Annotated in this window: 53 protein-coding genes, 1 pseudogene and 1 riboswitch (1 of these 55 running past the window's edge); of the genes and pseudogenes, 8 read left to right on the plus strand and 46 right to left on the minus strand. The window is 39.4% G+C overall.

Annotation, left to right across the window (positions count from 1 at the left end):
* Window positions 1-40 precede the first annotated feature (40 nt).
* From FHQ08_RS00600 to FHQ08_RS00650, 11 genes and pseudogenes are all read right to left on the minus strand, one after another.
* Window positions 41-490, minus strand: coding sequence for a hypothetical protein (locus tag FHQ08_RS00600; RefSeq protein WP_230912441.1), 450 nt, complete (start codon window positions 488-490; stop codon window positions 41-43).
* A 69-nt stretch (window positions 491-559) separates the two neighbouring features.
* The gene (locus FHQ08_RS00605) at window positions 560-1,768 is read right to left on the minus strand and encodes a CCA tRNA nucleotidyltransferase (protein WP_230912442.1); all 1,209 of its coding nucleotides are present in this window, start codon (window positions 1,766-1,768) and stop codon (window positions 560-562) included.
* Window positions 1,765-2,526 (minus strand): 4-hydroxy-tetrahydrodipicolinate reductase, encoded by a 762-nt coding sequence (dapB, locus tag FHQ08_RS00610; protein WP_230912547.1) that lies wholly within the window; start codon window positions 2,524-2,526, stop codon window positions 1,765-1,767. Before dapB ends, FHQ08_RS00605 begins: the two co-directional genes overlap by 4 nt.
* A gap of 76 nt (window positions 2,527-2,602) precedes the next feature.
* The gene (locus tag FHQ08_RS00615) at window positions 2,603-3,871 is read right to left on the minus strand and encodes a tetratricopeptide repeat protein (protein WP_230912443.1); all 1,269 of its coding nucleotides are present in this window, start codon (window positions 3,869-3,871) and stop codon (window positions 2,603-2,605) included.
* 138 nt (window positions 3,872-4,009) lie between these two features.
* The gene (locus FHQ08_RS00620; protein WP_230912444.1) at window positions 4,010-4,285 is read right to left on the minus strand and encodes an HU family DNA-binding protein; all 276 of its coding nucleotides are present in this window, start codon (window positions 4,283-4,285) and stop codon (window positions 4,010-4,012) included.
* A 223-nt stretch (window positions 4,286-4,508) separates the two neighbouring features.
* A complete protein-coding gene (gene der, locus FHQ08_RS00625; RefSeq protein ID WP_230912445.1) occupies window positions 4,509-5,816 on the minus strand; it encodes a ribosome biogenesis GTPase Der in 1,308 nt (435 codons plus the stop codon).
* Window positions 5,817-5,933: 117 nt separating this feature from the next.
* The gene (rpsA, locus tag FHQ08_RS00630) at window positions 5,934-7,181 is read right to left on the minus strand and encodes a 30S ribosomal protein S1 (protein WP_230912446.1); all 1,248 of its coding nucleotides are present in this window, start codon (window positions 7,179-7,181) and stop codon (window positions 5,934-5,936) included.
* Window positions 7,182-7,264: 83 nt separating this feature from the next.
* Window positions 7,265-7,933 (minus strand): (d)CMP kinase, encoded by a 669-nt coding sequence (gene cmk, locus FHQ08_RS00635; RefSeq protein ID WP_230912548.1) that lies wholly within the window; start codon window positions 7,931-7,933, stop codon window positions 7,265-7,267.
* Between the two features lie 43 nt (window positions 7,934-7,976).
* Window positions 7,977-8,114 (minus strand): annotated as a pseudogene (locus tag FHQ08_RS13265) (LysM peptidoglycan-binding domain-containing protein); the annotation flags it as partial.
* Between the two features lie 823 nt (window positions 8,115-8,937).
* Window positions 8,938-10,404, minus strand: a complete 1,467-nt coding sequence (locus FHQ08_RS00645) for a RecQ family ATP-dependent DNA helicase (protein ID WP_230912448.1) — start codon at window positions 10,402-10,404, stop codon at window positions 8,938-8,940.
* Window positions 10,405-10,408: 4 nt separating this feature from the next.
* Window positions 10,409-11,377 carry a helix-turn-helix domain-containing protein gene (locus FHQ08_RS00650; protein ID WP_230912449.1) on the minus strand — a complete coding sequence of 323 codons (969 nt, stop codon included), beginning with the start codon at window positions 11,375-11,377 and terminating at the stop codon, window positions 10,409-10,411.
* A 34-nt stretch (window positions 11,378-11,411) separates the two neighbouring features.
* Between FHQ08_RS00650 and FHQ08_RS00655 the strand changes: the two genes are divergently transcribed.
* Entirely contained in the window at window positions 11,412-11,642 is a 231-nt protein-coding gene (locus tag FHQ08_RS00655; RefSeq protein ID WP_230912450.1) for a ferredoxin, read from the plus strand.
* A 69-nt stretch (window positions 11,643-11,711) separates the two neighbouring features.
* On the opposite strand, the gene FHQ08_RS00660 is transcribed toward FHQ08_RS00655, so the two are convergent.
* The 12 genes from FHQ08_RS00660 to dnaE form a co-directional block, all read right to left on the minus strand.
* Complete coding sequence (locus FHQ08_RS00660; protein ID WP_230912451.1) at window positions 11,712-12,287, minus strand: ECF transporter S component; 576 nt, start codon at window positions 12,285-12,287, stop codon at window positions 11,712-11,714.
* A gap of 127 nt (window positions 12,288-12,414) precedes the next feature.
* A riboswitch (FMN riboswitch) is annotated at window positions 12,415-12,535 on the minus strand.
* Between the two features lie 88 nt (window positions 12,536-12,623).
* Window positions 12,624-13,358, minus strand: coding sequence for a pseudouridine synthase (locus FHQ08_RS00665; protein WP_230912452.1), 735 nt, complete (start codon window positions 13,356-13,358; stop codon window positions 12,624-12,626).
* Entirely contained in the window at window positions 13,351-13,992 is a 642-nt protein-coding gene (scpB, locus tag FHQ08_RS00670; RefSeq protein WP_230912453.1) for an SMC-Scp complex subunit ScpB, read from the minus strand. Before scpB ends, FHQ08_RS00665 begins: the two co-directional genes overlap by 8 nt.
* Window positions 13,989-14,744, minus strand: coding sequence for a segregation and condensation protein A (locus FHQ08_RS00675; protein ID WP_230912454.1), 756 nt, complete (start codon window positions 14,742-14,744; stop codon window positions 13,989-13,991). Before FHQ08_RS00675 ends, scpB begins: the two co-directional genes overlap by 4 nt.
* A gap of 2 nt (window positions 14,745-14,746) precedes the next feature.
* Window positions 14,747-15,121: an N-acetyltransferase gene (locus tag FHQ08_RS00680; RefSeq protein WP_230912455.1), complete on the minus strand. Its 375-nt coding sequence runs from the start codon at window positions 15,119-15,121 to the stop codon at window positions 14,747-14,749.
* Between the two features lie 73 nt (window positions 15,122-15,194).
* Window positions 15,195-16,085, minus strand: coding sequence for a site-specific tyrosine recombinase XerD (xerD, locus tag FHQ08_RS00685; RefSeq protein WP_230912456.1), 891 nt, complete (start codon window positions 16,083-16,085; stop codon window positions 15,195-15,197).
* Between the two features lie 15 nt (window positions 16,086-16,100).
* On the minus strand, window positions 16,101-16,568 hold the full coding sequence (locus FHQ08_RS00690) for a Fur family transcriptional regulator (protein ID WP_230912457.1): 468 nt from the start codon (window positions 16,566-16,568) through the stop codon (window positions 16,101-16,103).
* Between the two features lie 80 nt (window positions 16,569-16,648).
* Window positions 16,649-17,515 (minus strand): CvfB family protein, encoded by an 867-nt coding sequence (locus FHQ08_RS00695; RefSeq protein ID WP_230912458.1) that lies wholly within the window; start codon window positions 17,513-17,515, stop codon window positions 16,649-16,651.
* A 10-nt stretch (window positions 17,516-17,525) separates the two neighbouring features.
* On the minus strand, window positions 17,526-17,987 hold the full coding sequence (locus FHQ08_RS00700) for a DUF441 domain-containing protein (protein WP_230912459.1): 462 nt from the start codon (window positions 17,985-17,987) through the stop codon (window positions 17,526-17,528).
* Between the two features lie 119 nt (window positions 17,988-18,106).
* On the minus strand, window positions 18,107-19,876 hold the full coding sequence (pyk, locus tag FHQ08_RS00705) for a pyruvate kinase (RefSeq protein ID WP_230912460.1): 1,770 nt from the start codon (window positions 19,874-19,876) through the stop codon (window positions 18,107-18,109).
* A 77-nt stretch (window positions 19,877-19,953) separates the two neighbouring features.
* Window positions 19,954-20,913 carry a 6-phosphofructokinase gene (gene pfkA, locus FHQ08_RS00710; protein ID WP_230912461.1) on the minus strand — a complete coding sequence of 320 codons (960 nt, stop codon included), beginning with the start codon at window positions 20,911-20,913 and terminating at the stop codon, window positions 19,954-19,956.
* Window positions 20,914-21,053: 140 nt separating this feature from the next.
* A complete protein-coding gene (gene dnaE / locus FHQ08_RS00715) occupies window positions 21,054-24,473 on the minus strand; it encodes a DNA polymerase III subunit alpha (RefSeq protein ID WP_230912462.1) in 3,420 nt (1,139 codons plus the stop codon).
* 108 nt (window positions 24,474-24,581) lie between these two features.
* Here dnaE and FHQ08_RS00720 point away from each other — a divergent pair, with 108 nt between their 5' ends.
* Together FHQ08_RS00720 and FHQ08_RS00725 are read left to right on the plus strand one after the other, a co-directional pair.
* Complete coding sequence (locus tag FHQ08_RS00720; protein ID WP_230912463.1) at window positions 24,582-24,767, plus strand: DUF2929 family protein; 186 nt, start codon at window positions 24,582-24,584, stop codon at window positions 24,765-24,767.
* A 251-nt stretch (window positions 24,768-25,018) separates the two neighbouring features.
* Window positions 25,019-26,032, plus strand: a complete 1,014-nt coding sequence (locus tag FHQ08_RS00725; RefSeq protein WP_230912464.1) for a GntR family transcriptional regulator — start codon at window positions 25,019-25,021, stop codon at window positions 26,030-26,032.
* Between the two features lie 13 nt (window positions 26,033-26,045).
* Here FHQ08_RS00725 and FHQ08_RS00730 read toward each other — a convergent pair whose 3' ends face one another.
* From FHQ08_RS00730 to obgE, 8 genes are all read right to left on the minus strand, one after another.
* Window positions 26,046-26,771 carry a hypothetical protein gene (locus FHQ08_RS00730; RefSeq protein WP_230912465.1) on the minus strand — a complete coding sequence of 242 codons (726 nt, stop codon included), beginning with the start codon at window positions 26,769-26,771 and terminating at the stop codon, window positions 26,046-26,048.
* 116 nt (window positions 26,772-26,887) lie between these two features.
* Entirely contained in the window at window positions 26,888-27,067 is a 180-nt protein-coding gene (rpmF, locus tag FHQ08_RS00735) for a 50S ribosomal protein L32 (RefSeq protein ID WP_230912466.1), read from the minus strand.
* Between the two features lie 127 nt (window positions 27,068-27,194).
* The gene (gene clpB / locus FHQ08_RS00740; RefSeq protein ID WP_230912467.1) at window positions 27,195-29,807 is read right to left on the minus strand and encodes an ATP-dependent chaperone ClpB; all 2,613 of its coding nucleotides are present in this window, start codon (window positions 29,805-29,807) and stop codon (window positions 27,195-27,197) included.
* Window positions 29,808-29,994: 187 nt separating this feature from the next.
* Window positions 29,995-30,423 (minus strand): lipopolysaccharide assembly protein LapA domain-containing protein, encoded by a 429-nt coding sequence (locus tag FHQ08_RS00745; RefSeq protein WP_230912468.1) that lies wholly within the window; start codon window positions 30,421-30,423, stop codon window positions 29,995-29,997.
* 26 nt (window positions 30,424-30,449) lie between these two features.
* Window positions 30,450-31,259 carry an SDR family NAD(P)-dependent oxidoreductase gene (locus FHQ08_RS00750; RefSeq protein WP_230912469.1) on the minus strand — a complete coding sequence of 270 codons (810 nt, stop codon included), beginning with the start codon at window positions 31,257-31,259 and terminating at the stop codon, window positions 30,450-30,452.
* Window positions 31,228-32,193, minus strand: a complete 966-nt coding sequence (rnz, locus tag FHQ08_RS00755; protein ID WP_230912470.1) for a ribonuclease Z — start codon at window positions 32,191-32,193, stop codon at window positions 31,228-31,230. The genes FHQ08_RS00750 and rnz overlap by 32 nt, the downstream gene beginning before the upstream one ends.
* A gap of 90 nt (window positions 32,194-32,283) precedes the next feature.
* Window positions 32,284-34,251 carry an acyltransferase family protein gene (locus FHQ08_RS00760; RefSeq protein ID WP_230912471.1) on the minus strand — a complete coding sequence of 656 codons (1,968 nt, stop codon included), beginning with the start codon at window positions 34,249-34,251 and terminating at the stop codon, window positions 32,284-32,286.
* A gap of 65 nt (window positions 34,252-34,316) precedes the next feature.
* Entirely contained in the window at window positions 34,317-35,606 is a 1,290-nt protein-coding gene (gene obgE, locus FHQ08_RS00765; protein WP_230912472.1) for a GTPase ObgE, read from the minus strand.
* A gap of 186 nt (window positions 35,607-35,792) precedes the next feature.
* Between obgE and FHQ08_RS00770 the strand changes: the two genes are divergently transcribed.
* From FHQ08_RS00770 to FHQ08_RS00780, 3 genes are read left to right on the plus strand one after another with little or no spacing between them, the layout of a single operon-like run.
* A complete protein-coding gene (locus FHQ08_RS00770) occupies window positions 35,793-36,548 on the plus strand; it encodes a DeoR/GlpR family DNA-binding transcription regulator (protein WP_230912473.1) in 756 nt (251 codons plus the stop codon).
* Window positions 36,545-37,459 carry a 1-phosphofructokinase gene (gene pfkB, locus FHQ08_RS00775; protein WP_230912474.1) on the plus strand — a complete coding sequence of 305 codons (915 nt, stop codon included), beginning with the start codon at window positions 36,545-36,547 and terminating at the stop codon, window positions 37,457-37,459. Before FHQ08_RS00770 ends, pfkB begins: the two co-directional genes overlap by 4 nt.
* Window positions 37,460-37,485: 26 nt before the next feature.
* Complete coding sequence (locus FHQ08_RS00780; RefSeq protein WP_230912475.1) at window positions 37,486-39,447, plus strand: PTS fructose transporter subunit IIABC; 1,962 nt, start codon at window positions 37,486-37,488, stop codon at window positions 39,445-39,447.
* A gap of 64 nt (window positions 39,448-39,511) precedes the next feature.
* On the opposite strand, the gene uvrC is transcribed toward FHQ08_RS00780, so the two are convergent.
* The 3 genes from uvrC to FHQ08_RS00795 all read right to left on the minus strand — a co-directional run bounded on the left by uvrC (window position 39,512) and on the right by FHQ08_RS00795 (window position 43,646).
* Complete coding sequence (gene uvrC / locus FHQ08_RS00785; RefSeq protein ID WP_230912476.1) at window positions 39,512-41,317, minus strand: excinuclease ABC subunit UvrC; 1,806 nt, start codon at window positions 41,315-41,317, stop codon at window positions 39,512-39,514.
* Between the two features lie 117 nt (window positions 41,318-41,434).
* Window positions 41,435-42,175 (minus strand): amino acid ABC transporter ATP-binding protein, encoded by a 741-nt coding sequence (locus FHQ08_RS00790; RefSeq protein WP_407929100.1) that lies wholly within the window; start codon window positions 42,173-42,175, stop codon window positions 41,435-41,437.
* Window positions 42,168-43,646 carry an ABC transporter substrate-binding protein/permease gene (locus tag FHQ08_RS00795; RefSeq protein ID WP_230912477.1) on the minus strand — a complete coding sequence of 493 codons (1,479 nt, stop codon included), beginning with the start codon at window positions 43,644-43,646 and terminating at the stop codon, window positions 42,168-42,170. Before FHQ08_RS00795 ends, FHQ08_RS00790 begins: the two co-directional genes overlap by 8 nt.
* A gap of 155 nt (window positions 43,647-43,801) precedes the next feature.
* On the opposite strand from FHQ08_RS00795, the gene FHQ08_RS00800 reads away from it, so the two are divergent.
* Window positions 43,802-43,945: an SPJ_0845 family protein gene (locus FHQ08_RS00800; RefSeq protein ID WP_230912478.1), complete on the plus strand. Its 144-nt coding sequence runs from the start codon at window positions 43,802-43,804 to the stop codon at window positions 43,943-43,945.
* A gap of 243 nt (window positions 43,946-44,188) precedes the next feature.
* Here the strand turns inward: FHQ08_RS00800 and yihA are convergent, their stop codons facing one another.
* The 10 genes from yihA to rpsO all read right to left on the minus strand — a co-directional run bounded on the left by yihA (window position 44,189) and on the right by rpsO (window position 55,940).
* The gene (gene yihA / locus FHQ08_RS00805; protein ID WP_230912479.1) at window positions 44,189-44,800 is read right to left on the minus strand and encodes a ribosome biogenesis GTP-binding protein YihA/YsxC; all 612 of its coding nucleotides are present in this window, start codon (window positions 44,798-44,800) and stop codon (window positions 44,189-44,191) included.
* Between the two features lie 89 nt (window positions 44,801-44,889).
* Window positions 44,890-46,140, minus strand: a complete 1,251-nt coding sequence (gene clpX, locus FHQ08_RS00810; protein ID WP_230912550.1) for an ATP-dependent Clp protease ATP-binding subunit ClpX — start codon at window positions 46,138-46,140, stop codon at window positions 44,890-44,892.
* Between the two features lie 162 nt (window positions 46,141-46,302).
* Complete coding sequence (tig, locus tag FHQ08_RS00815) at window positions 46,303-47,586, minus strand: trigger factor (RefSeq protein ID WP_230912480.1); 1,284 nt, start codon at window positions 47,584-47,586, stop codon at window positions 46,303-46,305.
* Window positions 47,587-47,748: 162 nt separating this feature from the next.
* Complete coding sequence (tuf, locus tag FHQ08_RS00820) at window positions 47,749-48,939, minus strand: elongation factor Tu (protein WP_230912481.1); 1,191 nt, start codon at window positions 48,937-48,939, stop codon at window positions 47,749-47,751.
* A 182-nt stretch (window positions 48,940-49,121) separates the two neighbouring features.
* Window positions 49,122-50,057, minus strand: a complete 936-nt coding sequence (locus FHQ08_RS00825) for a hypothetical protein (RefSeq protein WP_230912482.1) — start codon at window positions 50,055-50,057, stop codon at window positions 49,122-49,124.
* Window positions 50,058-50,089: 32 nt separating this feature from the next.
* Window positions 50,090-51,808: a ribonuclease J gene (locus FHQ08_RS00830; RefSeq protein WP_230912483.1), complete on the minus strand. Its 1,719-nt coding sequence runs from the start codon at window positions 51,806-51,808 to the stop codon at window positions 50,090-50,092.
* Window positions 51,809-51,829: 21 nt separating this feature from the next.
* Window positions 51,830-52,675, minus strand: coding sequence for a 4-hydroxy-tetrahydrodipicolinate synthase (gene dapA, locus FHQ08_RS00835; RefSeq protein ID WP_407929104.1), 846 nt, complete (start codon window positions 52,673-52,675; stop codon window positions 51,830-51,832).
* Between the two features lie 47 nt (window positions 52,676-52,722).
* Window positions 52,723-53,775 (minus strand): aspartate-semialdehyde dehydrogenase, encoded by a 1,053-nt coding sequence (locus tag FHQ08_RS00840; protein WP_230912485.1) that lies wholly within the window; start codon window positions 53,773-53,775, stop codon window positions 52,723-52,725.
* Window positions 53,776-54,003: 228 nt separating this feature from the next.
* On the minus strand, window positions 54,004-55,602 hold the full coding sequence (locus FHQ08_RS00845) for a hypothetical protein (protein WP_230912486.1): 1,599 nt from the start codon (window positions 55,600-55,602) through the stop codon (window positions 54,004-54,006).
* Window positions 55,603-55,670: 68 nt separating this feature from the next.
* Window positions 55,671-55,940, minus strand: a complete 270-nt coding sequence (gene rpsO, locus FHQ08_RS00850; protein ID WP_230912487.1) for a 30S ribosomal protein S15 — start codon at window positions 55,938-55,940, stop codon at window positions 55,671-55,673.
* Window positions 55,941-56,187: 247 nt separating this feature from the next.
* Between rpsO and rpsT the strand changes: the two genes are divergently transcribed.
* Window positions 56,188-56,439 carry a 30S ribosomal protein S20 gene (gene rpsT, locus FHQ08_RS00855; RefSeq protein WP_230912488.1) on the plus strand — a complete coding sequence of 84 codons (252 nt, stop codon included), beginning with the start codon at window positions 56,188-56,190 and terminating at the stop codon, window positions 56,437-56,439.
* Between the two features lie 112 nt (window positions 56,440-56,551).
* Here the strand turns inward: rpsT and holA are convergent, their stop codons facing one another.
* Together holA and FHQ08_RS00865 are read right to left on the minus strand one after the other, a co-directional pair.
* Window positions 56,552-57,592: a DNA polymerase III subunit delta gene (holA, locus tag FHQ08_RS00860; protein ID WP_230912489.1), complete on the minus strand. Its 1,041-nt coding sequence runs from the start codon at window positions 57,590-57,592 to the stop codon at window positions 56,552-56,554.
* Between the two features lie 41 nt (window positions 57,593-57,633).
* Window positions 57,634-57,671 carry the 3' end of a DNA internalization-related competence protein ComEC/Rec2 gene (locus tag FHQ08_RS00865; RefSeq protein ID WP_230912490.1) on the minus strand. It continues 2,251 nt past the right edge of the window, so the window shows 38 of its 2,289 coding nt (coding positions 2,252-2,289); the start codon falls outside the window, past its right edge; its stop codon occupies window positions 57,634-57,636.

Consider the following 57,671-nt stretch of genomic DNA (forward strand, 5'->3'; position numbering starts at 1 on the left):
CAGCTTAGGTATGCCTTTTTAATTTAAATAAATTTAAGTATTAAGCATCTGGATATTCATCAAAAACCGTCTTATTTTGATCAATGACAATATACAGGTGACCATCCTTTTGTGAAACATAGCTTGTTTGGTAAACATTATCTAAACCAGATGAGTCTTTATTTTTGAATGGGAAGTAGATCTCTTGAGAACCCTTATCATCAAAAAATAACTCACAGCGCTCAATATCTTGGTATTTCGTTGCCCGACCAAACATGCCCATCTCTAACGATCCTGTATTGATGTCAGTTGAATTAGCGTGATCAGCTTCAGGATTGATATCGGCTTTAAAGCTCTTACAAGGATGAATTTCTTGCATGCGGCCACCTTTAATACGACCATAACTTGTCGTAATTCTAGAAATCCAAAGATCATTAAACTCTTTATGATTAACGACCCATTCATCGCCATTACGAAAATAAAATTTCAGTTCTTTAAATACGTGATCCATATGATCCACCCTTTCTGAATGTGCTTACATTGTTATTCTAACACATCTTTAACAGAAGTAACTAAAAGTTCATTTTTTTATTGTACTTAGGAGAGCTGCCTTGTTATTCGGCAATTGACCCACAACCACGGCATATCGTAACCGCTGTAAAGTTCGCCCTAATTCTGGGCCAGGTTGGATACCATTAGTCATCAGATCCTGCCCATTAACCGCCAAAGCCTTACTTGATTGAAGCGGTAATTGATCATAAATTTGTCTGAATTCAGCTTGTTGTTCGGAAGTGATCCGCGCCATTAATTTCAGAACCGATAAAGTATCCTGCACAGCTATCTGCCCAGCTGAAAAAAGTGCCCATTTTAATTCAGCTTCATCAATATCAGTTGTTTGTAGATCAGTGGCTAACTGTCTTAGCCTTTCCGTACCATCAATCACTTGATTAGCTGATTTCCAGGCTCTTAATAACTGTCTCGTATCCTTCTGATTTAACGTCAAGGTCAAAGCGAATAGGCCCCAAACCTGACACTCATTAGTCAGATGACCAGCTAAGGCTGTCAGTTTTTGCAACTGTGTCGCTTGACCACTAAAACCAGGAACAGCTTCGCTCATCTTAGTTTCTATAAAAGTTGCCAGTCCGGTTTGCCAATTAGAAGCAAGCATCAGCTTAATGAATTCACTATGGATCCGTTCAATCGCGATCTTTTGCAGTAATCTATGGTTTTTGGCAATTGCGGTCTTTGTCCGAATTTCTAATTGAAAGGCTAACTGGGCTTGAAAGCGAACTGCACGCATCATTCGCAAAGCATCTTCATGAAAACGTGCATAAGGATCTCCCACTGCGCGTAACACACCTTGGCGTAAATCCCTTAAGCCGTCAAACAAATCAATGATCTCACCATCATGACGCATCGCTAAAGCATTGATCGTAAAATCACGACGTTTTAGATCCTCTTTTAAAGAGCGGACAAAAGTCACGTTATCCGGTCGCCGAAAATCTTGATAGGTAGACTCCGTTCGAAAGGTGGTTACCTCATAAGCAACATCATGGGCCATCACTGTTACCGTGCCATGTTGGATACCGGTATCAATTGTTCGTTTAAAAATTTGCTTAACTTCAGCCGGGTAGGCACTTGTCGCAATATCCACATCATGGATTGGCCGATGCAAAAGTGCATCACGTACGGCACCGCCTACAAAATAAGCCTCAAATCCCGCAGCTTCTAAATCAGCCAGTATTGGTCGTGCTGCTTGAAATTCCGGCGCCAGTTCGTTTAATTTCATAAAACGTTCTCAAGCCCCACTTCTAAATCATTTAACTCATGTACTTTTTCAATTGCTAACACTACACCCGTCATAAACGACGCCCGATTATATGAATCTTGTCGAATGGTCAGTCCTTCACCAACACCACCGAATTGAACTTGTTGGTGAGCGATCAAACCAGGCAAACGCACTGAGTGAATACGCATCCCTTGATAATCACCGCCGCGAACTCCTGGTAATATTTCTTTTTCATCAGGGGCGCCTTGGCGTTTAGGGCGCCGATTTTGAGCGATTAACTCAGCCGTTCTTAAAGCAGTGCCACTAGGGGCATCTTTCTTATGGTCATGATGTAACTCGATAATTTCCACGTCAGGAAAATACTGAGCTGCTTCTTGAGCAAACTTCATCATTAAGACAGCACTTAAAGCAAAATTAGGAACGATCAAACCACCCACTTGCTGTTTTTTGGCTAATGTTTGTAACTCAGCAATCTGATCGTTTGTCAAGCCAGTTGTACCAATAACTGGCATAATTTGATGTTGCAAGCAGAACTTAGTATTCGCATAAACCGCATCTGGTGTTGTAAAATCAACCCAAACATCTGGCTTAACTGTTACTGTTTCTTCTATTTCTGTGAAAGCTGGTAATTGTTGGGCCGCAGATACCTCAATTTGTGTCCCCAAATTTTTATCCGCTGCGCCATGAGGGTCATAACCACCCACCAGTTCAAATGCTTTATTATGCGCTAAAATCGTCTCACAGGTCGTCTTACCCATCCGTCCTTTAAAACCAGCAACAATGACACGTATTTTTGCCAAAATGATCACTCCATAACTTAATCGGTTAATTTTTTTAAAAATTTTGTTCGTCTAGGAGTTCATCCAATAACTCTTGGCGCTCAAAATCATCTGGTACTAGTTTAACATAGTTTTGTAAAGCCAAAATAGCCTCCTTGACCATACCTTCTTCTTGAAAGAAAGTAATCAGGTCTCGTAAAAATTCGGGATCAGATTTCAGCTGATTATAAGCCAATAAATAAGTTTCCTTAGCTTCGGCATAATTTTCCATGTGTTGCAAGGAACGAGCTTTATTCCAAAGCATCTGCGGATCATTTTCTGTAGGCTGATGGTCATTTAATAACGCTAAATTATCCTCAAAGCGCCCTTGCTTGATCAATAAATTACTTAAGGCTAGTACAGCCGATTGATTATCTGGATTGATTGTTAATAATTCTTTCAAATATTCTTCAGCAGCAGTTTCATCACCTAATTTAGTCGCAAGATCATAAGCATGTTGGTACAAAACTTCATTATATTGATCATGCGCAATTCCCGTCTGAGTCGTTAAATAAGCACCTTTTAAGTCACCATTTTTTTCTTGAGCTTCAGCTAAATAAGGATACAGGGAAGTATAATCTGGATCGGCGCTTTCAAGATCTGATAACAAATGAATGGCTTTAGCGTAATCTTTAACTTGTAAATATAAAAAGCCTAATTGAAAACGTGTATCTTTGTCCAAAGTTTCTTCCGGTAATTTTGTCAATGCTGAAATTGCAGCTTCATAATCCCCAGAACCAGCTAAACTAGCACCTAACCGCTGATATAACATCACGCCGGCAAAGGTCTCAATATCATCATGTAACAACTGCTCATAAGCGATCGTTGCTTCCTGATAACGGCCTAACGAAAAATAAAGTTCACCTAGCCCAAACCAGATTGCTGGCTCATCGGGGTATAACTCTTGGGCCGCTTTAAGTTTTGCTTCACTAACCTCAGGCATACCCATTGTCTGGTAAACATCGGCCGCTGTCATCAATGCTTGCCCATAAGCTGGCGAGTCAGGTTGGATAGCATCTAAATAAGTTAAAGCTTCATCAGTATGACCATCACTAACTGCAATATCGGCTAATACCGTCCGCAATTCATCTTCATCAGGGTATTTATCTAACAGTTTTAAGTAGATCCGTCGTGCCTGGCGTAAAAAGCCTAAAGCATATAGCTCTTCAGCTAAACTATATAGGGTATCATCATCATCATGACGTAATGCTTTGGCGAAAAGTTGCTTCTCAGCCGCCATATCACCATCTTGTAATGCTTGTAAGACTTGTTGACTATAATTCACAGCTTGTCCTCCTTTGATCCATGGCTGTAATTGTAAGACTTTGTATGCCTACACGCAATCATTGTTATTTAAATGAAGTCAAAAAAAGAAGCTGTCAACAAAACTTGAGTTTCGTCACAGCTTCTTATAAGATTCAAATTATTTAACAGAATCCTTCAATGCTTTACCTGGTTTAAATGCAGGTACTTTGCTTGCTGGGATTTGGATTTCTTCACCAGTTTGTGGGTTGCGACCCTTACGAGCAGCACGTTCACGAACCTCAAAGTTACCAAAACCAATTAGTTGTACTTTTTCACCTTTAGATAAAGATGTTTGGATTGAACTAAATACAGCATCTACAGCAGCTGTTGCGTCTTTCTTAGTTAAACCAGTTTCAGCAGCAACACTGTCAATCAATTCAGCTTTGTTTGCCATGCTATGATTCACCTCCTGAAAATTTAGATGAACAAGTCATCTAGGTTATCATTTCTGAGTGGTCCAAAAATGATGAACAATGGCGATGACCATCACCATTTCACATCTAAACTTATCATACGAACCCTATCATAGCAAGGTTTTTTACAATAAAAGTCGGTTTTTTAATCCTTTTTCAAAACTTTTACCAAAAAAAACCTAAAAAACCCTTTCATCAGCATGACTATTGACGTTTTCGTGGAATAATACGAATCGGCGTACCGGTGAAATCAAACGTATTACGTAACTGATTGATCAAGAAACGTTGATAAGAAAAGTGTAATAATTCTGGGTCATTTACAAAAACAATAAATGTTGGCGGCTTAATGGCAACTTGTGTCATGTAATAAACACGCAGACGCCGACCGCGGACATTGGGCGTTGGGGCTACCGCAACTGCATCTAACAAAACATCATTGAGCACTGAGGACTGAATACGCCGACTTTGATTGACATGAACTTTATTGACAAGATCAGGAATCGTTTGAATCCGCTGTTTTGTTAGCGCCGAAACAAAAATAATCGGCGCATAGTCTAAATACTGAAATTCCTGTCGAATTTGATTCTCAAAATCACGCATCGTATGGTCGTCTTTTTTTAAGGTATCCCATTTGTTGACTACGATAATAATGCCCCGACCAGCTTCATGTGCATAACCAGCCACTTTTTTGTCTTGCTCACGAATGCCTTCTTCAGCATTTAAAACAGTCAAAACAACGTCTGAACGGTCAATAGCCCGCATAGCTCGCATGACAGCATACTTCTCCGTATTTTCATAAACTTTACCACGTTTACGAATACCAGCTGTGTCGATCATAGCAAACTCTTGCCCAGATTCACTTGTAAATCGTGTATCAATAGCGTCTCGCGTTGTCCCTTCAATATCAGAAACAATTACTCGGTTATCGCCAAGAATTGCATTTACCAAGGATGATTTACCGACATTAGGCCGCCCAATCAAACTAAATCGAACGACATCGTCATCAGTTTCATCAGCACCTTCAGGAAATTTAGAAATGACAACATCCAATAAATCACCAAGCCCAGTTCCCTGAGAACCAGAAATGGGGATTGGTTCACCAAATCCAAGACTGTAAAAGTCATAAATATCTTGGCGTTGTTCTGGATTATCTGCCTTGTTCACGGCTAAAACTACTGGTTTATCTGATCGATATAAAATCTGGGCAACTTTCTCGTCAGCATCGGTAACTCCTTCTTGAACACTTACCAAAAAAACGATAACGTCGGCCTCATCAATTGCAATTTCCGCCTGTTCTTGAATTTGCTTAACAAACGGTGCATCACCAATATCAATTCCACCAGTATCGATCAGCGCAAACTCATGAGTCAACCACTCGCCCCGAGCATAGATCCGATCTCGGGTTACACCGGGAACGTCTTCTACAATAGAAATACGGTCGCCAGCAATCCGATTAAAAATTGTCGACTTGCCCACGTTAGGGCGGCCAACAATAGCAACAGTTGGTAACATATACTCACCTCGAATCCCTTAATATTAATTATTATCAAAAAATTATCTAAACGTATGAAGGCTGGAGCAAAATTAATTTGTCCCAGCCTCTCATCGTTAAATTAATAAATTTAAAAATTAATCTTGATTATCTGTACTATGCTTTAAAGCATCACCAACCATGTCACCGATGCTAAAACCACTATCGTCGTCAACATCATTGGCAGATGACGATGTTTTTGGCGCAGCTTTAGGTGCCGAAGCATGATCTTCGTGAGCTTCATGACTTTCAGCTTCAGGCTCTTCAAGTGCTTTAATTGACAAAGCTAAACGATGTTGTTCAGGATCAACACTCAATACTTTAACTTTAACTTCTTGGCCTTCTTTAAGCACATCATTAGGTGTTGCAATATGCTTATGGGAAATTTGAGAAATATGAACCAAGCCTTCAACACCTGGGAACACTTCAACAAAGGCACCAAAAGTAGTTAAGCGACGAACAGTACCATCTAAAATAGCGCCAACTGGTGCTTTATCTTCAATATTTGTCCAAGGTTCAGGCAACGTAGCTTTAATTGAAAGAGAAATTCTTTCTTTTTCAATATCAACGTTTAATACCTTAACCTTAACTTCTTGACCAACTTTTAATACGTCAGATGGTTGGTCAACATGATCATAAGAAATCTCAGAAACATGGACTAACCCATCAACACCGCCTAAATCAACGAAAGCACCAAAGTTTGTTAACCGCGCAACTTTACCTTCGATGATATCACCAGGAACCAGCTTGGCCATTGTTTCAGCCTTTTTAGCTTCTTTTTCTTTCTGGACGATGGCACGATGAGAAAGAATCAAACGATTTTCGCTTGGTTCGATTTCCATGATTTGTAATTCTAATTCTTTACCCTTGTATTCGTTTAAATCTTCCACATAATGATCTTCGACCATTGAAGCAGGAATGAAGCCACGAACACCAGCATCAACAACTAAGCCACCCTTAACAACGTTCGTAACTGTGGCCTTAATCGTATTACCATCTTTATATTCTTGTTCGATCTCGTCCCAGACTTTACGAGCTTCAAGGCGTCGTTTGGATAAAAGATAACTGCCATTTTCTTTGTCTTTACCCATGGAAGAGATAACAACCAAGTCTAACTTATCACCGACTTTAGCCTGGTCGTTGATATTAGCACTTGGATCGCCGGTCAATTCTTTAAGTGGTACTACGCCTTCAACGCCTGTACCTTCAATACCAACGATCAATTGGTTATCATCAATAGCCAAAACTTCACCTACAACAACGTCACCAATTTTGACGTCGTGAACGCTATTTAAGGCATCCTCCATTAATTCCTTGCTATTGTTCGTATTTGTATCTTCGCTCATAAACAAAATCCTCCTTGCGACTAACTACGTAACTATTCTACTTGAATTCCGATTGTTTTACCAGCAAAAAGATTAAAAAAGCATTAAACTTTTGTTTTTTGCCGAATTATCTCCAGAATTTTGCGGGTTGATTGTTCGATATTCAAATTAGATGTATCGACAACTACTGCGTCGTCAGCTTGCCGCAAGGGTGAAACTTGGCGATGACTATCTTTGTAGTCACGCGCTTCAATGTCTTTCGTAATCGTTGTCAAACTTTCAGGCATACCTTTCTGTTGGTTCTCCAAAAAACGCCGTTTCGCGCGTGTAGCGACACTGGCAGTCATAAAAATTTTAACATCGGCATCTGGTAAAACAGTTGTGCCAATATCGCGGCCATCCATCACAATGTCCTGTTTTGCCGCCAATGCTCGTTGCTGCTCAACTAAAGCAGTGCGTACTTTTGACAAAGCAGCCACTTGTGAAACGGCTGCTGTAACCTTAACGGAACGTATCGGTTTTGTAATATCTTCCCGATTCAGAAAAACCTGCTGGCCTTCTTGTTTCATTGGACCAAAGCTAATTTTTGCTTTTGCAAGTGCTGCTACAATAGCCGCTTCATCATTTAGAGCAATCTGCTCCTTAAAACACAGGTACGTGACAGCGCGATACATCGCACCTGTATCTAAATAAGTAAACCCCAATTTTTGAGCAACCCGTTTAGAAATCGTACTTTTACCCGCTGAAGCAGGTCCATCGATCGCAATTTTCAAAAATCTCATCCATTCATAAACTATATTATTGGCTCACTACCTGTCATTTTACACGTAGTTGTTGTCCTGGTGCAATATTGGAACTCGAAGATAAGCCATTCATTTGCAGTAGCTGACTTAAGGTCAACCCGTTGTTAACAGCAATACGATAAAGGTTCTCGCCAGCTTTAACGGTATGGTATTGCCCACTATCCGCCGTTGAAGTTTGTTGACTAGTGCTACTCTTTTGAGCAGCCGCTTGTTGGGCCTGTTGTGCGGCTTGCTGGCTAGATGCACTCGCTGCTGCCTGACGACTAGCCGCTGCAGATGACTGCTGAGCTGCTGCTTGCTGGGATTGTGCGGCAGCTGTCTGAGCCGCCTTTTGACTTGCTGCTGCTTGAGAAGCAATTTTTGCACTTTCACTTTCAGCTGCTTGCTTAGATTGTTGTACCGCTGCTTGTTTTTCCTGAGCACTTTTTATACTCTCAGATTTTGCCTTTGCTCGAGATTTCGATTTAGCAGCAGAAGCTGATTTAGATTTTGACTTGGAACTGACAACGATTTGATTACTATTATCTGAAGAATTAACCGGTTTGTTCATACTTACAATATAATAGCCAATCGGAATTGCCATAACAACAAGTAGTAACACGGTTAGTCCCACCACAAAAAAGGTATTATTCTGTTCTTTTTTCTTATTGGCAACTCGCGATAAGCCATCATCGTCAAACTGTTTTTCCCAAGGCTCTGCCTCAGATGTATCGGCATCAGTACTACTGACTGTCGTCGTTGCAGTTGCATCTGCAGCCTTATCTTTAGCTGCTGCCTCTTTTTGAGCCGTGAATGACTCAGATGCTTGATCTGTACTTGTGTCAGACGTTGGGGCTGCATTTGTTGATTGACCGGTCGTTTCTTGGCTGGTTAAGTCCCTTTTTTCTTGACTTTTTTTATCATCACTCATCATTGGCCCTCCTAAAAGCTTCTTCATGATATTTTAGCATATCAAAAGTTAAGTAATGGTAAAGTTATTCAAAAAGTTGCTTTAAAGTTTGCTGCCAGTGAACCACTTTCGGCGTCTCAATTGCTTTTTGCAAGCTTCGAGGTTGTTGAGTAGAATCCCTTTGATACAAGTTTAACTTCTTTAAAGTCGTCAAAACAGCCTCATCTTGCCCTAAACAGCAGCAAGTATCATCATGGCTGTGCACTGCTTTTTGGCCAAAGTAATCACTCAGTAATTGACGTTTACATGTCGCTGCAGATAAATAACGTTGAAATTCTGTCAAAGCAGCTTGTTTTTCCTGATATTTTGCGGTTAGCATTTGTTGAACTTGTGTCATTTCTAGCCCGCTTGAATAAAAATCGCGCAATAACTCGAGCGCTTGATCATCCGTATGAGCAAATAGCCGGGGCTCATTATAAAACATCTGGATCATACTTGTTGATGGTAACCCTGAAGCTAATAGATTAGCTTGCAGACCAGCATCGGCTGGTGTAATAAAAGTGATGGCAATGCTTTGCTTGCCATCGCGACCTGCTCGACCAAACTCTTGTAAATAACTTTCAAAGCTGCTTGGCGCATGATAATGGATCACAAAACGAATATTTTTTTTATTGATACCCATTCCAAATGCATTTGTCGCACAGATAATTGGGATTTGATTGGTCATAAATCGCTGCTGGATCAATTGCCGATCCCGATTAGACAATGCCCCGTGGTAAAACGCGGTCGGAATATGTAATGTCTGCTGTAATTGTAATGCCACTTCTTCTGCTGCTTGCCGACTGGAAAAATAGATGATTCCTGGCCAAGTAATATGCTTAATAATTGTTTGTAGCAATTGCTGACGTTGTTCATCATCAGCTACTTTGACTGTATCTAAAAAGATGTTGGGCCGATCAACATTTGTAATAATACGCACGGCTTGTTTTATCAACCCCAGTTTATCTAGAATATCTGCCTGTACTTTAGGGGTTGCTGTCGCCGTTAGCATTAAAGTACTATAGGGCTTTAGAATTTGTCGGTAATGGCGCAACTGTAAATAACTTGGGCGAAAGTCAACGCCCCATTGGGAAATACAATGTGCTTCATCAATCACGAATAAGCCAATGCTAATTTGTTTCAAAGCCAACAATACATCTGATCGCCCCAATGTCTCAGGCGACACAAACAAGAAATCAAAGTCTTTGACATGTTGTAAAATATAAGTTTGTTCAGCTTTACGGACGGTTGAGTTAAGGGCAACCACCTTTGATTGACCTTGTTGTCGCAATTGAATCACCTGATCTTGCATCAAAGAAATCAAGGGTGACACAATAACAGTTAGACGATGCATGACTAAACCGGGTAATTGATAACAAAGTGATTTGCCCGAACCAGTAGGCAAAACACCCAACACCGCGTCGCCTTTTAAAGCGTGCTCGATAATTGCCTTTTGCCCTGGATGAAACGTTTTGAAACCAAAATAATGCGCTAATTCTTGTTCTAAGTTCATTTTATTATTCCATTTCTTGAATACTCTTCATACGTTCGGTGAAATAAGCACTAGCCGGTAGATCATCTTGGCTAATCAAACGTTTGAAATCAAACTGATCATTCAATAAAGCAACTTCTAATAGGTGTTCTCTGATTGTACTAGGTTTCAGATGCCTACGTGCAGCAATGCGGGACAAAGGATAGCCTTGCCCAAAAAGCAACCACGTTTTTTGCGCACTGATGCTGATGGGATTGGGCGTATAAATAGCCTGTTTTAATAACATATAGATCATTGGTAACGCCTGTTGTTTTTGCTTTAACAACTGTACCAAATTGGTCAAATTATCTAAACGCATAAAGTGTTGTGAAAGTGGTGTCAATCCAAACATATCCGTCAGTGCCAAATCAGACCAGCCCACCTGATAGCCTTGAAACGTCGCTGCCATATAATCAGCATTCGCTTGGGCGGTTGGTAATTGTGCCAGCCAAAAAGCTAGTTCTGTCATAAACTGTTGCGCAAAATCCGGATTTCTTTTATAGTGTCGAAACCAATGCTGTACACGGCGCTGAACCAGCCAAGCATTACTAACTGGTATATAATGTGTCTGTCCGTGGACAAAGTTCGAAGTTACTTGAACCGCTAGTCCAAGCAACTGATCAATCACATCTAAGTCAGGCACAAATAACCCATCATATTTTTTTAATCGATAGACATATGCTCGCTTGTCTTGCCAATACTGTTTTCCTTTAACAGTTAAAATATAATTTTCTGGCGCTGTTTCAGTAATTAGTGCTTCTTGAATCAGTACATCTGCGGTACGATTAAAAGTGGTTTGGGCTAATGTCGGCGCCGCCCGAAAATAATTCAAGTAATGATTGCGCCGACCTGCTAAAAGATTAGAAATCGTTCTTTTTCCAATTAACACATAAAAAATTGGTTTAATTCTTTGCGGCTGTTGATTAAAAAAACTTAATAAATCGATTTTATCCATAGATTTTATCTTGCTTTCAAAAGGAGCGTATTTAATGTTTACCAGAGTTGCACGTCCAGAATGTATTGCCTGTGGCATCTGTCAATTACAAGCACCAGACATTTTTGATTATGATAATGAAGGTATTGCTTATAGCAAACTTGACCAAAATAAAGGGCAGCGAGCAATTCCTAATGAGCTAATGTCACAATTTAAACAAGCTTATCAAAAATGCCCAACAGGTGCAATCAAACGTCGGGACGTCCCCTTCCATTTGACTAAGTAATATTTATGAAACCAATTAAAAAGAGTTTCTGCATTAAAATTACGCAGAAACTCTTTTTAATGGTACTAGTTAATGTTTAAAAGTAGCCGCCTGGGCTTTGACCCACGGCATCATTTTAACATAGATAACGCTGAAGACTGCGCTTAGTAAAACACCTTTAATCACATTAAAAGGTACGACGGCAATCAAAACATATTTAATGATTGGCATCCCTAAATTCATACCTAAAAGTTGCATATACAACGGTGTAATAATCACTAAATTCAAGAAGCCCATAATAGCTGCTAACAAAATAGTTGCTACTGTTGAGGCTAGTAGTTGTCGGCCAAGATTTGACCCCTTACGTAGCAAGTAATACATGGGTATTAAAAATGTGATGGAGGCTAAGACGCTGGCAAAATCACCAATAAAATCTGGTAAAGTGGCCCCAGTCGTGATGAAATGCAGGAATGATCGCAATACAGCAATTGCAATACCGCCGAATGGACCATAAATAAATGTGCCCATTAAAACGATCAAATCGCTGAGATCCGTTTTTAGAAAACTAAAAGCAGGAATGATCGGAAAGGCGAAAAACATCAATACATAGGCAATCGCTGCCATCATAGCAATACCAACTAACTTCTTGACTTTGAGACTTTGCAATACAAGGACCCCCCGTTAAAATAAAATAGTTGTATTTGAATTAACGGTTGCGTCTTCAGCCTAAAAAAGCTCACACCCAAAAACATATACAGGGCATGAGCTATTATGATTAGACATCCAAAATAAGCTCTATCTTCTTCCATCTAGACTATACTATCGGTCTTGGATTCTCACCAAGTCAGCCATCAAAAGATGGGTCGCGGACTATCACCGCCGGTCGGGAATTACACCCTGCCCTGAAGACGAACAGTTATTCATTTACAAAAATAAACATATCAAACTTACTAAATAAAAGCAAGTTTTTTGACACATTTATTTTTAAATCTGATTCAAAAATTAAACGCGCTTCCCCAAAGCTTGATTACGCAGTTGCGAAACTTCTAAATGCGATAATGGCCGAAATTGGCCCGAGATCAAACCTTCTAAGTTTAAAAAGCCAAAGGATTCTCGAGACAATTTTTGAACTTGACTACCAACTGCTTCAAACATTTTTTTAACTTGATGATTCATACCTTCATGAATCGTTAGTCGCACAATTGCTGTATTTTTTTTATGATCCGTAGAAATAAGGCTAAATTTTGCTTTGGATGTTTTACGACCATTGACTTCAACACCATTGCGTAATTTGATTTGAGCAGAAACATCAGGAATGTTATTGATTTTAGCGACATAGGTCTTATCAACCTCATAACGGGGATGCATCAAAAGATTGGCAAGTTCACCATCATTAGTCATGATCAATAGACCAGAAGTGTCATAATCTAGCCGGCCCACGGGATAAACTCGCTGATCAACTTGGTCAAAAAAGTCGGTCACAGTTTTTCGACCCTTATCATCACTCACCGCACTAATAACGCCTCTGGGTTTATAAAATAGATAATAAACTTTACGCTCTTTCTCCAAAGGTACCCCATCAACAGTTACCTGATCATGCTCTGAAACCTTGGTCCCTAATGTTTTAACAACTTGATCATTAACTTTTACTCGACCGGATGTGATCAAGGTTTCTGCCTTACGTCTAGATGTTAATCCAGCGTTTGCGATCACTTTTTGTAGTCTTTCCTCAGTCATTTAATCCATCCTTTTCTTGTACATCACTTTGTGCCTGTGCCGTCGTCTTAGCGCTATTTTGATTCATTGCTGCATCAAATTCATTATAAAATAAATTCATATCTTCATTACCACTATCTGAGGGCGTATGCTGGTCGATCGGCGGTAAATTATCTAAAGACTGTAACCCAAAATAATCTAAGAAGTAATCACTAGTCCCATATAAAATAGGCCGTCCGGGAACATCTTTCCGTCCCTGTTCTTGAAGCATCTGTCGCGCAACCAAAGTTTGTAACGCTCCCGAGCTGTTCACGCCACGCAATTCATCAATTTCAAGACGCGTGATCGGTTGTTCATAGGCAACGATAGCTAATACCTCTAAAGCCGCCTGACTCAAGTGTTGGCCAATATTCCCGGACATAAATTGTGTCAAATATTGCGCATAAACGCGCTTGGTAGCTAATTTATAGGTTTCACCAAAATGTAAAACCTCTAACCCGGAGGTTTGGTCTTGCTGTAAAGCATTCGTTAACTTTTCCAGCCACTGTCTGACAGCCGCCGCATCTAAAGCTAGCGTGCTTGCCAAGATCTGAATGGTGGTTCCGTCATCGCCAGCAGCATAAAGTAATGCCTGTATGATTGCTTGATAATTCATGTACCAGTCCCCACCTGCTTCACTAAAATATCATCATTGATCGTGGTTTGTTCACAAACGATCCGTCCATTTTTCATCAACTCCAAAACAGCTAAAAATGTTGTGACAACATCTTCGATCACATCTACTTTATCTGAGGAACGCGCTTCGAGCAGTTGGGAAAACTGAACATAACCATGATGCTGTTCCAAGTGCGTCAACACCTTTTTTATCTGCGTTTGGATTGAAATGTTTTCTCGTTGAACTGCCCGTTTCTGTGGTTTTGAAGCGAAATGACGTCTTAGGACTACATTCATAGCTTGTGTCAATTGAGTTAAGTCAACGGCACCCCTTTGTAGCGGAATGATAAATGTACCTGTTGGCTGCGAAGGTTCCTTGACCACTGATTTCCGTCTTGTTTCAGCTTTTACCCTTAATTCACCAGCAAGTTGTTTATAAGCTTGATAACTCAATAATTGGCTGACCAATTCATCACGTGGATCCAACTCAAATTCATCATCAGCTTCAGATGCAGGTTCTGGTTTGGGCAGCAACATTTTACTTTTGATTGCCATTAGGTTTGAAGCCATAACTAAATAGTCACCAACCGTATCCAGTTGCATGACACGCATATCATGCAAATAAGTCAGATATTGGTTGGTGATTTCAGCAATCGGAATATCATAAATATCAATTTTAGCCACTTTAATCAGATAGAGTAATAAGTCTAATGGCCCTTCAAACTCAGGTAAAACTAAATTTAATCCAGCCACAGTCAAACCCCTGTATTCTGATGACGGTTTCGTGCTTCCCACTTAGCCACAAGTTTAGTTGTCTCAAACGAGCCCATCATCTTATGATCTGGATACAAGGCATGAACTTCATCTAAAATAGCTAAAGAATTCCCTTCCCCACGTTCAGAAGGTGAAAGTGAGATTTGCCGGATCACGATATATTTATCTTCAACTTCTAAGCCAACAATACCAGAGAAATCGTCTGATTCATTTTTCCAAAGATACAATTCATGACTATCATCATCTTGATATAACGCAATTTCATTGTTCAAGGTGTTCAAATCTTTTAAGTCTGGAATAAATGAAAGAAATCCCATCGCGATTTTCTCATAGCTCCGCTTATATTTAACTAACATGATGACCTCCACTTTCAGACATCTTATACAAAGATACACTTTAGCACATAACCCACATTCTCTCAACTTAGCTTTATGCCCGCGGATGCGTTTTATTATAGATTTGGCGGACTTTTTGTGTCGAAAGATGCGTATAAATTTGTGTCGTCGTAATATCTGCGTGTCCTAATAAAGTTTGCACCACGCGTAAATCAGCACCATTTTCTAATAAATGTGTCGCAAAAGAATGGCGCAGCGTATGCGGCGTAACGTCTTTTTGGATACCTGCTGTTCGTACATAAGCTTTAATCATTTTCCACACAGCTTGCCGCGTCAATGGACGCCCACGGTTGTTTAAGAAAACATTAGCGCTACGCGGATTGGCTTTGATCATTAGGCTAGGCCGTACATTCTCTAAATAACGCGTAATCCAGTCGCTGGCTACATCACCAATAGGCAACATTCGCTCTTTATTTCCCTTACCTATTGTTTGAATCAAACCAATTGTTAAGTGGAGTTGGTTCAACTGTAGATTAATCAATTCACTGACACGCAGACCGGTAGCATAAAGTACTTCTAACATGGCTCGATCTCTTAATCCTAGGGGCTTTCCTGTGTCAGGCATCGTTAATAATGTGTTTACTTCAGTAATAGTTAATGTCACCGGAAAATGCTGCTGCTTTTTTGGTGACGTGATCGTATCCATTGGATCAGTCCTGATCACGTGCTCAACCAGTAAATACTGATAAAATGTTCTTAAACTTGATACCATGCGTGCTAGAGAGCTCGCCATTTTACCACTAGTTGTTTCAACCTTAAGAAATTCACTAATGACCAGCGTGTCCTCTGGAAAATCCGTCAATTGTTGTGCTTCAAGAAACTCTCGAAACTGTTTTAGATCTTCCGCATAACTTTGCCGTGTCTGTGGTGATAAACCGCGTTGGACATCTAAATAATGTAAATAATCACCAATTAAATCTTTCATCCCATAAGCCTTCATTTAGGTTAAAATTTTTGTTTGTCGCTGTTTCAAGCAACTAGCACACAAGCCCTCGATCTCAAGATCTGCCTGTGCTGCCTGAATTTTGAAGCCAACTTGTTGCTGAATTTGTTGTGTGATCGACTGCCAAGTCTCATTGTCTAAGTCAATCACGCGACCACAATTTTTACAAACAAGCAAAAGCTGATGCGCATGTGCCAACTGATAACGAATAATACCGGCTTCATTAGAAGCACTCTTTGTCACAATCTGGCAGCCCGCTAAAATTTCTAAAGTACGGTAAACCGTTGCCAAACCAATATCTTGTGAAATTGCTTTAGCAAGCATAAAAATCTTTTCCGCTGTCAAAAAAGTAGTCTGGTTGGCACACAAAACAGCGACCGTTGCTTGCCGTTGTGGGGTCATTTTATAACCCGCTTGTTTTAATTGTTTTTTGATATCCTTTTCTAAAGCTGTGGTTTGACTCATAATGAGGACCCCAATAAAATAATTTTTTCACTAATTACAGCATACGCAACAATTAAGCCATGGACAATAAGTAAAAGCCCTTATTTCAACTTTGTTTTTCCGGCACCAGTTTCAATTAAACCTGCCTTTAATAAATGACCAATTGCCCGTTTGAAAGCGCCTTTAGAGATACCAAAATAATCATTGATAGCTTCAGGATCACTTTTATCATCAAAATCGATACTATGATCGGAGCTGCGTTTGAGAACAGCTAATACCATCGCCGCATCGTCACCAATTTCTTCGTAAGCTCGAGGTTTTAAGGATAAATTCAATTCATTATTTTGCGTCAAGCCGATCACACGTGCGTGTACTTGTTGACCAAGACGTGGTGCAGCATCCACCTCTGTCCGATGAATAAAGCCTAAGTAATAGTCATCGGTGATCACAAAACTCCCCACGTGTTTTGTTTGATAAACGGTTGCCGTTACATTTTCATTGCGCATTTTAGCACTCGGACGATTGGCAACACTCTTGAGAATCGTTGTATCCGCCAGTTTACCCCACATTCGACCTTTTTTATCAACACTGAGTGTGACCATCAACCGATCATCACGTTCTGGCCATAGTTGTTTCTCTTCAGGTAAATCGTCCAATGATACCACTAAATCTTTATCTGTTAGTCCCATGGATACAAAAACGCCTAGATCACGACGTACTTCTGTAACGGTCCCAAAATCATAATGATCAAACCTAATTTTTGGTAGATTGGGGGTCAAGCGTAGTTGATGTTTCGCATTTTCATAAATAAAACCTGTCAGTGTCTCTCCTGCCGATACAGGTGTTGTCAATTCTGATTTAAGAACCGTTAAGGTCGTGCCGGCCAATTGCACGAAAACAGCTTTATCATTTTGGTCTGTAACCGGTGCGCTTTGAATTGTTCCAATTAAATCTGCATTAATATCCATAGTGTCTCCTTTATTTACCTGGTAGTAAATTAAATACCGTTAAAATCGTATACGTAATACCGGAAGCGATAACGGGTCCAGCAGCAATGCCCTTTAAGAATACCACACCCATAATTGTACCAAAAACTAGAGCAACTGTAATTTCCGGGCTTTGAGACAGCAACCCCACACCTTTTGCTGATAATACTGCAACCAGAATACCACAGCCGACCGCAATAAATCCCACCGGACTTTTAAAAGCACTCAATAAATCTTTAAAACCGATCTGCCCAGTAGCGATGGGAATCAAGATGGCAATTGAAATGATTGTCACACCCCAATTGATCCCCTTAGCATTGATAATCGGAAAAACGCGATTGGAAAATGGTAATAACTTTAAAACTAAAACAACGCCAGTGGCAATGATCAATGATTGATTCTTGCCAAAAATAGCCACTAATAAAATTGCTGCTAAAAATAGCCAACTTTCCATGAATTTCAATCCTTTCAGAAAATAATTGAAGAAAAAAGACTGGGTCTCAATAGCGGGGACTCAGCCTTTTTCTGATCAATTATTCTGGAATATAATACAATACTGATTAAATCTAAATCTTAAAGTGAGTTAGAAGCACCACGATAAATAATACCGCGACGAGAATCAACTGTAATAACTTCACCGTCTTGAATCAATGAAGTTGCATTTTCAGCACCCACAACAACTGGGATGCCCATTGCAATACCTACAACAGCTGCATGTGATGTTAAACCACCAGTTTCAACAACTAATGCAGAAGATTTCTCAATAGCTGGTAAATAATCTTTATCTGTTGTCTTAGTAACTAAGATACCACCATCAACGGCTTTATCAACAGCATCTTTGGCACTATCAGCAACAATTGCTTTGCCGACAACAGTTTCATCACCAACACCTTGGCCGCGTGTCAATTTAGAACCGATCAATTGAACTTTCATCAAGTTAGTTGTACCACTTTCACCGACAGGCACACCAGCGACGATCAAAATCAAGTCGCCTTCTTTAGCAAGACCTTCATCTTGAGCAATTTGAGTTGCCATAGTGAACATATCATCAGTTGTCGCAGGTTTTTCAGTCAATAGTGGTTTAACACCCCAGTTGACCGTCAAGCCGCGTTGTACTTTTTCATCGAAAGTTAAAGCTAAAATATCTGCATTTGGCCGATATTTTGAAATCATCCGTGCTGTATAGCCAGAAGCTGTTGCAGCAACGATTGTCTTAATATTCAAATCTTCAGCAACACGAACAACTGATTGACCTAAAGATTCAGTTGAGTTAGTTGTTGGAAAGGCATTGAATCGTTCAGAAGCCAATACACCACTGTTGCTGACTTCTTCTTCAGTATATTGATCGATCCGGCTCATGGCAGCTACAGCTTCAACTGGATAGTCACCATTCGCACTCTCACCTGAAAGCATGGTTGCATCTGTACCATCTAATACAGAGTTGGCAACGTCAGTTACTTCGGCACGAGTTGGACGAGGATTTTCTTGCATAGAATCCAACATTTGTGTTGCTGTGATAACAGGTTTACCTAATGCATTGCATTTCTTGATCAACCGTTTTTGAACGAATGGGACATTTTCAAATGGAATTTCAACACCCATGTCGCCACGAGCAACCATCAACCCATCGGAAACTTTAAGAATATCATCGATATTATCGATACCTTCTTGAGATTCGATCTTAGGGAAGATTTGAACGTGTTCCATATGTTTTTCTTCTAAAATTTCACGAATATCTAAAACGTCTTGAGCTTTACGAACAAAACTTGCAGAAATATAGTTGATATTGTTGTCCAAGCCAAAACGGATATCACTACTATCTTTTTCAGTGATCCCAGGTAAGCGAATTTCAACACCAGGTGCGTTAACACCTTTACGAGAACCAATGTAACCGTCATTTTGTACTTCAGTTACAAGTTCTTTGTTAGCTTCATCTTTTTCAGTGATTTTAAGATCAACTAAGCCGTCATCGATTAATACGTGGCCACCCACATGAGTGTCATCGTATAAACCTGGATATGTAACAGCAATTTTTTCTGGTGTACCTTCTAATGAATCATCCATAGAAATACGAATCACATCACCAGTATGTGCATCAAAGCCCTTGTTCTTTTGAACCGTAGTTCTGATTTCAGCACCCTTAGTATCTAACATGATACCAACTGTTTTACCGGTCTTCTTTTCTGCTTCATGAACCATGTTCATCCGAGAAAGATGTTCTTCATGGTCACCATGAGAGAAGTTAAAGCGAAAAACATTTGCGCCTGCTTCGATTAATTTTGTGATTGTTTCAACATCATTGCTGGCAGGACCTAATGTGCTAACAATTTTGGTTTTTTTCATAGGTGGGAATCTCTCCTTAAATCAATTTTATAAAAACCTAATACTTAAGATACCAAGAATCTAATAAAATGCAAACCCTAATTTGATAGATCATGATTCAAATTGTAAAGTGATAGTTCTGCATGATGTTTGCCATCAAATAAATCTGTCATGTTGTGGTAAGACAACCGGTTGTTTTCAATACCAACAGCCAGCCCACCTTTACCTTCCAACAATAACTCAACAGCAAAAGCACCCATTTGACTCGCTAACACACGGTCGCGCGCTGTTGGTGAGCCACCACGTTGAACGTGGCCGAGCACAGTTGAACGTGCATGGAAATCACCATATTTAGCAAGTTCCTTTTCAAAATCAGGCGCATGCATCACACCTTCAGCCAACACGATCAGCGTATGTTTCTTACCACGATCGCGGCCAGCTTGGATATGTTCAGCTACTTGAGCGATATCAAAGTCATGCTCAGGAATAATAATTTCCTCAGCACCACCGGCAATACCTGACCAAAGCGCAATATCACCAGCGCCACGGCCCATAACTTCAATGATAAACGTGCGTTCATGACTTGTCGCAGTATCACGAATGCGATCGACAGCTTCAAGAACAGTATTGACAGCTGTGTCAAATCCAATAGTGAAGTCTGTATAAGGAATATCATTGTCGATCGTACCTGGTAAGCCAATAGCATTATAACCGTGCTCAGTTAATTTCAAAGCACCGTGATAAGAACCATCGCCACCAATGACAACCAATGCTTCAATACCGAACTTATTCAATTGTTCAATACCTTTAAGCTGGCCTTCTTCTTGAGCAAATTCTGGATACCGTGCAGAGTACAAGAATGTGCCCCCACGTTGGATCTTATCAGAAACAGATGCTTCATCCATTTTGAAAATATCTCCAGCAACTAGCCCAGCAAATCCATAATTGATCCCGTAAACTTCTAACCCTTCATACATCGCTTTGCGCGCTACTGCACGAATGGCCGCGTTCATACCAGGTGCGTCGCCACCACTGGTAAGTATACCTATGCGCTTCATGTTGTCACCTCAATTAAAAATTCATGAAAATACAAGTCGCAACTCGTTTTCACAGACATTGTTAATATACCACCTTTCATTCAAAAAGTCTGCATGTTTTTGAAATGTAAAGGCTTTAAGCCGCTATTTATTTTGAAACTTTATTTGAAAACAACATTTTCTTTGCCGAGCAACTTTTCTAGTGTCTGCCTCAAGGCCTCAGTCCAGGTGATCCAGTGTGTTTCTTTTAATAATAATTTGCGCTGATCTTTGCGCAAAAATATGACGACCGGTGTTGTGCCATGGAATTTTTGTAATGCCTGATAAACTTCCTGTCGTAATTCTGCCGTATCCAAGACTGTCGGGATCTGCAAATATAATTTTTGCTGTTGCTTTAAGCTGCGTTCTACCTGCTGCTTTTGGTCAGATTGTTCCGCAGTTACTGCAGTCGGTGTGGATACTTTAGCAATTTGTTCAGCTAATGTCATATGATTGGCAATCAATTGTGGGGCGTGATCCTTGTCCCACTCAAATTTGCCGTCGATCATAATGTTCTGGTCCTTTTGTAACCAAGTCTGTATCTGTTTATAAACATTAGGAAATACAGTGACACTAAAAGTCTGCGTTAGGTCTTCACCAGACAAAAATGCCATTTGGGCACCCTTTTTTGTGCGGATCACCTTAACCTTACGGACATAGTACAGTACGCGCCCAGTTTTATCTGGAGCCAAATTCAGAATTGGTTCGTGAGGCAAGGATTTAAACCGTTCTAAAGGATGACCTGAGATATAAGTACCTAGTAAGTCAGCTTCCAATTGGGCTTTTTCAGCTTTGGCATAATCATCAACATAGGCCATTTCTGGAGTCAATATCTCAAAAAGCGATATGGAATCGCCCGCTAATGTGATACTATCAATTAATTTTGGCAGATTCGTCAGCAATTGTTTGCGATTTGATCGAAGCATATCAAAAGCACCCACTTCGATAAGTGGTTTAATCGTATCAACTTTCAAAAACTTGTTGGGTAACCGTTTAAGAAAATCTTCTAAGCTTTGAAATAACCCCTCATTTGCACGAGCTGTCAGAATAACCTGGATCAAGTCCCGACGCACGCCTTTAATTGAAATAAAGCCAAAACGAATCTGCCCTTCTTTTTCTGTAAAATCAAAATTGCTTTGGTTGATATCAGGCCCCAATATTTTGATTTGACGTTGCTTTGCTTCCCTAAAGTATGTTTTTGTTTTGACATCGTTACCAATACTTGTGTTTAAAAGGGCGGTAAAAAAGCTTGCAGGAAAATGCACTTTAACGTAGGCCAACCAAAAAGCCAGTTTACTATAAGCCACTGCGTGGGATCGATTAAAGCCATAGTTTGCGAAACGTTCAATATATTCATAAACCATGCGTGCAGACGTTACTGAAAACCCCTTAGCTACAGCACCGTCAATAAACTTCGTACGATTTTCATCAATGACTGCCTTTTTCTTTTTACTCATAGCCCGCCTGAGCAAATCGGCTTCGCCAAGTGTAAAGCCACCCATAACACTAGCAACTTGCATGACCTGTTCTTGATAAACTAATACACCATAAGTTGGCTTCAAAATTGGTTCTAAAGCTTCATCTGCATAAACAACTGGCTCTTGACCATTTTTACGCGCAATAAATGTATCTATGTTTTCCATTGGTCCTGGCCGATATAACGCATTAGTCGCGACGATATCTTCAAAAGAATCTGGCTGCAACTGTCGTAAAACCCGTTTGATACCATCGGATTCAAATTGGAAAACTCCGTTTGTGTCGCCATGTTGAAATAGTGCCAAAGTTTTAACGTCATCTAATGGAATCTTATGCGGCGAAAAGTCTGGATCGCTTTCCCGATGGACAGCATCTGTAACTTGAGCTAAAATATTTAAATTTTTCAAGCCTAGAAAATCCATCTTTAATAACCCAACTGCTTCCACATCGCCCATAGGGTATTGCGTCAGCGGAATTTCATCGCCGCCAATTTGCAAGGCCACACGTTGGGTCAAAGGTTCATCACTTAAAACAACGCCAGCCGCGTGCGTTGAATAATGGCGTGGCAGGCCTTCTAGCTGCTGGGCCGTTTTAAAAATACGTTCGTTGATATGGTTCTGATGAACGATTCGCTGCAAACTAGGAGATTGTTCATAGGCTTGTGTTAGGGTGATTTTTAAGACACTGGGTATGGCCTTAGACCACTGATTTGCTTCGGTTTGTGAAATGCCAAAAACTCGACCCACATCTCGGAGGGCCATTTTAGCTGCTAAAGTCCCAAATGTAATAATCTGGGATACATGGTCAGCGCCATAACGCTGATAAACATAGTCCAGAAGTTCATCCCGGCGATTATCAGGAATATCCAAATCAATGTCTGGCATATTTGCCCGATTAGGATTCAAAAATCTTTCAAATAAAAGATTATATTGAATGGGATCTACATCAGTAATACCCAATAAATAAGCAACCAATGAACCAGCGGCTGAACCCCGGCCAGCACCTGTCATAATATTAGCTTGATGCGCATAGTTGATCACATCCCAAACAATCAAAAAGTAATCTGCAAAGCCCATTTTATTAATTACTTGTAATTCATAATCGATGCGTTTCTGATAGGTTGGATTCATTGTCATGGATGCAAAGCGGCTTTGCCACCCTTGTTGAACTAACTGATATAAGTAGCTCTTAGCGGATTCTTGGTTAGGTGTCGGAAATTTGGGCAATCGCGTGCGTTGTCCCAAATCAAGTTCCACCTGACATTCATTGGCAATGCGCAGATTATTGCGGATCGCCTCTTGATCATTCTGCTGCTCAAAAGGCTGCTGTGCGGCAGTTGGTGTTGGCAAATAAAAGGGCCCTTCACTATCTTGTAATTCTGTTTTTAAATTTAATTTTGAACCAGCATCAATATGCTGCAAAACCTTTGTATCGAAAGCTTGATCAGCGGTTAAATAATCCACTTTGCCCAATGCACATGTCTGTAGTTGATTTTGGTGCGCAATAATTTGGGTCTTAGAAAGTGCCCTACTAAAATTGCCCTGCAAAGTTAAACCAATAAGTAAATCGTTAGGATCTAATAATGATTTCAAATGATTTAAGTAAGCATCTGCCTGCTGATTACTGCCATCCGCAATCAAATATTCCAACTCACCTCGCGGCGGCAAAACAACAAATAGATCTGAAAGTACATCCTGTAATTCGGTAATAGATACCGACTGATCCGGATGCATCATGATTCGCGTCGAAATTTCTAAAAGGTGTTGATACCCCTGACTATTCTTAGCGTAAAATAAATAAGGATAACGTTGATCATCGTACTGGGCAGATACACCGCCTAGATAAGCTGTCAAACCCAAGATTGGACGAATATGCTGCTGCTGGCACGCTTTATAAAAATCAATTAAGCCATAGACGACATTAACGTCAGTAATAGCCAAAGCTTGATAGCCCATCTCAGAAGCACGCTGTACTAATTCTGGAATTTTTATCGGACTTTGTAGCAGACTAAAAGAAGATTTTACCTGTAATTGCGTAAAATTCGGTGTAAAAGTCATTCTTTTCATACACCCCTTTTTTCGAATACTTATATATAATATTAAAGATAACAGGTTCACGAGCAAAATAAAATTATGCTATACTAAACGGGCAACCTGATGAAAGAGGGTCAAAAAATGCGTTACATTATGATGATGTTTTGGGGCGCTATTTTCGGATTTATTGTCGGATTCATCGGCTCATCTTTAACCCATACAACTTTCGTACCTATTCAAGCCGTCGGTACCGCAGTCGTTTTTGCGATTGTTTTAGGCTTTGTGCCTGCTTTATTAAACTGGTCTGAAAAATTAAGTACGAAATAACTTCCCAACATTTTAGAAAGTGACTGATGCGAATTAATATTTTGCATCAGTCACTTTTATTTTATAAATAATTAGATCTGAATCAGTTTCTGCTGTAAGAAAAAACTTTTGGCTGACAGCTATCTTGAGAATATTGAATATGTCTTTTTGATAATCGTTGATAGTCTCTAATGCCATGAGATGTCCTAACTGCCGAATTACTATATCATTTTATAAATATGATATAATATAATGAAAAGGAGTGCTGCACCATGTCGGAACCGTTATATCAAGTGATCATCAATGACCTATCTCAGCTAATCAACACGCAACAATTAAAGCCTGGTGATCGTTTACCTACCGAGTCAGATTTAAGCAAGCAATATCAAGTCAGCCGCATAACTGCAAAACGTGCACTAGATGATTTAGAACGCGCTGGTATGATCTATCGCAAGCGTGGGGCTGGCAGTTTTGTCGCTAAACCAGTGACAACTAATAACCCCCAAAATACCATCCACCAAATCTATCTCATTTTTGAAAAACGCCAAGATCAAGAATTACAATTTGAATTAACCTTGCGCCAGGCCTTACAAGAGACCAAGAACTGCCAATATTATCGGGTGCTCAGTTTTGATCTCAAGCAGGCCAATCAACTAGACTTAGGCTCATTACAACCGGCGACAGATCAGGTTCTTGTTCTAGGTCATTTATCATCTGAAAACTTAATATATCAAATACAATTAAAAGATATATCATTATACCATATCATACCATTTGCTAATGCTAGCTCTCAAACTATTCCACCAACCATGCAACTTAACACACAAGCTTTTACCCAACTACTCCTAAGTTGGGTGACAAGTACAAATGTTTTCTATCAACAACCTTCTGCCAGCGCTGGTTTAACAGATTTATCATTCGTCCCTAGTATTATCAACCAACTAAAAACAACTCAACCAAAATTACTGCAACATTTCCACTTTACGACCGCTCAATCCCCTACTATTAACTTTGACTCCGAATTAGATTCACAGACCAAAATTATCTTTACAAATTTTTACGACCTGATCAATTTTCAAGCTACCCATTCAAAGATAGATATAGACCTGGAACCTGTTCTATATACGACATTTTTGACAGCTCAACAAATGGCCTATTTAAGAACAAATCAAATCACTAGCTATTACTTCCCTTTAGCACCAATTATTAAAGCCGTTTTGGAAATTTTAACCCAAAAAAATGATGTCAATGATCTACCCATCATCGACATCATGAAATTGTCTTAAATCTTTTATCTACTTATTTAGTGATAAAAACATAAATATTTTTATCACTAAAGGCAACGTCGAATTTGACCCCTTTAGATTTAATGGTGTCAATTGTCGTTTTACCATTTTTTACAGATTTCGTTTTATCCCCGAACTGTTTGAGCACTGTTTTGCCATCAGCGCCAGTTACTGTAGCTAACGTAGCTAATTGGGTTGCAAAAGCCGTCAAATCCTTTTTCTGTTTCATGTTCGACGTCTTAGTAATTAACGTTAAGCCCATTAATTGATCATTGCTAACAACACCACGCACCGTTAATTTATTATCCTTTGCAATTAAACCGTTGTATTGATGTTTTTGCGATAAATTATCGACTAATTGTAAAGGCGTTTGTTGTGTTGCTTGACTAGCCATCGTATAACCTGCCAGAAATTGAGCAAACGGCATAATCGCAGTTGCCTTATTTACGGTTACTTGTTTTTGCAGTGATCCCGATTTTATGGCAACTTCAGCAGTTTGATTCGCACGAGGGATTGTAATGGCAAAAGCACCATCACGTACAGGCGCTTCTTGCCATTTACCATGAGCTACCTGATACTTCACTTGACTTGTGTTAGCATGCCCCTTAATAACTGTGGCCATCAAATCTGGTTGATAATTTTTCTTATTCGTACTTAATTTCTGAGTTTGACACCCAGATAGGATAACCATCAAAACAATACCCATCAAACTCAAAACCCATTTTCGTGTCTTTTGCATTTTCTACGCTTCCCATATTCAAAAATAACGAACTTATAAATATACACATAAAATAAGTAAAGGTGACTGAAATCAGAATTGATTTCAACCACCTTTTTGTAAAAAATATAGACAAACTAATCGTTGTTGTCTTTAATAACTTGTTGGCCTTTGTAATAGCCCTTTGGTGAAACGTGATGACTTACGCGGTATTCACCACTAGTTGCATCAAAATGAACATTAGGTACATTCAATTTAATGTGACCACGGCGCATACGTTTCTTGGTTTTTGAGGTTCTTCTTGCTGGAACTGCCATGTCTATTCAAACTCCTTTAATTAACTTTGCAAAATTAATAAATTAGTCGCGTGAGAATCGACTCATCTCGGCTAAAAAGCCTACAACAAACATAATACTAGATGTTTCACTATGAAGCAAGTTTATTTTAAATAATTGGTGTCTTGGATTGTACTTTTTCGTGCTTAAAAGTCAAAGTATTACCAACTAAATCAATTGTCACTAAACTATGTGGTAAGATATGTCCAGCTATAATCTCTTTTGCCAATGGCGTTTCTACTTGACCAACAATGAATCGTTGTAATGGCCGTGCTCCAAAAGCAGGATCATATCCCTTCTCTGCAATCCACGTTTGTGCCGTCGGTGTCACCGTAAGTTTAATTTCTTGAGCTGCTAATCGCTTTGTCAGCTGTTGAATCAATTTTACCACAATCTGTTTTACCGCTGTTAAAGTTAATGGATCAAAAATAACAATATCATCAATTCGGTTCAAAAATTCTGGTTTAAAATGACCTTGTAGTAGACTTCGCACTTGCTGATGCGTTTGTGCCGTAATACCCGCATCAGACTGTTGGGCGTCTAGCAAAATATCAGACCCTAAATTAGAAGTCATAATGATAATTGTATTTTTAAAGTCGACAGTTCGGCCTTGTCCATCTGTCAAACGGCCGTCATCCAAAACTTGTAATAAAATATTAAAAACGTCTGGATGTGCTTTTTCAATTTCATCCAATAAAACAATGGTATAAGGGTTTCGACGAACAGCCTCAGTCAACTGTCCGCCCTCTTCGTACCCGACATACCCAGGAGCGGCTCCGACTAGCCGTGAGACCGCATATTTTTCCATATATTCACTCATATCGATACGAACCATATGCTTTTCAGAATCAAATAAATCTTCAGCCAGTGTTTTCGCTAACTCAGTTTTCCCAACGCCAGTTGGTCCTAAAAACAGAAACGATCCAAGTGGCCGATCAGGATTTTGCAAGCCAGCTCGACTGCGGATCACTGCATCAGCGACCAATTGAACAGCTTGATCCTGGCCGATGACACGTTGATGCAAAGTATCTTCTAAATGTAATAATTTTTGTCGGTCACTGGCAACTAATTTTGCCACTGGAATACCGGTTTGGCGACTGACGACATCAGCAATTTCATCAGCTGTTACGGATTCTTGAACCAAATTATCAGCCGAATTTTCTTTTTTCTCTAAATCAGTTAATTCCTGCTTTAGCTTTGGTAAGGTGCCATGTTGAATTCGAGCCGCTGCTTCTAAATCATACTTAGCTTGAGCATCCTCTAATTGATGTTTTGCTTTATCAATTTGCGTCTTTTTCTCATTGATTGCATTAATTTCTGATTTTTCAGCCGACCATTTTGTACTTAATTGATTGATCTTTTCTTGTAAATCAGCTTTACGCTGCTTGATTTCAACTAAACGTGCTTGGGAGGCAGGATCGCTTTCTTTTTTCAAAGCAGCTTCTTCAATTTTAAGCTGCATCATTTTCCGCGTTTGTTGATCCAGTTCTGTGGGCATGGAATTCATTTCAACATTGATGTTTGCACTTGCCTCATCAACTAGATCAATTGCTTTATCCGGTAAAAAACGATCTGTAATATAGCGATTTGACAAGGTCGCCGCAGCTACAAGCGCATTATCATGAATACGTACACCGTGGAATATCTCAAAACGTTCTTTTAATCCTCGCAAGATCGTAATCGTATCTGCTACACTGGGTTCTTGAACCAATACCCGTTGAAAACGACGCTCTAAGGCTTTGTCTTTTTCAATATTTTCTCGATATTCATCTAAGGTCGTTGCTCCAATTAAATGCAGTTCTCCGCGAGCTAACATTGGTTTTAGCAAATTACCAGCATCCATTGAACCTTCTGTTTTGCCAGCGCCAACGATCGTATGAATCTCATCAATGAAAACAATAATCTGCCCTTCGCTTTGTTTAACTTCTTTTAAAACAGCTTTAAGTCTCTCCTCAAATTCACCACGGTATTTTGCACCTGCAATTAATGTCCCCATATCCAAAGAAATAATCGTCTTATCTTTTAGATTATCAGGAACGTCGCCCTTGACGATTCGTTGGGCTAGACCTTCAACGATAGCAGTCTTACCAACGCCTGGTTCCCCAATTAGAACGGGGTTATTTTTAGTTTTTCTTGAAAGAATACGAATGACGTTGCGTATCTCTTCATCGCGACCAATAATTGGATCTTGATCACCAGAACGAACTGCCTTGACAAGATCGGTCCCATATTTTTCCAATGCTTGGTAGTTGGCCTCTTGGTTTTTTGAAGTTACACGCTGGTTTCCTCGAATATCTAGGATCGTTTGCCGTAGTTTGTCGGCCGTTACACCATGCTCATTTAAAAATTTAGTTAGTGGCTGATATTGCTGTTTTAATAAAGCCAATGGTAACGTATCTGCAGCAATGAAGTCATCTTTTAATTCTTGACGGATCGTATTCGCATCATTAAATAATTGATAAAGATTCTGGCTCATATTTTGACCATAATTGGCTTGCCCTTGAACTACGGGTAGGGCATCTAGCTCATGGTCAATTTGGGTTTCAAACGCTGCCGTATCCACATTAACCTTTTTTAAAAGATCCGGCAAAACTTCACCAGGTTGCATCAAGACTTTAAATAAATGTGCAATATCGATTTCTGTATGATGCCGCGTCACGGCAACTTGTTGAGCTGCAGCAAGTGCTTCTTGAACAACCTGTGTTAATAATTCTGGATTCAAAAAATCACCCCATTATGATATTTGAGTAAAACCACTTATATCTAATTTAAATAAATTAGCAACGAAATACGTTTCAAATTAAATTATTCATAGCTAAGTAGAGGCCGGCAACAAAACCGCAGTTTTGTTCCGACCTCCTCACTCTATAATCTAACCATCTCAAGTGCAACATACTTAAGTCTGAAAATTATTTATCCGATGCATCGAATTGATTTTTTGCTAACTGTCCTTTTTGTTGGGCGTTTCCATTGGATTGGACTTGTAATTGCTTGATTTTTTCATCTTTTTTAGCTAACTCAGCTTGATACTGTTGATCCAGCTTTTTAGTCGTTGTTGTGATAGCTTCAGCCACAGCAGCTTGTTTAATTTTATCAGCATCATCTATTTGTGTTGTCAGGTGTTTCAATTGTTTCTTCATATTATAATTACCCATCGTGGCAAATAAGTAAGTTACTAAAGCCCCTAGTAAAATACTGATAAATAGAATCAAGATTAACGGCAACTTTACAATTGTGAAACCAAAACTGATTTGAACTTGTTTTTGATTGATCAGAGCAAAAACAACCAAAATAACAGCAATAATCAAACCCAATATGAAATTACGTTGTTTCTTCATCTAAATTCCCCCACCGGCAAATAAAATTATTTCTTATTGAAAAGCTCACTAGTTAAATAATCCCCAATACGTGGAAAAATATCATAAAAGTGTGCTGCCAAAGCCATGATAGCTGGTGTATTAATTTCACGTACAGAAAAACCAACAGCACTCACAATTCGTTGAGCCAGCCGATCTGCATTTAATGTGAAAGCCCCTACCGATTTAAGGTAAGTTCCACTTTCATCAGCAATATTGAAAAAGTCTGTAGCAACTGGACCAGGATTAACAGTCGTTACCTGGATATCAAAAGGTTTTAGTTCTAGGCGCAAGCCATTAGCATAGCCAACCACAGCAAATTTAGCTGCGGAATAAATTGCGCTCTTATTCGTTGCAATTTTACCAGCCATTGAACCTAACAAAATAATATGGCCTGGTTTTCTGTCAATCATTAGTTTTGCAATTAGACGTGAAATATAAATCGTTCCTAAAACATCAACTTGAATCAAGCGCTCGATCATCGCCGGTTCCATGTCAACTGTGTTTGTAAACTTACCAAACCCGGCTGCATTGATCAAAACATCGGGAATGCCAACTTCATTAACGACCCGTCGACAAAAATAGTCAATATTATCAGGATCAGAAATATCTAAGGTAAAGCCATATGCTGACCGCCCCGATAAAGCCGCACACTGCTTAGCGACTAGATCCAGCTGTGCTTGGCGCCGCGCTGCTACGATCACAATCGCCCCCCGTTTAGCTGCCTGTAAAGCACTAGCTCGACCAATGCCTGAAGATCCTCCAGTGATGACAACAATCTTACCATCAAGATTTCTTAACGCTGCTAATTTTTTCATTGATTGACCTCTTTTGAAAAGGAATATTTATTTCGTCAAAATCAGATACGACTTTTGTATTCCGAAAAACCATTTGGGCATCAGTCTGTAATTCATGAACCAGCTTGCCCAAATACCGCGCTGAAATATGGGTTAATAGTAACTGTTTTACCTGTGCTTGCTTGGCAATCGTTGCAGCTTGAATATTTGTTGAATGATAATATTGCTTCGCAAGTTTAGCTTCATCCCGGCCAAAGGTACTTTCATGTACTAGCACGTCAGCATGCTCTGCAAGTGCTAAAGCATGTTGGGTTTTTCGTGTGTCGCCTAAAATAGCTACGATACGCCCTGGCTGTTCCGGTGTCACATAATCTTGACCGCTGACAATTCGGCCGTCAGCCAATTTTACAGTCTCACCTGCTTTTAGTTTAGCATAAACTGGTCCCGAAGGAATATTATCTTCTTTTAATTTATCAACTAGCAGGATCCCTGGATGCGGTTTTTCTACAATTCGATAACCAAAACTTTGAATGCGGTGATCTAATTCATCTGCAAACACAGAAAAAGTGTCATCTTCAAACACAAGACCGGGTTTAACAGTGACAAAACTTAGCGGGTAACTTAAACGTGTCTCAGAGACTCTCAAGGCAGATCGTACAAAATCTTCAATACCTCTAGGGCCATAAATGGTTAGCGCACTATTTCCACCTTGATTAGATCGACTGGAAAGCAACCCCGGTAATCCAAAAATATGATCACCGTGTAAATGAGTTATAAAAATTTTGTCAATTTTTCGTGGCCGAATTGTTGTGTATAAGATTTGATGTTGGGTCGCTTCACCAACATCAAATAGCCAAATTTCGTTGCGCTCAGCTAATAGTTTCAATGCAATGCTTGTAACGTTACGTTGCTTGGCTGGTGTCCCAGCCCCAGTTCCTAAAAATTGTAACTCCATGGACGACTTCCTATCTATAAATTTAACAAAATCGCTAAAAATTAAGCTGGAAGCTAAATGAGATTCAGCCAACCAGCTTAAGCTTATATTCTAAGATTTTACATTTAATATTTGTTTGGCAATATATGTCGCATAATACGGCCCACCAACGGTATTAGGGTGTACACGATCCGCATAAAACCAGTCATCGTGACTATTAGAATAGTCAAACCAGTCAATCACAACCAAATTCTTATACCTCTTCGTTGCTCGATTCAAAGTATCATTGACCGGATTTTGCCATTCACGAGTTGGGACACGAACATTGATCCAATAAACTTTGCGTTCTGGACCGAATACAGCCATTAACTGATCCATTTGTTCTGGCGTAAATGGGCCATTTGTGCCTAAACCTACAAGAATATTATCAGCTAAAGCCCCTTGATCAGCCAAGCCCTTAGCTTCACCAATCACAGAAACCATTTGTTTACCAACATCAGCCTTCATCAACATTTTAGGGAATATTTGCTGCAACATATTTTGGCCATCCAACATAACCGAATCCCCAAAAGCTGTGATTTGCATATTCTGTGCGGCTTGTAGTGCTGTTTGAGGAATGCCATATTGTTTTCCCAATTGCTCATTAACAGGGTGCGATTTAGCACGACTTTCTAGTTCCTGACTGGAAGAAATGCTTAATGAACGACTCAAAGAAGCATTCTTCTGTGCCAATTTTTTCTGTCTATTTTCTTTTTTGGCTTCTTGAATCAATTTGGCATTTCGCTTTGCATTTGCCTTTTTGTTCTTGTTAATTTTCTTTGCCAGTTGTGAATTATTTGCTGCACCAGGCTTAACAGTTGTTGCTTGAACAGCGCCTGTCATTCCTGCCACTAAAATAAACATCGATACAAAGGCAATGATACGTGTCCGGCGACTTTGAGTGCCTTTTCGTGAAAATAATGACTTGAAAAATACCCCTGTTTGCGAATAATCAAAATGGGCTAAAGGCTGTTCAATATAACGGAAAGATAACTCACTGATCAGCAAAATCATCACCGCTTCAATGACATGGTAAAGTACTTGGTGATCAGCAATATTAGTCATTTTAGATTCAAAAAAAATCATTACTGGAAATTGGTATAAATAAATGCCATAACTTCTTGATCCAATCCAGGAAAAAATCGGATTAGTCAATACCCCGTTCCAATCTGCACCTGGATGTGCCACGATAGCAATTAAAACAGTTGCTAGGAATGAGAATAAAAACATACCGCCACGATACAAAGCAGCCCCTTGATCAGTTAATTGCATAAACAAAAATGCCATGCCTACAAAACAAACAATACCAATAGTATCCAATAAAACCCGATCACGGGCCTCAATATCCGCCCTTAATCGCGCACTCGGCCATACGATACCCAAAGCACAACCAAACAAGATACTAAACATCCGCGTGTCAGTACCATAGTAAATCCGACTGGGATCTATATGGGGCTGATATAAGATAGCCATTAGGACAGCGGAAAAAATTGCCAGAACCATCGTGACATTGAATAGCCGCGATCTTTTCTTCAGTAGCTTTAACATACAAACCATTAGAATCGGCCAAACAATATAAAATTGACCTTCAATTGATAACGTCCAAAGATGCGTAAAAGGGGATTCATTATTAGCAAAGCGCTCAAAATAAGATTGGCCATTTACGATTTGCCACCAATTGTATACGTTCAGTAAATTCGTTAAAATAATTTTATGCAAATTAGCTAACAAATTGCGTTCAAAGAAAACAATATAAGCACTCGTACTGAATAACACAGCAACTAATGCTGGATAAATACGTTTTAAACGTTTAACAAAAAATGTCTTAAAATCGAACTTGCCCATTTTTTGATATTGAGTAATCAACTGATCTGTGATCAAATAACCAGAAATCGCAAAAAAGATTGGCACCCCAAGATAACCACCCTTAAATACGTTAGGGTTCATGTGATATAAAATAACGCCTAAAACCCCTAAAGCGCGTAAGCCGTCGAATCCAGTTATATAACGTCTCTTTTTTGTTTGTTGCGTATTATTCATCCTGCCAAATCCTCAATTATGCATATTTAAATCTCTTCATTAAATTGTGTGTCAATATCTCAAACTTAATCAACAAATTCAAAGCTAAAGTCAGCAATGGTTACGGTATCACCATTTTTGGCACCAGCAGCTCTTAATCCTTCTTCAATCCCCATTGATTTCAATTGTCTTGCGAAACGCAATACACTGTCATCATGATTCAAATTCGTCATCTTAAGTAAACGTTCAACTTTTTCTCCTGTTACAATATAAGCACCCGTCTCGTCTTGGTGAATTGCAAAATCAGCTGCTTTTTGGGTTTCATAGTCATAGGTCTTTGCTGCTACAGGTTCAGGCTGTGCTTTTGGTATTTGTTCTAAAGCCGTAGCCGCTGTGGTTAATAACTGACGCACGCCACTATGAGTTACGCTTGAAATTGCAAAAATAGTTGCATCTTTGAAATGCTTGGATTTAGCCAATGCTTGCTTAAATTCATCAAGACGTTCCTGAGCTCCTGGTAAATCTAATTTTGTAGCCACAATAATTTGTGGTCGATTCAAAATTGTGGGGTCATAAGTTTCTAATTCATGATTGATCTGCTCAAAGTCATCAATTGGTACTCGGCCATTTTCGGGGTCCATATCTACTAAATGTAAAATGACTCGTGTGCGTTCAATATGACGTAAAAACTGAAATCCAAGGCCAACGCCATTTGAAGCACCCTCAATTAGCCCAGGTAAATCAGCCATAACAAAATCACGACCATCACTCAACTGCACCATCCCTAAGTTAGGCACTAAAGTTGTAAAATGATATGCTGCAATTTTAGGTTTCGCACTGGTAGCCACAGATAATAAGGTAGATTTACCAACCGAAGGATATCCAACCAGTCCTACATCAGCGATAACACGTAATTCCAATTTGATTTCTAAATCTTGCCCAGGCTCACCGTTTTCGGCAATTTCTGGGGCACGACGCCGAGAATTGGCAAAATGAATGTTGCCACGACCGCCACGACCACCTTGAGCTACCACCAGTTGTTGTCCAATTTCCGTTAAATCGCCAATCAATTCATCTGTCTCTGCATTTTTAACCATCGTGCCTTGGGGTACCTTAATAACCGTATCTTCAGCACCGTGGCCATACATACTTTTATTCATACCATTTTCACCATTAGCAGCCTTAAAAATCCGCTTATAGCGAAAATCCATTAACGTCCGTAACCCTGGATCAACGACAAGGACAATACTACCGCCTTTTCCGCCATCACCACCGGCTGGACCCCCCTTTGGCACATACTTCTCTTTTCGGAATGCAACAGCACCATCGCCGCCTTTTCCTGCTTTCACTTGTATCTTAACTTGGTCGACAAACATCGGTAACGCCCTTTCTACGACCTCTAGAATCCATTTAATTATTCTACTTATTTTAACAGGAAAAGTAAATATAACCTAGCCTTAAAACAGAATTTAAAAAAATAATAACAGAAAATGACAGGTTTTGAACGTTTTTTGTTGATTTTTGCTGGTTAACCGATTACAATACCAAATGGAGTTGAGTGTATGTTAACAGAAGAAAGACAGCATTATATTTTGAAGTGCTTGCGTACCAAAGAAATTGTCAAACTACAAGATCTAGTTGCACACACCAAAGCCTCTGAATCGACCGTTCGTCGAGATCTTCAAGAACTCGAGGATGCTGGTCGTTTAGTGCGGATTCACGGTGGTGCTAAGCGTTTGAACAATTTAATGGACGAGCCAAGCCAAACTAGCAAGGCTAACACCAACGTTGCAGAGAAACAGCAAATTGCTGAATATGCGGCCACTAAAATTCACCAGGGTGATGTGATTTTTATGGATGCCGGGACAACTGTCCAAGCATTGATTCCCTTCTTAACGCCAGCACAGCACGTGACTATTGTGACAACTGGCGTTGACACAGCTGCACTGCTGGCAGAGAAACAGTTGCATATTTATTTAATTGGCGGACAAATTAAAAATCTAACCAAAGCTGTTATTGGCGCTAAAGCCATTGCTGAACTGAATGACTATCGTTTTGATCTAGCGTTTATTGGTACAAACGGAATCGACGAACAAAATGGTTATTCTACACCAGATCCTGAAGAAGGTGCCCTTAAACGTATCGTTTTAAAACGGTCGGCCGAGCGCTACATTCTAGCAGAAGCCAATAAATTTGGCCGTGTTTCCTTTGACCGATTTGGTAATCTTTCTGATGCCGAAATCATCACTTCAACTATGCCAGAAAAGTTTCAACATCTAAAAACATATACATCTATAGAGGAGGTCGTTCATTTTTGATTTATACTGTTACCGCAAACCCATCCATTGATTATGTTGTAACAACTGACAAAATCGAATTAGGTACTGTTAATCGTTTAGATTCCAGCACTTCACTACCCGGAGGCAAAGGTATCAATGTTTCCCGAATTCTTCGTCAATTGGGTTTACCAACCACGGCATTAGGGTTTATTGGGGGTTATACAGGGCGTTTCGTTAAAGAGGCTTTAGAAAAAGACCACTTAACGACTAGTTTCACTGAAGTGGCTGATGATACGCGTATTAACGTTAAGATCAAAGCTGACCAAGAAACCGAAATCAACGGTCAGGGGCCAACGATCAGTTCTGAAAATGTCGCTGATTTCAAAACAAATTTAAAGCAGCTTCAAGCTGGTGATGTGGTGGTTATGTCCGGTAGTCTGCCACCTGCCCTACCTGATACTTTTTATCGCGACCTGATTCCAATGATTCAAGCTCAAGGTGCTGATTTTGTCATCGATACGACTGGTCAGGCATTAAAGGATACGCTATCAGCACACCCCTTAGTAGTAAAACCGAATCATCATGAGTTAGCCCAACTCTTCAATGTTCAACTTGATGACTTGGAAGATATTGCGAAGTATGGCCGCAAGCTATTAGATCTTGGTGCTAAAAATGTTTTGATTTCGATGGCCGGCGATGGTGCCTTTTTGATTACGTCTGACCAAACATATTATTCAAAAGCACCGAAAGGCACTGTGGTCAATTCTGTTGGTGCTGGTGATTCAATGATTGCTGGTTTTACAGGTACATTTGCTAAGACTAAAGATCCAATGGCTAGTTTTAAAATTGGCCTTGCCTGTGGTAGTGCGACAGCTTTTGCTAAAGATTTAGCTACAAAAGCACAAATCGATGCTTTGTTACCTAAAATCACTATTGAAGCATTTAATTAAGTTAAAATTTTGAACGGAGGATTTCAATGGACATACGAGATTTATTGCTAAAAGATGTCATGATCATGGATCTTAAAGCAACTACCAAGCAAGGTGCAATCGATGAAATGGTGCATCAGTATTATGTCAAAGGTGTCATTGACGATGAAGCAGCCTACAAAGCTGATATCATCAAACGTGAAGCCCAATCTACCACTGGTATCGGTGACGGTATCGCCATGCCTCATGCTAAAAACAAAGCAGTTAAACGCGCTACTGTATTATTTGCTAAGAGTTCAAAAGGTGTCGATTATGATGCTTTAGACGGACAACCAGTTTATCTGTTCTTTATGATTGCTGCTCCTGAAGGGGCCAATAATGAACATTTACAAGCATTAGCTGCACTTTCATCACTATTAATTGATCCCGATTTAGTTGCCGCCTTAAAACAAGCCAAAACACCTGAAGAAGTTCAAAAACTTTTTGGCGATGCCCAAGCAGCCAAAGAAGCGAAAGAGGCTCAAGAAGCTGCCAAAGAAAAGGCTGAAGCAGAAGCTAAGTCTGCTGCTCAGACACCAACAACGGATGCTAAAGCAGATAAGCCATTTATTGTAGCCGTTACTGCTTGCCCAACTGGGATCGCACATACTTATATGGCTGAAGCGGCACTAAAAAAACAAGCAGAAGCAATGGGTGTTGATATCAAAGTCGAAACGAACGGTTCAGAAGGTGTTAAGCATCGCTTGACTGCTGATGATATTGCTCGGGCAACTGGTGTCATTGTAGCTGCTGATAAAAAAGTTGAAATGGATCGTTTTGACGGCAAGCGCTTATTAAATCGCCCCGTTACAGAAGGTATCAATAAACCTGAAGAACTGATTCAAGAAACTTTAGATCAAAAAGCCCCTGTTTTTCATGGTAATGGCGCTGCCGATTCTGAATCTGGCAGTTCAGAGCAAAAATCAGTTGGTAGCCAAATTTACGCCAATTTGATGAATGGTATCTCTAATATGTTACCGTTCGTTGTCGGCGGCGGTATTTTAATGGCTATCTCCTTCTTGTTGGAACACATAGTTGGTGCGAAATCAACTTGGTTCGTCTTTCCAAATCAAATCGGTAACTTTGCCTTTAGTTTCTTGATTCCAGTATTAGCGGCATACATTGCTGAATCAATTGGTGATCGACCGGCATTAATGCCTGGTTTCGTTGGAGGCTATATGGCTTCCCAAGCTGCAGCTAGTTTCTTCCCTTCTAAAAGTCCAGCAGGCTTCTTAGGCGGTTTAGCTGCAGGTTTTATCGCCGGTTATGTGATGATTGGCTTAAAGAAATTATTCAAGAATTTACCGCACTCACTTGATGGCTTAAAACCAATTCTGATTTTCCCAGTGTTGGGCTTACTCGTTGTTGGTGCCATCATGTACTTTGCCGTTGATCCAATCTTTGCCGTTATCAATGCTGCAATCACAAACTTCTTAAAGAGTATGGGTACTGGTAATGCCGTAATTTTAGGTGTCATTCTTGGTGGGATGATGTCTATCGATATGGGTGGTCCTTTCAATAAAGCGGCTTATACCTTTGCTATTGGCGCCTATACAGCAACTGGCGATGGTACACTGATGGCTGCTGTTATGGCCGGCGGGATGGTGCCACCGTTGGCAACTGCCATTGCAACTACTTTCTGGAAAGATAAGTTTACCGGTGATGAACGCCGAGCTGGGATTAGTAACTACATCCTAGGTATCTCCTTCATCACAGAAGGGGCGATTCCATTTGCAGCCAGTGATCCACTTCATGTGATCACATCTAGCGTGATTGGTTCCGCAATTGCTGGTGGCTTAACACAATTATGGCATGTCAATGTTCCGGCGCCTCATGGTGGTATTTTCGTTATTTTCCTAGCAAATAAACCACTATTCTATCTATTGTCATTTGTGATCGGTGCCATTATTGCCGGCGTGATCTTAGGTGTTTGGCGGCCAAAACGTCAAGCTGAAAAAGAAGCGATTTAATTAAATATCAAAAAACCACATTTCCGTTCAAAACGAGAAATGTGGTTTTTTATTTGAGCGATAGTTAACTCTTTACAGCGGTATTTAACGATAACTTGATCATTTGTGCTGTTGTTTTAGAAACACCCACTGCTTGAATATCAGCAACTGATGCCGTCTTGATCTTGTTTAGCGAACCAAACGTTTTCAGCAACTTAGTTCGTGTTTTCGGACCAACACCTTTAATAGTTTCTAACTGCGAGCTGAGACTGTTTCGCGAATGCGTTTTTCTATGGAAAGTTATAACGAAACGATGAACTTCATCTTGAATGCGTTGCAGTAAATAGAATCCTTGGCTCTTATGGTCTAAAGGCACCTCGTGAATATGAGCATCATCGCCAAACAATAACGCGGCTGTTTTGTGCTTATCATTTTTAACCATCCCGGCCAACGGAATATTCAAATTTAATTCGTTCTCAAGAACATCCCGGGCGGCTAACATTTCAATTTCGCCACCATCCATTAAAATTAAATCTGGTAAATCTGCATGTTCCTTTAATAAACGCGTATAACGCCGTCGAATCACTTCCCTGGTATTGCTAGCTTCATCAGCTCCATTTTGATGTTCGACCTCACCCTTAAGTTTATATTTGCGATACATATTTTTCTCCGGGCGCCCATCCACAAACATGACCATAGCCGAAACAGGATCTTGACCCATAATATGGGAATGGTCAAAAGCTTCGATAACATGACCCTTCGGCAAACCCAAGGCAGAAAATATCTCGTCCTGTGCGCCAATCGTCTTACTTTCATCTAGTTCCATCAATCGAAATTTTTCATCTAATACTAATTTGGCATTTTTCTTCGCTAACGCCATTAATTCTCGCTTTTCACCGCGTTGTGGTGTCCGCATCGGCACACCTACCAAAGACTCAATATTAGCGATATCTACGCTCTTAGGCACCAAAATTTCCTTTGGAGGTAAATTATTTTTACGATTATAGAACTGCAATATAAATGTTGTAAACTCTTCGACAGGATCATTAATAATTGGTGCAATTTTCTTCTCGCGCTTCATTAACCGAGCTTGACGGATAAAAAAGACTTGGATCGAAATATAACCACGGTCATAATAAAAATTAAACAGATCTCTAGAGGTGTGGTCGTTAGAAATAATTTTCTGTTTTTCAACAGTTTGTTCAATATATTGAATCTGATCTCGTAGTTCAGCAGCACGTTCAAATTTCATTTCAGCAGCTGCCTGCTGCATCTTTTCAGATAGTTCTTTTTTAATATGTGCTACATTACCGTTGAGAAATTTTTTGATTTTTTCAATTTGTTGGTCATATTCTGCTTCAGGCACATCTTTAAAACAAGCACCTAAACATTGCCCCATATGATAATACAAACATGGTCGGCCTAAATGGCCCGGGCAACGGCGTAAAGGATAAACTTTCTGTAAAAAGCGCATGGTTTCTTCAGCCGCATAAACATTTGGATATGGGCCAAAATAATAAGCGCCGTCTTTTTCAATTTTACCGGTGATTTTCATCATTGGATCACGTTCATTGGTGATTTTGATATAAGGATAACCAGTGCCGCGCTTCAAACGAATATTATAATAAGGTTGGTGTTTTTGAATCAAAGTGATTTCTAACAGAAAGGCTTCTTTATCAGTAGAAGTTACAATCGTTTCAAAGTCACGGATTTCAGAAACCAACCGCTCTGTCTTACCGGTATGCGAACTTTTAAAGTAAGAACGCACACGATTCTTTAAATTTTTGGCTTTACCTACGTAAATAATTTTGCCGTTAATATCTTTCATCATATAACAACCCGGTAATCCGGGGAGTAAAGCCAATTTATGTTCGATCAGCTCAGTTGCCATACTTTCACTTCCTACTTTTATAATGGCAAACAAGTAAATTTATATTTTTGCCTTACTATCATACATACAAAAAGCAGGAATAGCAACTATTCGCTACCCTGCTTATTTTTTAATATTTTATTGGGCTAATACCTTTGACAAAAAGTCCTTGGTCCGTTCGTTCTGCGGATGATCAAAAATTTGCTCTGGGGTCCCTTTTTCAGCAATATTACCGCCGTCCATAAACCAAACTTCATTCGCAACTTGGCGGGCAAAGCCCATTTCATGGGTCACAACTACCATGGTCATGCCATCAGAAGCTAAATCCTGCATAACTTTCAAAACTTCACCAACCATCTCTGGATCTAAAGCAGAGGTTGGTTCATCGAATAACATAACGTCTGGATCCATCGCTAACGCTCGGGCAATCGCCACCCGCTGCTGCTGCCCACCAGAAAGGCTATCTGGATAAGCAGCCTTTTTATCAGCTAAACCGACTTTTTCTAAAAGTTCAATGGCATGAGTTTGTGCCTTAGCTTCAGCTTCATTTTTAACCCGTTTTGGGGCCAACGTTAAATTATCTAAAACATTCATATTCGAGAATAAATTAAAACTTTGAAATACCATTCCCATTTTTTCACGAATATCATCTAACGCTTTTTCTGAGAGCCCTGTCAAATCGGTGCCTTCAAATGAAACTTTACCAGACGTCGGTTTTTCCAATAAATTTAGGCAACGCAGGAACGTACTCTTACCACCACCTGAAGGTCCGATCACAACGATCACTTGACCGCTATTGACTGTTCCGTCGATACCTCGCAAAACTTTATTTTCTCCGAATGTCTTTGTCAAATTCTCAACTTTTAACATTTCAGTCATGTTGCATCTTCCTTTCAGCACGGTTCAAAATCCGAGACAAGGTGAACGTTATAATAAAGTAAATAATCATTGCCACTGCAATTGGTGCAACGCCACGATAGGTAGCAGCTTGAACGGCACGCAATTGATAAATTAGATCCGTGACCCCAATAATCGAAACAATTGAGCTCTCTTTGATCAAAGAAATAAACTCATTACCCAATGATGGCCAAATAATTTTGACGGCTTGAGGTAAGACAACTGTCTGCATGGCATCTCGATGCGACATACCCAAAGAACGTGCAGCCTCCACTTGACCGGTAGGTACTGAATCAATCCCACCACGTATGATCTCAGCGACGTAAGCGGCACTATTTAGCGCCACAGCCACAACACCAGCAAAGAACGCTGGAATATTATTCCATAGCATCCCAACGCCGAAATAAACGAACATGACTTGAATCATCAATGGTGTGCCCCGAACAAACTCAATATACCAAACAGCGGGATAATGGATAAAAGTACGCTTGCTTAAACGTCCCATGGCAAAAAGTGTGCCCAATATGATCCCAATCACAACAGCGATTGCTGTAATTAGCAATGTATATCCGATCCCTTTGGCAAAATACGTCCAGTAGTGAAACATCGAAACATTTTGCGTATTCGTAGCCATGTATTTGCCAGCACTCGCTAAATATTGCTTGGTTAAATGTTTAGCTTTGATCTTATCTAAACTTTGATTGACCTGATTCACTAAGCTATCAGAATGTTTTGCAAACGCAATCGCCGTGCCGGTCTCATCACCGCCCAAATCAAACCCAGCATCAATACTAGCTAAGCGTGAATCATTGGCCACATAAGCTTGTGCCACGGCATCCTCGGCAACAATCCCCTCAATTTTGTTGGTTTCCAACGAAAGAATTAAATCGGTAACTTTTGTAAGTCCCTTCTTTTTTGTCCCTTTCATCTGCTTATTCGCCAGATTCTGTTGCAAGCTACCGGTCTGTACACCTACTGTTTTACCTTTGAAAGAATCCTTATTTTTATATAAACGCTTATCTTGTTTACGTACAATAATGGATTGTCTAGCATGATAGTAAGGTTCAGAGAAGTCCACACTTTGTTTGCGCGTTTCAGTTGGCGTCATTGCTGACAGCACCATGTCTACTTTGTGCGTCTCTAATGCAACAAGTAAGCTGTCAAAGTCCATTTGTTTGATTTCGAGTTTGACACCTAAATCCTTGGCGATTTGCTGCGCAACTTGTACATCCATACCAACAACTTTATTTTTCCCATTGACTTTCGTAATAAACTCATAGGGCGGATAATCTGGACTGGTACCCATTACAATGACACCCTTTTGTTTGATACGCTGCAATGAGTTGTCTGCCGCATGGACTGGCGTAATCGTACCTAATAAGCCAATAAAAGCAAATAGGACTAAACCTAAAGATAATAATAATTGCTTAAAATAATTTTTTCGCCTTAACATAATAACTCCTATTTATAATTGATGAGCACTAGTATACACTAATATTCATTAATATTCAATATAACCGGCATTTTTCTTATATTTATACATAAAGGTGCAATAATTGTGTTTTTCAATGAATCTGATAGAATACAAGTAAAGAAAGGAATGATTATATGGGACTAACCGTTAAACGTGATGTTGATCTGACTGGTTTATTTGATAAATTTGCAACTATGCCAGATTTAGAAGATGACAAAAAGAAAAAGGATACAAAAAAAGAAAAAAAAACAACTGACAGTCAAAAAGAAGATAAATAAAAATGACGAGGGCGAAAACAAAATTAACGTTTTGTTTTCGCCCTCTATCTGTTTGCTAGTAATTTTAGTTTAAACGTGTTCCAAAAGGCAACACCTTCACCTAACAACGAACGGCTCAAATGGAAAGGCCACCGTTTTTCGCAATTCTTATTAGTGCTCAGGCGCTGAATATCTTTTGTCTCACTCCTATCACTTTTTAATAAAGCTTATCACCCAATGCAATATTTAAACAAGTCGCAGCCATCATTGCACAGATTTAATAACAAAATCAACCTGGGTATGTGCCTTGATCCACTGCCAAATTTCATCATGGCCGACCTTTGTTTCCGCACTGAAGAAAACAAATTGATCACTAGGATCAAATTGCAACTTCTGTTTGATGATCTTTGTCTGCTTATTATGCTGACTTCGTTTGATTTTATCTACTTTAGTTGCGACGACAAGCACAGGTAAATCATAATACTTGAGATAGTTGTACATATTAAAATCGTCCTCTGTAGGCTCGTGTCGGGCATCAACTAATAATACAGCACCCTGTAACACTTCTCGCGTTTGCAGATACGTTTCAATAATTTGGCCAAAACGTTCTCGCTGCTGTTTTGAAACCTTAGCATAACCATAACCTGGAACGTCCACAAAAATTAGTTGCTTTTCAATTTGATAGAAATTCAAGGTCTGCGTCTTACCCGGCTTACTAGAAGTACGTGCCAGTGCTTTGCGACTTAACAAGGTGTTGATCAATGAAGATTTACCCACATTCGAACGCCCAGACAGGACGATTTCCGACAAGCCATCTTGAGGATATTGTTTTGGGTCAACGGCACTGATCAATAAGGTTATATCATTAAATTGCATAATTCACTCCAATACTTTTACTAAAAAAACTGGCACAGAACATATTCTGCCACCAGCTCTTTTAAAAACATCAACATAACTTTAACTTTTTAAGAAGCCTTTTTACCGTCAACCAAAACAAGTTCAGGCTCGGCATGGTCTTCAACCGCAGCCTTCGTTACAATTGCTTTAGCAACATCATCACGACTAGGCAAATCAAACATCATATCCATCATAACTTCTTCAATAATTGAACGAAGACCACGTGCACCAGTGTCACGTTCAATGGCTTCATGAGCAATAGCATGTAAAGCATCATTTGTAAACTCTAGCTGCACATCATCCAGAGACAATAACTTTTGGTATTGTTTAACAAGTGCATTCTTGGGTTCAGTTAAAATGCGAACTAAATCATCCTCAGTTAATTTCTCTAAAGCTGCAATAATTGGAATACGTCCAATAAATTCAGGAATGATACCAAACTTCATCAAATCTTCAGGAATAATTTGCTGCATCAAACTTTCATTTTCGTCAAGTTGTTGATTTGTATTCGTCCCAAAACCAATCGTTTTTTCACCCAGGCGATTTTTAACGATTTGTTCAATTCCATCAAAAGCACCACCAACAATAAACAAGATATTGGTTGTATCAATTTGAATAAACTCTTGCTGTGGATGCTTACGACCGCCCTGAGGTGGCACATTAGCTGTAGTACCTTCAAGTATTTTTAATAGAGCTTGCTGTACCCCTTCACCAGAAACATCACGTGTAATGGACACATTTTCACTCTTCTTAGCAATTTTATCGATTTCATCGATATAAATGATCCCACGTTGGGCACGATCAACATCGTAATCCGCATTTTGCAGCAACTTGAGTAAAATGTTTTCCACATCTTCACCAACATACCCAGCTTCGGTCAACGTTGTTGCGTCTGCAATAGCAAAAGGCACATTCAAAATACGCGCAAGTGATTGAGCTAGAAACGTTTTACCTGAACCAGTTGAACCAATCAAAGCAATGTTACTTTTTTGCAGTTCGGTATCATCTTCTTTAGCCACCGACATTTGATTGACCCGTTTGTAATGGTTATAAACGGCAACTGAAAGGGCCTTTTTTGCATCATCTTGACCAATAACGTATTGGTTCAAAACATCTAAGATTTGTTGTGGTTTTGGCACATCTACAAGATCATGATAAGCTTCTTCTTTAAATTCTTCATCAATAATTTCTTTGCATAAATCGATACATTCATTACAAATATATACACCGGGGCCGGCAACGATTTTCTTGACCTGATCCTGGGTTTTGCCGCAGAACGAACACTTGACAGGTCCAGAGGTTTCCATATTGTCAAACATTGAATTAATCAACCCTTCCATTACCCATAATCCTGCGGGTAATTCATAACTAATACTACATGAACGATAGCATAGAAACAACAGTTCGTAAAGTAATGCGCTTAAAAAAGAGGTAAACAGTAATTGAGTTCACCGTTTACCTCCCTTTTAAATGCTTATGCTTTAAGCTTCTTTAGCTGAATCAGCTACGATATCAATTGCCTTTTTAACAGCAATATCGTGGCTTAACATATCATTCGTTAATGTTTGTCGAACTGTTTTTTCGTCCATATTATATTCTGAAGCTAAGTTTTTAATTTCATCATTGATCTCATCTTCAGATGGTTTAATGTCTTCAGCTTTTACAATAGCTTCCAACACTAAATTTGTACGAACACGTTCATCAGCATCTTTTTCAAATTGCTTGTGTAAGTCGTCTTCCGATGTTCCAGTTAATTGATAGTACATTTGTGGTGAAATACCTTGACGTTGCATATTTCCAAGGTATTGGTTCATTTGGTTATGCACTTCTTCATGAACCATAGCTTCTGGTAATTCTTCGATAGTTGCATTCTTAACCGCTTCAGAAATGGCAGCATCTTGAATTGCTTCATCCGCAGCTGTGTTCTTCTTTTCAACTAAATCAGCTTTGATTTTCTTTTTAAGTTCATCCAAAGAATCAACATCTTCATCAACATCTTTAGCAAACTCATCATCTAGTTTTGGCAACTCTTTTGTTTTAACTTCATGGATCTTAGTTTCAAAAGTAGCTTCTTTACCAGCCAAATCTTTAGCTTGATAATCTTCAGGGAAAGTTACTTTAACTTCAACGTCGTCCCCAGCTTTATGACCAATCAATTGATCCTCAAACCCAGGAATGAAAGAATTTGAACCTAACTCTAAAGAGTAGTTTTCTGCGGAACCACCATCAAAAGGCTTGCCGTCGATGCTACCTTTATAGTCAATGACGACTGTGTCACCTTTCTCACTAGCACCATCTTCTTTAAGCACCAATTCAGCTTGATCTTCACGGCGTTTTTCAAGCTCGGCGTCAACATCAGCATCAGTTACATCTCGTTCTTGCTTAGGTACTGTTAAACCTTTATAGTCACCTAATTTGACTTCTGGTTTAACGGTTACCTTAGCTTTGATGACCCAAGGTTCGTTGGGTTCCATCTTTTCAACATTAATTTCAGGTTGATCAACTGGTTCGATAGCCGCTTCCTTGACAGCATTATCGTAAGCATCAGGTAAAACAATATTCAAAGCATCTTCATACAATGCAGCTTCACCATACATACGGTTAAATACTTGGCGCGGCACTTTGCCCTTACGGAACCCTGGCACATTTAAAGTCTTGCGCACACGTTTAAAAGCTTGATCTAAACCATCATTAATTTTATTGACATCAATTTCAAAGGTTAATTCACCATCATTGGTGCCTTTTTTTTCCCATTTTGCAGACATACGTTTCCCTCCGGATCATAACTTAAATACTTATTGCTTTTTTGCATACTAATTTATACTAACTTATGTGTTGCTAAAAGTAAATGATTTGGCAGAATTAATTAAGTGAATCCATAAAAAAAGACTTGGTTTCCCAAGCCCTTTTTTTAAAGCATCTTATTATTAGTCTAAGATTTCATTAACCATGCCGGCACCGACAGTACGGCCACCTTCACGGACAGTGAACTTAGTACCTTTTTCAATAGCAACAGGTGCAATCAAATCAACTTCAAAAGTAACATTATCACCAGGCATAACCATTTCTACACCTTCTGGTAACTCAATGACACCAGTTACGTCAGTTGTATGGAAATAGAATTGTGGGCGATAGTTTGAGAAGAATGGTGTATGACGGCCGCCTTCTTCTTTAGTTAAGATATAAACTTCACCTTTGAATTTGTTATGAGTTTGAATTGAACCTGGTTTAGCTAAAACTTGGCCACGTTCTACTTGTTCACGGTTAATACCACGTAGAAGTACACCAACGTTATCGCCGGCTTCACCAAAGTCAAGTGTCTTACGGAACATTTCAAGACCTGTAACAGTTGATTTCAAGATTTCTGGTTTCAAACCAATGATTTCAACTTCGTCACCGATTTTAACTTCACCACGATCGATACGGCCAGAAGCAACAGTACCACGACCAGTGATCGTAAATACGTCTTCAATAGGCATCAAGAATGGTTTGTCGTTATCACGTTCTGGAGTTGGAATATAGTCATCAATAACATCCATTAAATGCAAGATAACTTCTTCTTGTTCCTTATCGCCCTCAAGAGCTTTTAAAGCAGAACCGCGAATAACTGGAATATCATCACCAGGGTAATCGTATTCTGAAAGTAATTCACGAACTTCCATTTCAACTAAGTCGATCAATTCGTCATCGTCAACCAAGTCAGTCTTGTTTAAGAAGACAACGATGTATTCAACACCAACCTGACGTGCTAACAAGATATGTTCACGTGTTTGTGGCATAGGACCATCAGTAGCAGCAACAACTAAAATAGCACCGTCCATTTGAGCGGCACCAGTGATCATGTTTTTAACGTAATCCGCATGTCCTGGAGCGTCAATATGAGCATAATGACGTTTTTCAGTTTCGTATTCAACGTGGGCAGTGTTGATTGTAATACCACGTTCTTTTTCTTCTGGAGCTGCATCGATATCAGCATAGTCTTCAGCTTTCGCTAAACCTTTAGAAGCTAAAACCTTAGTGATAGCAGCAGTTAAAGTAGTTTTCCCATGGTCAACGTGGCCGATAGTACCAATGTTAACATGGGGTTTTGTTCTTTCATAATGTTCTTTTTCAGCCATTAAAAGAAACCTCCTGTATTTTTGACAAGAAAATGTTGGCACTCAGGCTACTTCATGCCAAAAATTCTCTAAGTTTAATTGTACTACTTTTAAGGGAGAAACTAAACATTTTCCTCTTAAAAATATCCTCTTTGCATTATACGTGCTTCCCTTTGATTTGTAAACATTCAAATCAAAAAAATTCACATATTTAATTCTGCAATATATGCTTCGATCTTATCCTGCCATCGCCGCACTTGCAAGTGTACCTTATCGCCTGTATCAGCGGTTTGTCCCTCATACTTAAGCAATAATTCATCTAGCCAAACAGCAGGCGCTTGCACGACTTCATCTGCAAATGGATACAAAAGTATAAATTGTAGATCTAACTCTTGTTGTATCTGTAACAAAATAATGGGATCATCTAGCGCCATATTCGTTAATTGTGTCCAGACGGTTTGATAACTTATGACCCGAAAATCACTTGGTAAAGTCGCCAAATCAACTGTTTTCACTTGTCCAAACCAGTTAAATGCCAGTTTTTGTTTAACAGCCAAAGGTGCAATGTAACTCAAAAGCTCGCTTTTATAAAGTGGATTAATCCAATCATTTTGCAGTACAACTGTTAATGCCTGCAAATAAACCGCTAGTGGTAATCGCTTGATTTCAGCAATAATATGCAGTTGTTCTGCTGGAGTTGCATTGACTAATGCATAGACCTGCCGCAGCTTTGCCTGCATCTGGACTTCATGACGCATCATTTTTTGTTCCTGCATTTGAATATAAGCCGTCAAAACATTAATCAGTTTAGCCGTCCGAAGATTTTTTAAATCACGGCGCGCCAAGATAAAGTCTCGATGTTTTACTAATAGTTGTAAATAATAGAATGTGCATTCTGAACCATGCTGCAAATATTCTTCAGAATATTCCTTCGTTAAAGCTAATGCTTCACCAAATTCGCCCATTTTGCTTAACAAAATTGAAAGTAAGTAATTCAATGAAAATGTTGGCCGCAATTCATAAGCTTGATAATAACATTCATACGCCCGATGCCACTTTGATTCATCAAAAAAATGGTTGCCTTGATCAATTAAAGTTTCAAAGTTCTTAGGAAACTTAATGACATTATCCTTTGGCATTGAATGCGCCCCTCACATAAAAGTCGTCAGTATCACTGATTTGAAGCTCGTTTTGCACGACTATGATTCTGTGAACGAATTTTATTTTGGTTGACCTCCATAATGACTGGCAAAATTACTGGATGCCGATGTGTCTGTTCGTACAAGAATTTACCGAGATCTTCTCGTACATCTTGTTTTAAGGTACTCCAATCGAATTCTTTATTATCTAAATTATTCTGGATTGTTTGGCTCACAATTTCAATACTCTCAGCCATTAAATCTCGATTTGCTTTAATATAAACAAACCCACGTGTAATCACCTTAGGCTTGGCTACAATCTTTTTATTTTTACGATCAATCGTTACTACTGCCACAAAGATCCCATCTTCTGAAAGGACTTTGCGGTCACGCAAAACAATATTGCCAATATCGCCAACACCACTACCATCGATCATAACATTGCCGGCATCAACCGATTGCCCTAGATTAATCCCCGCTTCTGTCAATGAGAGAACATCCCCATTTTGGGCTAAAAAGATATTTTTATAAGGTAACCCAGTTTCATGAGCAATTTCGGCATGAGCATCCATTAGGCGGTATTCACCTTGAACTGGTAGTAAATTTTTTGGATGCAACAAATTGATCATCAATTGTAGATCATTCTTATTTGCATGTCCTGAGGCATGTAAATCGTCAGAAATAGCCTTTACTTCACCACCAGCACGATAAATCATATCTTTTGTGCGGGCAACATTCGTTTCCATAGCATAGGAAGGTGTTGTCGTAATAAATACTAGATCTCCTTCGTGGATACGGACATTTCGATTACGTTTCTGAGCCATTTTTTGTAGCGCTTTGAGTGGTTCACCCATGCGCCCAGTTTCTAGAATGACGAGCTGGCTATCTTCGTACTTTTTCATATCTTTGATCGGCACTAAAATATCTTTAGCTGGAAACTCTAAATAGTGTAATCGCATAGCCGTCCGAACGATCCGTTCCAGATCACGACCAGTTAAGACCACCTTACGTCCGGTTTTATAAGCAGCATTAATTACCTGCTGAATGCGAACGATATTTGAAGCTACGGAAGCCACAATAATTCGACCGTCATGAAAATTAAAAGTTTCTTCCACATAACGAGAAATTTCCAATTCACTGACACTTGGTCCCATTGACTCAGCACTTGCAGAATCACTTAACAGCAAAGCAACCTCCTGCTTGCCAATTTCTGATAAGCGCGCAAAATCTGTTTGATACATAGGCATTGCCGATTGGTCAAATTTAAAATCACCAGTATAGACGATTTGACCCAAGCTCGTTTTAATAACTATCCCAAAAGAACCTGGAATTGAGTGAGTAGTTTTAAAGAAAGATACAGTTGCTTGTTCAAAGTCGATTGCCGTTTTCTCATTGACAACATGAAAATCATTAAATTTCTTTGTTAACGGGTCGCGTTCTGTATTGATTTTTGCTAACTCAACAGTCAACTTGGACCCAAAAACAGGAATATCACGATCTTTTAAGAAATAAGGTAACGCGCCAATCGCATCTGCATGTCCATGTGTTAAAAAGATACCAACAACCTTATCGATATTCTCTTCTAAGTAACTAAAATCAGGTATGACCACATCAATTCCTAAAAGTTCATTTTCAGGATATTTCAGGCCACAATCAAGCACAAAAATCTCATTATCAATTTCAACGGCGTACATATTTTTACCATTTTCACGCAATCCGCCAAAAGGGATAACTTTAATTGTTTGACTCATCTCTTCACCTCTTTAATCATATTAATTATCTAAAATTTGTTTAATTGTTTCAAACTCCGCTGCACTAGGCATCACCAAGGGTAGCCGCACACCGCCCACTGGTAACTGATTCACATTTAACATAGCTTTAGTGGCACTTGGCGAAGGCGTCGAAAAAAGTGCCTTTATTTTGGGATCCAAACTAATTTGAATTTTGGCAGCATCTTGGACTTTTCCTAAGGCAATTAGGCGATACATGCGTGCGATTGCTTCACCATATAAATGACTTGCTACTGAAACCACGCCTTGCGCACCCATAGCTTTAGCTGCAAAGGCAAAATTATCTTCACCGCTATACACAGCAAAATCAGTATCACTTGTCCCATTGACTAAAGCACCTAAATTAGTGATACCCGTACAATCTTTAACACCGATAACATGTTCAAAGGTTGCTAATTTCAAAATTGTCGCCACAGCCATAGTGACACCAGTTCGACTTGGAATATTATAAATCAAAAATGGCAGTTTACCTTGTGTCGCAACAGCGGCAAAATGGGCATATAGTCCCGCTTGATTTGGCCGATTATAGTAAGGTACCACAACTAGAGCCGCATCAATACCCTTAATTTCCGCGACTTCATTCATAAATGTAATTGTTTCTTGGGTATTGTTACTGCCTACATTAGCAATGACTGGAACACGGCCTTGGTTGATTGCTACCGTTGCTTGATACAAGCTTAATTTTTCATCATGAGACAGTGTTGGCCCTTCACCCGTCGTTGCGCCAATCAATAACGCTTCTGTTCCCGTTGCCAACAAATGCTCGATTAACGCCCGTAACCGTTCTTGGTCAATGTGTTCATTGCGGTCATCAAACGGTGTGACCATTGCAGTGATAACTGATACATCATCTAACAGCAAATTCATAACCCCCACTAATCTTGGACATGTAATAGATTCATTTCATGCAAGGTCTCGGCAATTTCAAGCGAATTCCAGGCAGCACCCTTTAACAGATTATCTGAAACCACATACATATGGAATGACCCTTGGTTATCCATGTCCCGACGAATACGCCCGACAAAAGTGTCTTTTTTGCCCTCGGCATTAATTGGCTGCGGATAAACTTGGTGTTTCGGGTCATCTTCCACAACGACACCAGGGGCGGTCTTCAAAACAGCTCGGATATCATCAGGTGTTGCTGAACGATCCGTTGTTGTAAAATAAACAGTTTCCGAATGACTGACGACAATAGGCACACGCACACAAGTAGCTGTTACTTTCAAATCATTGTCTTCCATGATTTTACGTGTCTCATTGATCATTTTCCACTCTTCATGAGTATAGTCTTCATCTTCAAACACATCGATTTGAGCTAACGTATTGAAAGCAATCTGGTAATGCTTTTCATCGCCGCTAACTGGTAGTATTTTAGGTTCAACCGGTTCATGGTTTAACACTTGTTGGGCCTCAGTCATCAATTCATTAATAGCACTTTGACCAGCTCCAGATACGGCTTGATAGGTAGAGCAAATCACTTGATCTAACCCAAATTTCTGCCGAACAGGTTCCAGAGCAACGACCATTTGAATGGTCGAACAATTTGGATTAGCAATGATGCCATGATGGCGTTTCAAAGCTTGTGGGTTGACTTCAGGTACAACTAAAGGTACCTCGGGGTCCATTCGAAAGTGACTTGTATTATCAACCACAACAGCACCATGTTTGACAGCTTCTGGTGCAAACTTCGCTGAAACAGAACCACCAGCTGAGAATAATGCTAAATCAACACCTTCAAATGAATCAGGTGTTGTCTCTTCTACTGTAAGCATCTGGTCTTTAAACTTGAGTTGCTTGCCTGCAGAACGTTTAGACGCCAATAGTTTCACTGAATTGATTGGTAATTTTGTTTCGTATTCCAACAATTGAATAAACCGTGATCCTACAGCACCAGTTGCGCCGACAATAGCTACATTATAACCAGACATATTTAAAACCTCTCTCAAAATAAATTAGATTCTTTTAATGTTTTTAAGTCTACCACGAATCAATAAAAAAATACACAGCCGCTAGTTTGCTTAAATCCTTGCTTTTGCAAACGAAAATCATTAAAAATATCTTAATCATTTGATTGACATGCATCAAAATGAAAACCAATATAACCGTACTGATAATTAAAACTCGAAATGTGCTTGAATGAATCACTTTATCAATAATTAGATAGATATTGCCTGCTTAACCAACTCTAGTAGTGCTAATTGCGCTTGCCTAGCCTGCATGATAACTTTGGTTAATTCAGGTTGAGCCATAACTATTGGCTGACCTATCATTTGGAAAGCTGTTAGTGCTTGTTTTGTTCCGGCAATTTCTAAGCGGCTCTCACTAAAACGCTGTTCCAAGTTACTTATATCCGTCAGCACAACTATTTTCCCTTGGTGCTGGACAAGTCCCATTGTGACACTAACAACAGCTGAATCAACCAAGGCTCCTGTAGCTAATAGGGCTAACATCGCAGCATTCGTACTGGCGGAGAGGATACTGCCATCTCGATCTAGAATTTCTAAATCCAAGTTCAACCGCTGCAAGTGATCCGCTTGAGGCAGCCATACCTGAGTTAGCGCATTTCGAATGTACTGATGATCTAACCAATCTATTTGCTGTGTAACTTGAAAGTCATCATTGCTTTCTCCCCTAATAGGTAAGAAATGTGTATTGATTTGTATCGCTGCTTTTACGTCATTTGACTTTATCTTTGCAGACCGTAAAGCTGCTAAAATTTGAGTTTTACCCTGCTGCAACAAACTAGAACCAGTGGCTGTTGATAACATGTTTAATTGCACTGATAACGGCCGTAACGCATCTAGTGCACGCCCAGCAACTCGAATATTTTTATCTAATAATAATTGACGCGTCATTGCTTGTTCTAACTCAGCAAGATATTTTAAAACCAACGCTTGCGTATTGGTTTCCACCCTCATACTCGTTTTAAAATAATTCAATGCTGATGTTTTGATTGTTTTAATTTTTGCAGCTCGTGTTGCTGAATTTGTGGTTGTTAGTGTGGCCAGCATCTGTTTACGATACAACTTAAAAATTTCTGATTTTAAAGTGTCCGCAATGGCCGTTTTTTTAAACTCTAATTTAGACTTCCCAATAGTCGCAATAATTTTAGCTTGAAATTTATTGATCCTTCTAATTTCGTCTAAAGCAAACATCAAACCTTGGCTGAGTGTCTTTTCAGACATTGATTTACCAGTTGCATTCACAAAACTTAATCCTTGATCTGTACCAGCCACTAAAGCATACATTTCAGCTTGTTGCCGCTGAATCGATGTTGGATTTAAAATGACCGTATTGTCGTCTAGCTGAGCAACTGCAACACTCGCGATTGGTCCTAAAAATGGTATGTCAGAGATACCTAATGCTAAGGCACTACCCAGTAGCGCCGCTAAAAATGGTGCACAGTCAGCATCATAACTCAAAACTGTATTTGTAATTTGTATATCTTGATTAGCTTTTTTTGGTAAAAGCGGCTCTAAAATTTGTTTGATTCTATGTGCCGCTAGTTTTGGTTGTATTTCATTAACCGCTGCATCAACGCCGAGCTCCGGAGTTACAAGTGAACTTAATCGATATTGAACTTCTAAAGATAAGGCTTCACCTTGCCCCGTTTCCTCACCGTTAATAACTGTACTTAGAACAACCGTGTCGCCATAGCGGATCAAAACACTCCCATCTGTTTGTGTTGCCAATCCGCCAATTTCAATTGTAACTGGCATCTGATCAAATCGCATTTTAAAAACATGTTTGCTCACAATTCGCCAGCCCCCATTTCTATATTAAAAAAACAGCGAGATCAATTTCTGATCCCACTGTTCTAGAATTAACGACGTAAGCCTAAGCTCTTGATCAATTCACGATAACGTACAATGTCCTTGTTTCTCAAGTATGCTTGTAAGTTGCGACGATGACCAATTTTCTTAGTTAAACCAACATATGAATGGTGGTCCTTCTTGTGTAAACGCATATGCTCTGTCAAAGCATTGATCTCAGCAGTCAATACTGCAATTTGTACCTCTGCAGAACCAGTGTCGCCTTCATGACGCGCATATTTCTTGATGATCTCATTTTTTTGTTCTTGTGTAATTGCCAAATCTATCACCCTCTCAAACGTTATTCGCGGTTATCTTGGTAAAACGTTGGTGATTCGTCAAACTAAGATACCGTAGCAATAAACACATCTACTATAATAATCAAAATTTCTTCAAAACACAAGTTTTATTCATATCAAGTAAAAATACTTTACAAGTTTGTTATTGCATTAAAACTAACAATTCTGTATAATAACTTCGTTACGTATTAATGAGTATTCGTAAATAATCTTACTCGGAGGTGTCAATATGCCACAAATCAAATCTGCTATTAAACGCGTTGAAACAAACCACAAAGCAAACTTAAGAAATACAGCACAAAAAAGTGCGATGCGTACAGCTATCAAAAAATATGAAGCTGCTGCAGCTAATAATGGTGAAGATCGCGATGCTTTGTTCACAAAAGCTGTTAGTGCCGTTGACAAAGCTGCATCTAAGGGCTTGATTCACGCTAATAAAGCTGCTAATACAAAATCACGTCTTGCAAAATTAGCAAAATAATTGATAAGATTGACTCGCAATCGTCGAGTCTTTTTTATTTAAAAAAATAAGGGCCATTTGTCATTGACTAATGTATGTAAATCACTAGTTAATGACAAATGGCCCTTTTCAATTATTGCTTAACTGGATCTGCAAATTTTAACATAAATAATTCGAATAGCAATTGCTTATCTATTTGTGCAGATTTCATCTTATAATCATTCTCTTCCAAGCCTAGAAAAGCCCGCTTTAAATCTTTCATGGAAAAATGGCGCGCTGTTTGCAATGCAAGTTTAATGCGATAAGGGTGAACTTTCAAAACTTGGGTTAAATCTCCTTGCGTTAAGCCCTTCTTTGTTAAGATCTTGACTTGCATTAATAATCGAAACTGCGTTAACAAAATACTATTAATTTTAATTGGTTCTTCTTTATTCAATAATAAGTCGTGATAAAGTTCCAATGCTTGTGTGACATTTTTATGCAACACGTAATCTACCAAATCAAAAATATTATTTTCCAATGTTGGTGCAACAAGATCTTCAACCATCGGTAGCGTGATCTGTTTATCGCTTGCCGTGATAAACAACTTCTCTAAATTATCAATAATATTAGAAAAATCACCGTCTGAACGCTGTAATAGCAGTGTTCTTGCTTCTGCATTAATTTGAAAACCATGTTGGCTGAGATAATTATCCAGAGTGCTTTCGACTTGTCGTGCCTCGATCTTTTGAACATCAACGACCTGTGCATGTTTCATTAATAACTTAGCAATCTTCTTACGGCCGTCTAGTTTATGTGTATGTGCAAAAATGACGAGTATTGTTGATGGTGTTGGTTTTTTCAAGTAACGTTCTAAAATAGATACATCCTGCTCGACCGTTGCCTTAATATTTTCAGACATTGCAAAGAAAGGCCGCGTTAAAAATACAAGTCGATGGTCACCAAAGAAAGGCACTGATGAGGCATCGTCGATTGCACTACCTAAAGAATCATTTGTAAGATCATATTGAGCAAAATTCATTGAACGCTCTTCGGGGCGTAACACACCATGAAAAGCAGACACTACTTGATTGATCAAGTGGTCTTCAGTCCCCAGAACTAAATAAAGCGAGCCAGCTTGGTGCTGTTTTATCTGTTTATTTAAGGCATCGACTTTTATCATTGTACTTGCCAAATTGATTAGAAACCTCCATTTAAAATAAATATTGAATGCGATTAAGGTTTTACGCCAAATACCCGGACATGATAATTAC

This window comes from Agrilactobacillus fermenti, assembly GCF_021030645.1.
GTDB classification, from domain to species: Bacteria; Bacillota; Bacilli; order Lactobacillales; family Lactobacillaceae; genus Agrilactobacillus; species Agrilactobacillus fermenti.

What these genes read in the sequence shown, in the direction of transcription:
- FHQ08_RS00600 (WP_230912441.1), bottom strand. Translation starts at nt 490, where the DNA reads ATGGATCACGTATTTAAAGAACTGAAATTTTATTTTCGTAATGGCGAT.
- FHQ08_RS00605 (WP_230912442.1), bottom strand. Translation starts at nt 1,768, where the DNA reads ATGAAATTAAACGAACTGGCGCCGGAATTTCAAGCAGCACGACCAATA.
- dapB (WP_230912547.1), bottom strand. Translation starts at nt 2,526, where the DNA reads ATGGGTAAGACGACCTGTGAGACGATTTTAGCGCATAATAAAGCATTT.
- FHQ08_RS00620 (WP_230912444.1), bottom strand. Translation starts at nt 4,285, where the DNA reads ATGGCAAACAAAGCTGAATTGATTGACAGTGTTGCTGCTGAAACTGGT.
- der (WP_230912445.1), bottom strand. Translation starts at nt 5,816, where the DNA reads ATGTTACCAACTGTTGCTATTGTTGGCCGCCCTAACGTGGGCAAGTCG.
- rpsA (WP_230912446.1), bottom strand. Translation starts at nt 7,181, where the DNA reads ATGAGCGAAGATACAAATACGAACAATAGCAAGGAATTAATGGAGGAT.
- FHQ08_RS00645 (WP_230912448.1), bottom strand. Translation starts at nt 10,404, where the DNA reads ATGAACTTAGAACAAGAATTAGCGCATTATTTTGGTTTCAAAACGTTT.
- FHQ08_RS00650 (WP_230912449.1), bottom strand. Translation starts at nt 11,377, where the DNA reads ATGGATAAAATCGATTTATTAAGTTTTTTTAATCAACAGCCGCAAAGA.
- FHQ08_RS00655 (WP_230912450.1), top strand. Translation starts at nt 11,412, where the DNA reads ATGTTTACCAGAGTTGCACGTCCAGAATGTATTGCCTGTGGCATCTGT.
- FHQ08_RS00665 (WP_230912452.1), bottom strand. Translation starts at nt 13,358, where the DNA reads ATGACTGAGGAAAGACTACAAAAAGTGATCGCAAACGCTGGATTAACA.
- scpB (WP_230912453.1), bottom strand. Translation starts at nt 13,992, where the DNA reads ATGAATTATCAAGCAATCATACAGGCATTACTTTATGCTGCTGGCGAT.
- FHQ08_RS00680 (WP_230912455.1), bottom strand. Translation starts at nt 15,121, where the DNA reads ATGTTAGTTAAATATAAGCGGAGCTATGAGAAAATCGCGATGGGATTT.
- xerD (WP_230912456.1), bottom strand. Translation starts at nt 16,085, where the DNA reads ATGAAAGATTTAATTGGTGATTATTTACATTATTTAGATGTCCAACGC.
- FHQ08_RS00690 (WP_230912457.1), bottom strand. Translation starts at nt 16,568, where the DNA reads ATGAGTCAAACCACAGCTTTAGAAAAGGATATCAAAAAACAATTAAAA.
- FHQ08_RS00695 (WP_230912458.1), bottom strand. Translation starts at nt 17,515, where the DNA reads ATGGATATTAATGCAGATTTAATTGGAACAATTCAAAGCGCACCGGTT.
- FHQ08_RS00700 (WP_230912459.1), bottom strand. Translation starts at nt 17,987, where the DNA reads ATGGAAAGTTGGCTATTTTTAGCAGCAATTTTATTAGTGGCTATTTTT.
- pyk (WP_230912460.1), bottom strand. Translation starts at nt 19,876, where the DNA reads ATGAAAAAAACCAAAATTGTTAGCACATTAGGTCCTGCCAGCAATGAT.
- pfkA (WP_230912461.1), bottom strand. Translation starts at nt 20,913, where the DNA reads ATGAAGCGCATAGGTATACTTACCAGTGGTGGCGACGCACCTGGTATG.
- dnaE (WP_230912462.1), bottom strand. Translation starts at nt 24,473, where the DNA reads ATGAAAAGAATGACTTTTACACCGAATTTTACGCAATTACAGGTAAAA.
- FHQ08_RS00720 (WP_230912463.1), top strand. Translation starts at nt 24,582, where the DNA reads ATGCGTTACATTATGATGATGTTTTGGGGCGCTATTTTCGGATTTATT.
- FHQ08_RS00725 (WP_230912464.1), top strand. Translation starts at nt 25,019, where the DNA reads ATGTCGGAACCGTTATATCAAGTGATCATCAATGACCTATCTCAGCTA.
- FHQ08_RS00730 (WP_230912465.1), bottom strand. Translation starts at nt 26,771, where the DNA reads ATGCAAAAGACACGAAAATGGGTTTTGAGTTTGATGGGTATTGTTTTG.
- rpmF (WP_230912466.1), bottom strand. Translation starts at nt 27,067, where the DNA reads ATGGCAGTTCCAGCAAGAAGAACCTCAAAAACCAAGAAACGTATGCGC.
- FHQ08_RS00745 (WP_230912468.1), bottom strand. Translation starts at nt 30,423, where the DNA reads ATGAAGAAACAACGTAATTTCATATTGGGTTTGATTATTGCTGTTATT.
- FHQ08_RS00750 (WP_230912469.1), bottom strand. Translation starts at nt 31,259, where the DNA reads ATGAAAAAATTAGCAGCGTTAAGAAATCTTGATGGTAAGATTGTTGTC.
- rnz (WP_230912470.1), bottom strand. Translation starts at nt 32,193, where the DNA reads ATGGAGTTACAATTTTTAGGAACTGGGGCTGGGACACCAGCCAAGCAA.
- FHQ08_RS00760 (WP_230912471.1), bottom strand. Translation starts at nt 34,251, where the DNA reads ATGAATAATACGCAACAAACAAAAAAGAGACGTTATATAACTGGATTC.
- obgE (WP_230912472.1), bottom strand. Translation starts at nt 35,606, where the DNA reads ATGTTTGTCGACCAAGTTAAGATACAAGTGAAAGCAGGAAAAGGCGGC.
- FHQ08_RS00770 (WP_230912473.1), top strand. Translation starts at nt 35,793, where the DNA reads ATGTTAACAGAAGAAAGACAGCATTATATTTTGAAGTGCTTGCGTACC.
- FHQ08_RS00780 (WP_230912475.1), top strand. Translation starts at nt 37,486, where the DNA reads ATGGACATACGAGATTTATTGCTAAAAGATGTCATGATCATGGATCTT.
- uvrC (WP_230912476.1), bottom strand. Translation starts at nt 41,317, where the DNA reads ATGGCAACTGAGCTGATCGAACATAAATTGGCTTTACTCCCCGGATTA.
- FHQ08_RS00790 (WP_407929100.1), bottom strand. Translation starts at nt 42,175, where the DNA reads ATGACTGAAATGTTAAAAGTTGAGAATTTGACAAAGACATTCGGAGAA.
- FHQ08_RS00795 (WP_230912477.1), bottom strand. Translation starts at nt 43,646, where the DNA reads ATGTTAAGGCGAAAAAATTATTTTAAGCAATTATTATTATCTTTAGGT.
- FHQ08_RS00800 (WP_230912478.1), top strand. Translation starts at nt 43,802, where the DNA reads ATGGGACTAACCGTTAAACGTGATGTTGATCTGACTGGTTTATTTGAT.
- yihA (WP_230912479.1), bottom strand. Translation starts at nt 44,800, where the DNA reads ATGCAATTTAATGATATAACCTTATTGATCAGTGCCGTTGACCCAAAA.
- clpX (WP_230912550.1), bottom strand. Translation starts at nt 46,140, where the DNA reads ATGTTTGACAATATGGAAACCTCTGGACCTGTCAAGTGTTCGTTCTGC.
- tig (WP_230912480.1), bottom strand. Translation starts at nt 47,586, where the DNA reads ATGTCTGCAAAATGGGAAAAAAAAGGCACCAATGATGGTGAATTAACC.
- tuf (WP_230912481.1), bottom strand. Translation starts at nt 48,939, where the DNA reads ATGGCTGAAAAAGAACATTATGAAAGAACAAAACCCCATGTTAACATT.
- FHQ08_RS00825 (WP_230912482.1), bottom strand. Translation starts at nt 50,057, where the DNA reads ATGCCAAAGGATAATGTCATTAAGTTTCCTAAGAACTTTGAAACTTTA.
- FHQ08_RS00830 (WP_230912483.1), bottom strand. Translation starts at nt 51,808, where the DNA reads ATGAGTCAAACAATTAAAGTTATCCCTTTTGGCGGATTGCGTGAAAAT.
- dapA (WP_407929104.1), bottom strand. Translation starts at nt 52,675, where the DNA reads ATGGTCACACCGTTTGATGACCGCAATGAACACATTGACCAAGAACGG.
- FHQ08_RS00840 (WP_230912485.1), bottom strand. Translation starts at nt 53,775, where the DNA reads ATGTCTGGTTATAATGTAGCTATTGTCGGCGCAACTGGTGCTGTAGGA.
- rpsT (WP_230912488.1), top strand. Translation starts at nt 56,188, where the DNA reads ATGCCACAAATCAAATCTGCTATTAAACGCGTTGAAACAAACCACAAA.